Here is a 57671-nt window from a genome sequence, read left to right as displayed (position 1 = left end):
AAATGATTGATACATCTAAATATAGCATTATTCATGATGTGTTTTATTGAATACACTACATAACATGATTAAAGCAAGTCGAGTAAAACCAATGAATCTAAGAGTGATCAGTGCGATTACCTTGTTATGTCTTATTTGGGGTTCGTTGTGGGGAATGGTGAAACATAGCCTACACATTTTCCCTCCGTTTCTATTTATATCCACACGACTGATTTTGTCGGGGCTGACATTAATGCTGCTACAACGCATGTTAGGCAAATCTATCTGGCCTGAACGCAATGAATGGCAAAGGTTAATGATCTTGAGTTTTTTAATTTGTTTCGGCTTCTATGCCACACAAACCTTTGCTATGCAGTTTGTTGGCTCGGGATTATCTGCGGTGTTGGTTTTTACTATGCCCATTTTTATTGGCGTGTTAGCGCATTACATTTTAAATGAGCGCTTAACTCGTCAAAAAATGGTCGGCTTAGTATGTGGTGGCATTGGGCTCATTGCCATCCTTTGGCCACAATTGCATCAATTGGGAATCAATAAATCACTCATAGGACAAATGATGCTGATTGGATCAGGCTTATTCTGGGCACTTTCCACCATTTATATCAAAAAACATTTTGCGCAGTATGACAAAATTAAATTAACGCTTTGGCAATTTTTACTGGGTGGAATTGCCTTATTCATAACGGCTTTATGCTTTGAAAAAGTGGACGATCAGGTCTGGTTGAATTCTTCTAATTTACTCTGGCTGGCTTATATTGCCATTATTGGCACAGGGTTTACTTTTGCACTTTGGAATTGGATTGTGGCGCAAGTCGACACATTTATTGCGTCTATTTCAATTATGTGTGTTCCAATCCTGAGTTTAGTTTTTAGTGCTTTGCTATGGCATGAAACCTTAACCAAAAACATTTTAGTTGGTGCGTGCTTTATTATTTTAGGGATTCTTATGAGCTCACTTAAAATAAAGCCCAAACCAGCCGTCATTCACTGTGCATCGTTGAAATAAGTTTTTATCGCTGCATAGATAAATTTTTTGTAATCAATAAATGTAGCACAACATTCATTGATTTTTTAACAGCCATTCTTTTTAAACTTATCGATGTATCAATTATTTATTTTAACGTGCCTTCATTCTCATTTCATTTTACAATCATGCCAGATCATATTGTTCATTGATAAGGATAAAAATGGCCATTTTCACCGTCATTGGTTTAGGTAGTTTTGGACAAACCATTGCATTAGAGCTGACTAAACTTGGACACGACGTGATTGGAATAGACACCGAGCAACGTAATATTGAACAAGTGGCAGACCATATTACACATGCGGTGATTGCCGATGCCACCGATGAAAAAGTCTTAGAAGAATTAAATGTACAAAAATCGGAAGCTGCAATTGTCGCCATTGGAGAAGATATTGAAGCCAGCATTTTATGTGTTTTAAATCTAAAAAACTTAGATATTCAGCATGTTTGGGTGAAGGCAAAAACCAAATCACACCACACCATTTTATCGCATTTAGGGGTGGATAAAATCATTCATCCTGAAGAAGATATGGGCATTCGGATTGCACAGACGCTCAGCTATCCCATGGTTAGCCGATATATGGCGTTGGAACATGATCATTACATTGTAAAAGTCGTGATTAGCGAACACATGAAAGGCGTACATCTACATGGATTAATGGGAAAATATGCGCAGAGCGTTCACATCCTTTTATTAAAACGTAATCAAGAGATTTTCTATCACCTGCCTGAAGGCTTTACCCTAGAACCTGAAGATATTTTAATTGTTGAAGGTTTACAGCAGGACTTACAAAAACTATCTTCGAGCTTTAAATAAATGAAGACACCGAATTTCTCTAAAACAAAAAAAACAGTCAATCTGAGTCCACCACAATTACTTGCGCTGGGTTTCTTAAGTTTTATTGCAATTGGGACTTGCTTACTAAAATTACCTTTTGCCCATTTGGGTAATTTAAGTTGGATTGATGCTTTTTTTACAGCAACTTCGGCAGTCACTATTACCGGATTATCCATTGTTCCAATTGGACAAACCCTAACCGCTTTTGGGCAGATTGTTCTGTTATCTCTCATTCAAATTGGCGGCTTAGGTTTTACTACTTTCGCAGTTTTGGCTGCATTAAGTTTATCGCCCAATTTAGGCTTAAAAGAACAGCTAATGGTGCAAAATACGCTTGGGCAAACCAGTTTAAGTAAAGCCACCAGCATTGCTAAAAATGTATTTATTTATACCATTTTCTTTGAAGTGATCGGCACCATTATTTTAACCATCCTTTGGTCAGAACAGCTTAGTTTTGGCACAGCACTGCATTTTGCAATTTTTTATAGTATTTCTGCTTTTAACAATGCAGGCTTTGCACTCTCACCACATGGCTTAATCGATTTTCATCGCAATACAGCTATTTGTCTGACCATTAGCAGTTTGTATATAAGTGGCGGTTTAGGGTTTTTAATCCTCATGGATTTAAAAGAAAAACGCAGTTGGAAACGGCTGACCACCAACAGTAAATTGGTTTTACTCACCGTGATTCTGTTAAATGTGGGTGGATTTTTGCTCATTTGGCTGCTCGAATTCAATAATCCAAAAACCTTGGCGTTGATGTCTTGGCAAGATCAAGCACTCAATGCATGGATTCACGCCACCGTACCACGCTCATCAGGATTTAATACTTTAGATGTTTCCCAAATGACCAATGCCTCGACCCTACTCACGCTTTTTCTGATGTTTATTGGCGGTGGATCTTTAAGTACAGCCGGCGGGATTAAAATCGGTACGTTCATTGTATTAGTGTTTAGTGTGATTACATTTTTACGCCGTAACGATGAAATACGAATACTTAATCATGCAATTTCACCAGAAACGGCCTTTAAAGCGCTTGCAGTTACGCTTATTACCTCTGTACTTATTTTTTTCGGCTTGTTTGGCTTATTCATTTTAGAACCGAAACAATCGTTTATTGATGTATTGTTTGAAGTGGTTTCTGCTGCATGTACGGTCGGTTTATCGCATGGTATTACCGCCAACCTTCATCCATCGAGTTTAATCTTACTGAGCTTACTGATGTATGCCGGTCGTTTGGGGCCACTCACCTTGGCTTATTTAATCGCAACACCTAAGAAAAGCCGTGTCAAACACCCTGTTACCGATATTCAAGTTGGATAATCAATCGATAGGCATAAAAAAAGTCTGTAATTTGGGGAAATTACAGACTGTGAACTGAGAATTCATACTATTTCTCTATGGATTGAATTGTATACCCAATAAAGTTAATTAAATTAATTTTTAACGTAAAAGTGTGAATTAAACAACACAAAGTTACATAAACAAATCTTGTTAGAATAAAAAAAACAGTTTAAATTAAGTTAATCACATTTAATTGTTTTATATAATAAATTTTAAATATTTTTAAATGAATGAAAATATATATCTCGCTTTTATATTAAATATGTTTAATGGTTTTAATTATATGAATGATTTTTATAATTTTTTATTTATTAATCACGAAAATTAAACGTTAAAAAAGTGCATCATTAGATGCACTTGAATGGGTTAAAGCTTAATTTTGCCAATTTTTACGCTTCGAGGTATGACCAATCCCAACATTAAAACTATTGGTCGGATCTAAAGCCTGATAATGTTGTTTTAAGGCAGGTTTTGCAACGTACAAATGCCCGACGTTATGTTCGGCAGGATATTCCGCGCCACGGTGATCGAGCAGCCCCCACATTTGATGCTCCATTGCTAAAGGATCAATGCCTTTTTTAACAATATAGTCTTGATGAAAGACATGACACAAAAAATGTCCATAATAGAGTTTATGAATGATCGCATCATTCATATCCTCTGGCAGAGTTTCCATCCACTCGCGATCATCTCGGCGCAGTGCAATATCTAACGCGACAATATCTTCTACTTCATGCCGATGCGTATCGCGATAGCGAATGGCAGCACCCGCCACAGCAAACCGATGTAAAAAGGCTTTGCGCCCTTCATCGGTATCGCATAAAAAAAAGTTACCGGTTGTGTTACTCGCAAAATACGCTGTTAAAAATGCTTTAACCGCGGCAACGTCCTGATCTTCGATGCGCAGAATTAAATGATGTTCGTACAGATCTCGAAATTCATTCATGCGTTTGGGTAAATGATTTGGTAATACCGCCGTTATCGCCTGTAAAATATGGTCGGTGAATCCACGAATGTTAAAGCGCTCTAAAAAACCATCAATTTTATCTTTTAAAGCAAATGCTTTCGGCACATTCGCCGTACCAAATTTTTCAATAAATAAAAAACTGTCTTTGCCGTATTTTGCGCCAATGTCGTAAGCGACACGGTGGATATATTCACCAGCAATCGGTAATCGCGGTAAGTCCGTCAGTAAATAACGGCGAATTGCGGTTAAATCATCGATGGAATTCGACCCCACATAAAATACCTGACTTGGAATTTTTTCAAAGGTATCTAAACGCACAGCAAATACACATACTTTGCCGGCAGAACCGGAGGCTTCAAATAAGCGACTTGGATCGGCATTAAAACGTGCCGGACTGTGCTCATCCACCTGACGTACATCGTGTGCATAACGATGGTCTGATGCACAACAATTTGCATTATTTTGAATATCGAGGGCTTGATATTGCCCTGCTTGTAAGCGCTGCAAAATCTCTTCGGGATTTTCACCAAGCTCAATGCCCAAATGGTTAATCAACTCAAGCGTTCCTTCGGCATTTACACGTGCATAGAGTGCCAATTCGGTGTAAGCCGGCCCACGGCGCACCAACGCTCCCCCAGAATTATTACAAATTCCGCCTAGTACCGATGCCCCAATACAGGATGAACCAATCACCGAATGCGGCTCGCGATTCAGTGGACTCAGTTTGCGCTCTAGAACATCTAATGTTGCGCCGGGTAAACAAACCACTTGTTTGCCATCGTTAATGACCTGTACACCAGCCAATCGGCGGGTACTTAAAATAATGACTGGGCGATCATAATCGTCACCAAAAGGTGTAGATCCTCCGGTTAAACCAGTGTTGGCCGCTTGCATGATGACAATACAATCTGCGGCAACAGCAACCTGCAATACTTGCCACTGTTCTAATAAAGTTGCCGGCACAGCGACCGCCAAGACTTGCCCACTGCCATAACGACGACCTTGACGATAGAACCGTGTTTGTTGATCATCGGTCAACACATATTGCTCGCCCACAATGTGTTTGAGTTGTTCTAAGACCTGCGTGAATGGTTGATGTTGATCTGGCATTGTATTGTACTCATGAGGGTCAGTGTGATGACTTGTATCAAAACAGAAGACCAAGTCGCGGCAGATGCGTTACCGGACTTGGTCATTTGAGTTTATGCAGTGATGCGATTTAAATTCACCAAACAATCTTGATTAATGTCTTGAATCGATTTTGCGCCGGTGAGTGTCATGGCAACGCGCATTTCTTTGTCAATCAATTCAAGTAAATTAGAAACACCTGCACCGCCTTCAGCACCTAATGCATAGACAAACGCACGCCCAAGCATACATAAATCTGCCCCCATGGCTAACATACGCACCACATCTAGCCCATTACGAATCCCTGAATCGACTAAAATTTTCAGATCGCCTTTCACAGCATCGGCAATTGCCGGCAATGCACGCGTGGTCGATAACACACCGTCTAGCTGACGCCCACCGTGATTCGATACCACAATACCATCTGCACCAAAACGCACCGCATCTTTTGCATCTTCAGGGTCTAAAATGCCTTTAATGACCATTGGGCCATCCCAAAAATCACGAATCCATTCCAAATCTTTCCAAGAAATGGATGGATCGAAGTTTGAACCCAACCATCCGATATAGTCTTCAAGACCGGTCGGTTTACCCAAATATTTCGAGATATTGCCTAAATCGTGCGGACGCCCCATAAGCCCAACATTTAAAGCCCAATGCGGATGTGTCATGGCTTGTAAATAACGGCGCATGGCTGCGTTTGGCCCACTCATGCCTGAATGTGCATCGCGGTAACGCGCGCCGGGCACGGGCATATCTACAGTAAAAACTAAGGTGGTACATCCAGCCGCTTTGGCACGTTCTAAGGCATTTTTCATAAAGCCACGGTCGCGAAGAACATATAATTGAAACCACATTGGGCGTTCAATGGCTGGAGCAACTTCTTCAATTGGACAAACCGACACCGTTGAAAGCGTAAATGGAATGCCTTTTTTATCTGCTGCCACCGCGGCTTGCACTTCACCACGGCGTGCGTACATCCCCGTTAAACCCACAGGCGATAAAGCCACTGGCAGAGTTAATTTTTCATTAAAAATTTCTGTTTCTAAACTTAAAGACGACATATCGTTTAAAACACGTTGTCTGAGTGCAATTTGCGATAAATCTTCAACATTACGCTTTAGGGTGTGCTCGGCATAGGCACCACCATCGATATAATGGAATAAAAATGGCGGTAAACGGCGACGTGCCGCTTCACGGTAGTCATTTGCAGACGAAATGATCATTTTAAATCTATCCTCTTTAATCGAGAAACACGTTGCATGCGTGCTTCTGTTTCATCAATTCCACGAACTTGTTCAATAATATATTCAATATGGCTGCACACACTGGCGCGCGCCGTTTCTGGGTCTTGTCGGTCAATGGCATCCATGACTTGCGAATGTTGTAAATGCAATTGTTCAAATTTATGACTGTCGGTATAAATTTTACGGCGACCCAATACCACGTTGTATTGCAGTAGGTTAAATAGGCTGCGCATCATTTGGATGAGTACGCTATTGTGCGATGCTTCGGCAATGGCCAAATGAAAGTTTGCATCGGCTTCAGATGCTTTGTCGGCATCGCCAGATGACTGAAAATGTAAGACTTGATCGTAATAAAAATGAATTTTGGCACGATCTTCTTCGGTAGCGCGTTGTGCGGCATACCATGCCGTGCCTCCTTCTAAAACCAAACGTGCTTCTTGTACATCAAAACGATATAACGGATCTTCATGAATCAGTGAGCTAATCGGTTGAATGATAAATTGTTCCGACCAATGATCGGGCAACTTTTCTAAATAGGTGCCATTACCGACCTTACTCACCAAAATGCCCATATTGTTCATTTTTTGCAGCGCCTCCCGTAAGGATGCGCGCGATACGGTTAATTGCTCACAGAGCTTACGTTCTGAAGGAAGGCGATCTCCAACCTGCATGTCTTGTTGTTCAATCAACTTTGAAAGCTGTTGTATCACTTGATCTGCAATTTTCATATCACCTTCCTTTGACCCGTGATTATGGAATCATCCACGGGAATACGTATGCTTGAAGGGTAATGATAATACCAATCATGACGGTAAATGAAATACTGTGTTTAACAGTAAAACGGAATAAATCAGATTCTTTGCCGACTAAACCGGTTGCAGCACACGCAATTGCAATTGACTGTGGTGAAATCATTTTTCCGGTTACACCGCCTGAGGTATTAGCAGCCACCAAAAGTACGTCCGGAACACCAATTTGATGCGCTGTTGTGGCTTGTAATGCACTGAATAACGCATTGGCAGAGGTATCTGAACCCGTTAAGAAAACCCCCAACCAACCCAAGAACGGCGAAAAGAAGGTAAATGCTTTACCTGTATGCGCCAAAGCTAAAGCCAATGTTGCAGACATGCCTGAATAGTTGGCAATAAATGCAAATGCCAGCACCATCCCAATCGAATAAATTGGCGTTTTCAATTCTTTTATGGTTTCAAAAAAAGTCGAGACTGCAACGGCAGGACGCATTTTTAAGAAAATAATTGAAATGATCGCGGCGATAATAATTGCAGTACCTGTTGCAGATAACCAATCGAATTTATACACCGCATCGTAGTCAGTGACTTTGGCAACCACAGGTGGCATTTTTTGTACCAACTGATGCAAATATGGCACTTTAATGCTGATCACCCAGTCGTGTAATGCGCCATCTTTGGTAAACAAACTCTTAAATGGTTTAATACTCCACAGTGTGACCATTGCCGTTAAAATTGCAAAGGGTGACCATGCTTTAATAATTTTCGCCACAGGATATTTTTGTTTTTGCGCTGCCAAATCTTCTTGCGGAGCAAGTGCATCTTCATTTTTAAAACGGAAAATATGCTTTGGCTGCCAAAATTTAAGTAAAATCGTCAAGCTGATTAAAGATGCAATTGCAGCGGTAATGTCGGGTAATTCAGGGCCAACAAAGTTAGATGTTAAATATTGTGCCAAGGCAAACGCACCACCACCCACCAATACCGCAGGCCATGTTTCTTTCACACCACGCCAGCCATCCATAATTGCCATAATCCAAAATAGGACAATTGGCACCATAAACGGCAACTGACGACCCACCATTTGGCTAATAGCGTGTGTTTCTACACCCGAAACTTGCCCAGCAACAATAATTGGAATTCCCATTGCACCAAAAGCAACAGGTGCAGTATTCACAATTAAGCACAAACCCGCTGCATACAATGGTTTAAAGCCAAGACCTACCAGTAAAGCTGCAGTAATGGCAACGGGTGCACCAAAACCCGCAGCACCTTCTAAAAAGGTACCAAAGGCAAAACCGACCAATAACATTTGTAAGCGTTGGTCTTCAGTCAGCGATAAAATGGAAGATCGAATAATATCGAACTGCCCTGTTTTTACCGAAACTTTGTATAAGAACACCGCGCCAATAATAATCCACGAAATTGGCCATAAGCCATAAAAAAAACCATAGATGATAGATGCAAAAGCCATTGCAGTCGGCATTTGATATGCAAACAGTGCAACCAATAAAGCCAAAATAACGGTAATGGTTCCTGCAATGCTGCCTTTTAAGCGAAATACAGCCAAAGCAAGGAAAAAGAAAATAATAGGAATAAGTGCAATTAAACTAGAAAGCCAAATATTCCCCATTGGGTCGTAAACTTGTTGCCATTGTGCAAGCATTTTCATCTCCTTGAAATGCTTAAAACGATTGTTGTTTAGAACAACGATCAAAATTCTTATTGGTCAGACCAATTTAAGCAATAAAATGGTCGTATTTGCGCCATCATTGTAATTATCTCGGGGATATATCACAAGCAAGATTCAATTCACCCCATTAAAGGTCAGACCAATTAAAAAAGGCAACAAAGCGAGCTTTTTAAATTTTCTATATATTTATCAAATACTAAGATTAAATTAAGATCAAAACTCAAACAAAACCTTTCAAACTAGACTTTGGTCGAATGAACTGAAAAATAAGGTGTTTTTGGAGAATTTTTCAGCAAAATAACCTGCTAAATAAAGCCCGAATGGATTTTTATTTGCAATTGCTGGGTACGGAAATAAGCCCTTGCTTTGCTTTAAATAAAAGAATATTTATCGCATCTTTTTATAAGAATATGATTGATGGAGGATGCAGCAAAAGGAATACGTTGAATGGAGTCATGCCATAACAGACGAATCTAAGATCATGGCAGAAAAAAAATCCCCCATTTACGGAGGATTTTTAAAGCTTAGAACCAATCCATTAAGGACACACCGACACCGATATAACTGGCACGGTGGTTATAGTCGATTAGGCTCTCGCCATAGCCATTAAAATATTGTAATTCACCACGTAATTTGCCTTTAATTGGGAAAGTCCAATCAAACTGCATCGCACCATGAGAATTATCGCCAGATCTTAACGAATGGCGCAGCATTAATGAGAAGTTATGATCATTCCATTTATAAAATGCGGTGAGATCGGCACGTCCCATATAATTTTCAATATCGGGGTTATTGTCGTCTACTGCATCTTCTGGAATGCGATACCACGGGCGAATCATTAACGCAAAATTACCACGCTCTAATCCCCAATTTAACATGACACGGTTCCAACTGCGTGAAAACGGATCGGCTTTACCATTCGATTGATGATTAAACGATAGCCCAAGCAAGCGACCATCTAAGCCCAATAAATTATAATTGGTGCGGAAAATTAAACTGGCTTCGGGTTCATAATTGGTTTCCCGAAACGGGCGTGAATCTTCCGAGTTATACACTTGCCAACGTGAGGACTGGGTATAAGCCAACCATAAATCGCCATTATCACCAAAAATATTTTCCCAAGCTTTGGTCTTTAAAGATAACTGAAACTTAGATTCGGTAAAGTTTAAGTTTTGGCGTTCGGTCACCGTGTTTACAGGATTAGCACTATGCGGTAATTCATTGCGATTACTGGTCCAAAAAACTGGTAATGCGTAAACGGGTTTATAGGCACGAATATTCCATGTGCCGAGCTTACTTTGTGGCGAAAGCTCCCAACGGCTATCCAATAACGATTGATTGGCAGACATTGGGCTGGCATCGGCAGAATAAATAAAGTGCAAAGACCGCGCCAATTTCGCCTTTAAACTGTCATCATCTTCAGTTGCAACAGGTTTTTCTGCGGCAGCTTGCAGCGGTGCAGCATAAGTTTTGGGTTCTGCTGTTTCTGTTTTGCTGTCTACCAAACTGTCTTGCTGTGCTTTAAAGTAACTGTCATAACACACCAATCGGTCGGCATCGCTTAAAATCCCCGAACAGGCAGTTGCACTGACAGGATGAAATGTTGCAGCATCTTCGGCAAATACAGCCGATGAAAGCAAGCTGCCTAAAAGCGGAAGCATGGCTCGCATCATGGCTGTGTGTTCAAATGTTTTGAACGGCATTGGCACTTTCTCCAATTAATGAACCTGTTGAATATCAAATCCTAATTGCTCAAGTTGTTCGCGTTTTGCAAATGGTGCAACCACAGCTTTAACGGGTTTCACTGTTAACAAATACTGCTCTGCAACACGTTGTAAGTCGGCAAGCGTCACCGCCAATAATCTTGAACGCATTTCATTTCTAAATTCTGGCGTACGTTGATGCAATAATGCATAACATGCAGTAATAGCCTCGCCCGCAGGTGAACCCGGTTTATCCATACCTGCAATTAAACCTAAAATCGCTTCTTCAAGTTGATGTGGCTGATGTGTCGATGTCATTAGCCATTGTAAACTGGCTTCAAAATCGGCAAAGGTTTCGCTTAAACGTGGGTCGCGGTAACTAAAGAATCGGAAAGCACAAGCATTGCCATCATAGTTAGCGCCGCCACCATAAGCACCGCCTTTTTCACGGATGGCGCTATGCAAGAAACCATTACGTAAATAAGCGGCCAACACCATGAGCGGTGCCGCATCGGGATGATTCACCGTCACAGCAGGATATGCCGAAGCACAGAATTGAACATTGGTTTGGATCAACCACGCCTGATCGTCTGCTGTAACCTGCTTATCTGTTTTGCTCAAGCTTGGTACGTCTTTTGCAACATTAACCTGAGTCCAAACCTGTTGTACCTGTTCGATCAATTGCTCGCTGTGTAATTCTTCACACACCAATAAAAATTGTTTTGGCGCTTGCAATAACAGTTGATGAATATTTTGTAATTCTTGAATAAATGCAGCATATTCAGAATCATCATTTTCAATACGTTGAATCAGCTCGCCTAACCAATTTAATGCGCCCAACCCGGTACTGATATAATCACGCTGCGCCAGACCGCTCATGTTACGAGAGGCAATTTGCATTGCATAACTGTGCCCTGAGCCAGACAAACGCGACTGCCAACGGGTTTTACGTTGCTGCAATAATTCTAAAATACGTGATTTTTCATCAAAACGTAGCTGTTCAAAGGCCACTTTTAATAGCTCAATCGCATCAAAGCGATCGGCTAACGATTTGGTGGTTAAGGTCAACCATGCACTAATTTTTTCTGCATCATTCACTGCGCTGCGTAGCGATGCACCCATGCCCAAACCACCACTGACTGCGGTTTGTATTTGCTGCAAAGTTAAATAGTCATATTCACCAGCGCCCACTTCACCCATCAACACCGAAAGCAATCCAAAATACGGCGAATGTACAATCTCGTCTGGAATTTGAATCAAGACTTGTTGATAGTACAAACCATTGGTGCCAGCATGATACAAATGCAGCGGCATATCTGCGCCGTTACTGATAATTTCACGCAATTGCCCTTGCGCAATCTGCAATGCCACAGGAATATCCTCTAAACCAACTTTAGGTAATAGGTTTAAATCATCCACTGTTTCTTGACGTTGTTGCAGTGCAACTGTGTCGGCTTTAATTTTGGCACGATCATCTTCGGTTAAGGCTGCATCTATTTGCGCTAAACGTTCTTGTTCTAGCACTTGCTCTTGTGCAGATTGCTGAGCATTCGGCACCAAAGTCAGTTGCACGCGATGCGGATTGTCTAATAAATGCTGTTGAATTAAGTTCGACAACCACATTGGGTCTTTGAGTTCTTCTTTTACCATTGCAATTGCATGATCGACATCCCACACACGCACAGGGTCGCTATGGTGAATCACGCTGCCTAATCCATTTAAAATCAGACTTAAACCATACGGCGAACCATCTCCGCCAATTTCACGTTGATGCAATTCTATTTGATGCAAAATGGCATCAATCTCTGCTTGCTCAATCGGCTGCGCGGCAACATCTGCCAAAATTTTAAGCACGCCGTCTTTGAATGTTTCGGCATGTTCAGCTTCTGAACCTTGCACCGCACAATAAAAAGTCATTTCAAAGTTGCTGTCATCAACCCCCATAAATGGACCAGTCGAGTCGGCATAACCACAAGTTTCTAAATAATGACGCAATGGCGATGCTGAATTTTCTAGCAAAATGCCTTCAACCAAACGCATGCCTAAACGCAGTTTGATATCGCTCGATTCTGGCAACAACCAAGACAACACATGATAGGTTTTATTGCTTAAATCATCGCCATCAACGGCATAAGTTTCGGTGACTGCTAACGGTGCGCTTAAACGTTGTTCTGGTTTTGAATGCAGCGTGGTGCCTTTTTCAAATTTATGCAGCGCCAATGTTTCAATCTGTTCTTGTAAATCGTACGCAGATTGATTACCGAAGCTCATGAAAATGGCATTACTTGGATGATAATGTGACTGATAAAAAGCCACCAATTCATCGTAACTTAAATCGGGAATATCTTTAGGTTCGCCACCTGAATTGTAGTGATACGTGGTCGCTGGGAATAAATGATGCGCTAAACGATGGTATAACTGATCTGAAGGTGAACTCATAGCACCTTTCATTTCATTAAATACCACGCCTTTAAATACTGGTTTATTATTTTCATCCAACTCAACACGAATGCCTTCTTGTGCAAAATCTAGTGGATTTAAATTCGCGGCAAACACGGCGTCTAAATAAACCGACAATAAGTTTTGAAAATCCTTTTTGTTTTGTGTCGCAAATGGATACGCAGTCCAATCTGCCGCCGTAAAGGCATTCATAAAAGTATTGAGTGAACGGCGAATCATTAAAAAGAATGGGTCACGTACCGGATATTTTTCTGAACCACATAACACGGTATGTTCCAAAATATGCGCTTCGCCTTTTGAATCCATCGGCTGAGTACGAAATGCCACTAAAAATACATTTTCATCGTTTTCACTGGCCAGATGATAATGCACAGCGCCTGTGACCTTATGTTTATATTCATAAACTTCGATATCTAAAGCTTCAACATGGTGTTGACGTAGTAACTGAAACGCAGGATGAACAGTGTGAGTAAGGGTCTCAGTAACATCTACAGTCATGTAATTTCCTATAAAATTGGGATTGGTTTTCATCATTGCATTATAGCGATAGAGCACACCAATTTTCACGTAAAACTTGAGTGTTTTAGTTACTTATCTCATCTCGTTTAAGCAATATGTCGTAGCGCTTGAATGAATAAAATACGTTGATTCACCGCATTTATCAAATATCAACAAACCCAGATTTAAAGTCATGCTAATATAAATGATCTGTTCTTCCGTCCAATGCTCTACAACGATCGAATTATTGTGAACAAAAGATTAGCGCAATCATCGTCTTTCCCCTTAGGGGCACATTTAATTGTTAAACATTTTGGCTATACCCACCACGGTATTTATGCAGGACGCGGTCGTGTCATTCATTACTCTGGCCTTGCGCATTTTTTTAAGAAAAAACCGATAGAAATGACGTCTATCCGCCAATTCTCACACGGTAAAGTGATTGGGATACGCCATTACGAAAACCCAAAATACAAAGGACGCGCCATTGTAAAGCGGATGCGTTCTCGTATGCATGAAAATCAGTATCACCTGATTATTAATAATTGCGAACATTTATGTAGTTGGGCCATTACGGGTGTCGAAAGTAGTCCACAAGTGCTTAAAATGATGAATCGACTGACCACTATCGGCTATGTCAGTTCGGTCATGAGTTATATGAATAGCTTATTTTTAACACTGGCAACCACCAGTTTTGCATTGGTTTTATATATTAAAAAGAAACTTAAAGACCAAGCTAAAATTAAGCTGATTAAAACCATGCTAGAACAACAGAAAAAAAACCGCTCAGAATAACCGACTTTAAAAAAATGACGTTATACCTTAGGTGCAGGCGTATCAAACAAGTCATCTTCTAATAAATGATTCGATTCAATAATTTCCTTAGCAATGTAATAGGAATCTTGCTTACGAATTAAAATAATTTGCGCATGTAAAGGAATTTCGCCAAATTCGGAACGAACTTGCACATAATGTAACTGCCCATATTCATCGCGAACACGTGCTTGGGCGGTACTTTCAGGTCGAGCATTCCCGCTACTAATGGTGGCCAATCGGCCCAACAAATTCAGTTGTCGACTTTCAAATTTAGGTTTAATCACCTGATCTAAACAGTGAATCATAAACACCGTAAAAAATAAGGCAATCACCAATGCGGGCAACAGCAAATAACCAAAAGGGGTAAAATTTTGCTGATAAGAAAAGAAGAAAAATTGTAAAAAGTAACCCGCAAAACTAAAGTTAATTAAAAAGAAAATAAGAATCAGAATTTTCGAAAATTTAATTTGAAATAAAGATACTGCCCACACGCGCGGCATTAAACGGCGTAAAAAGGAAAATGGACGCACGCCTAAATAAAAACCAATGGTTTCAATTAGGCTCAGCACCACCAATGTCACAACACTTAAATGAAATGGTAACAGTTCAGTATGGGTCAAAAAGTTGTGCAAGGGCACAAAATTAGGAAAGATAGATGCCGCCATCGGAATGCACAGTAATTGCTATTTTTTGTAAAAATTCACCAGAACACGGACCTGCAATACACGCGCCTGTTTCCACTTCAAATAAAGCGCCATGTGTTGAACATTCAATATATTCTTGATCTTGATCGAGAAATTGATTCTCTAAAAATTCGAGTTCAACCTGTAGATGAGGACAGACGTTTTTATAGGCATAAAATACGCCATCGCGTTGGGTTACAAAAATATTGTCCCCGTTTGCAAGCTCAAACGCCCGAGCTTCTCGCTCGGGAACATCCTCAGTCATACAAATCTTATCCATTATGCAAGATCCAGTTCCATTGTTTTGAGCAGTCTAGCATATTTTTCTACTGCCAAACGAGGGCCAAACTGTGCGACCACTTCACTTGAAATCAAAATTGCTAATTCAGCAGCTTGTTCTAAATCAAAGCCTTGTTGTACTGCATAAAGGAAGGCACCTGCAAACGCATCACCTGCCCCATTGGTGTCAACCGCTTTCACTTTGCGACCATCCACATAGGTTTTTTCGGCAGATGTTGCAACCAATGCACCTTTTTCACCCAAGGTAATAACCACAGTGTTATTGTATGTCAGCAACTGTTCAAGCGCTGCATCAAGCGTGCCTTGTTGGGTAAATAATAAGGCTTCTTGCTCATTACAAAACAATAAATCGACACCTTCTGCCAACATTTCTTCTAAGCCTGCGCGCGCATATTGCACCATTGCTGGATCAGACAAAGACAAAGCCGTTTTAATCTGATGCTGCTTGGCAACTTGACGTGCTTTTAACACAGCTTCGCGCGCACTGTCACTTGTCGACAAATAACCTTCAATATATAGCCATTTTGCTTGTGCTAAGGTGGCATAATCAATCTGATCGACCGATAAATCTGCGGTTGTACCTAAGTAAGTATGCATGGTACGTTCGGTATCTGGGGTAATTAAAACCATACAGGTACCTGTCACACCTTCGCAGATTGACTGCTGTGCGGTACCAATACCCACTTCACTTAAACCATCTAAATAAAATTGCCCTGCTTCGCCTTGACCCACACGGCAACCATAAAATGCACGACCGCCTAATGCAGCAAACGCCACAGTGGTATTTGCAGCAGAACCACCACTTGCTTGACCTTTATAAACTTGGTGCGCCATCAAATTTTGATATAAATTCGCTTGCGTATCGCCATCGGTGAGTTGCATCGTGCCTTTTGTTAAGTTTTGCTCAATCAAAAATGTTTCGGATACCTGAAATTCTTGGTCAATAATGGCATTACCAATCGCAAAAAGGTCGAGTGCTGACATGGCTGAATCATCGCTGCATGGAAGAAAGGCAGCTATTCTACCTCAAGCTTAAGCCAGACTGTAGCTTATTCAAAAATTTTCGGAGCATACGGCAGTTTCTAACAAATTCTTTATGACTAAAATACCAATAAAAATGGGAGCGATTGCTCCCATTTTTTACATTAATGAAAACAACGCTTTATTTCTTTTCAGGTTTAAAGCTATCTTTTAAATCTAAGATACGGTTAAACACAGGTTTTTCTGCACGATGATCGTAACGGTCTGCCACAAAATAGCCTTCACGTTCAAATTGGAAACGATCTTCAGGATTTGCCAACGCCAACGCAGGTTCAACAAAGGCGTGTAAAACTTGCAATGAGTTTGGATTTAAATTATCTAGGAAATCATCACCGGTTTCTGGGTCAGCTTCGCTAAACAAGCGGTCGTAAATGCGAACTTCAGCAGGCACGCCTTTAGTCGCAGATACCCAATGAATCACGCCTTTCACTTTACGGCCTTCAGGATTTTTGCCTAAAGTTTCAGGGTCAATGGAACATTTAAGCTCAATAATTTCGCCGTTTTCATCTTTAACCACTTCGTCACATTTCACCACATAGGCATGGCGTAAACGAACTTCACCATCAAGCGTTAAGCGCTTAAAGCCTTTCGGTGGCACTTCTTCAAAGTCTTTCCGGTCGATATAAATTTCTTTGCTAAGCGGAATGACACGCTCGCCCATATCGACATTTGGATGACGAGAATGGGTTAAATCTAAATCTTCAGGCAAATTGGTTAAAGTGACTTTAAGTGGATTCAGCACCGCCATACCACGTGCTGCGGCATTTTCTAACGATTGACGGATACAGAACTCAAGCATTGCTACATCCACAATACCGTCAGTTTTAGACACGCCAACACGCTTACAAAAATCGCGCAAACCTTCAGGCGTATAACCACGTCGGCGCATACCGACCACTGTTGGCATACGTGGATCGTCCCATCCATTAACAAAACCACCTTCCACCAAACGGCGTAATTTACGTTTAGAGGTAATGGTGTAGTCAATATTTAAACGAGAAGATTCGTACTGACGTGGCACAGCCGGTGAATGCACTTTGGCAATCACCCAATCGTAAAACGCGCGGTGATCTTGGAATTCTAAAGTACATAATGAATGGGTGACGCCTTCAATCGCATCCGACAATGGATGCGCGTAATCATACATTGGATAAATTTTCCATTTATCGCCTGTTTGGTGATGCTCAGAGTGCAATACACGGTACAAAATTGGGTCGCGCATGTGCACATTTGGGCTGGCCATATCAATTTTGGCACGAAGGACCGCTTGGCCTTCTTTAAACGACCCATCACGCATTTGTTCAAAACGCGCAAGATTTTCTTCAATTGACGCATCGCGATGTGGTGAGTTTTTACCCACTGCTACAAAATTACCACGATTTAAGCGAATTTCTTCAGGACTTTGTAAATCGACATAAGCATCGCCTTGTTCAATTAACTGCACGGCCCATGTATATAATTGGTCGAAATAGCTAGACGCATAGCAAGGCTCACCTTTCCAGTTAAACCCGAGCCATTTTACATCGTTGGCAATACCATCGACATATTCTTGTTCTTCGGCATCTGGATTGGTGTCGTCAAAACGCAAGTTACAATAGCCGTTATATTCTTCAGCCACACCGAAGTTTAAACAAATGGCTTTCACATGGCCAATATGTAAATAACCATTCGGTTCAGGTGGAAAACGCGTCACCACTGTATTGGTTTTTCCATCTGCAAGGTCTTGAGTGATGACTTGACGGATAAAATCTAAGCCAGGCTGTTGTTCTTGCTGCGCGGCGTCGACAGGCGTGGAATGGTTCGATGTCGGTGGATTAGGCAGAGTTGAAACAACATCAGTCGGCTTCATAGGGTTAAATCACTTCTATTTAAAAACAAATTAGGATAATTAAAACGCTATCAGAGTTTTTTAACAAAGAAAATAACGTTTATACTTGCTATGTAGTTTACAGTTTGCTTATGCTTCTCTCAACAAAAACCCATGGCTTTTTGCCATGTCTAGGAGATTATGGAATGAGTTTTCCTCAAGTTGAATTAAATACCAACAAAGGTCGTATTGTTCTTGAGCTGAACAGTGACAAAGCACCTAAAACAGTCGCTAACTTTTTAGAATATGTTCGTGATGGTTTTTACGACGGCGTAATTTTCCACCGTGTGATTGATGGTTTCATGATTCAAGGCGGTGGCTTTGATGAAAACTTCAAAGAAAAAGCAACTCGTGATTCAATTGAAAACGAAGCAGACAATGGCTTAACCAACGATGCGGGTACCATTGCCATGGCACGTACTCAAGCACCGCATTCAGCGTCTGCGCAATTTTTCATTAACGTGAAAAACAACTCATTCTTAAACCACTCAGGCAAAACCACTCAAGGTTGGGGTTATGCTGTATTTGGTAAAGTGGTTGAAGGTTTAGACATTGTTGAACAAATTAAAGGCGTTCGCACTGGCAACCGTGGTTACCATGCAGATGTACCTTTAGAAAACGTTGTGATTGAAACTGCAAAAATTATCGCTGAATAATTGCAGGTGAAGTGATTGTGACGACCTATCTGTTTATTGCAGATCTACATTTGTCACCAGAACACCCTCGACTTGTTCGAGGGTTTTTTGCGTTACTTGAACAATATCAACACCGAAATACCCAGCTTTATATTTTAGGCGATTGGTTTAATGCATGGATTGGTGACGATTTAAAAAGCCCATTTCTCGATGAAATTGTGCGTGCGCTTCAGCATTTTAATGCATGTGGCAATCAAATCTATTTTCAAGTGGGTAATCGTGACTTTGCCTTAGGACAAGCATTTTTAGATCAATTTTCAGGGATTCTACTGCCCGACACTTACTTTTTAGACATTGCAGGACAGCATTACCGCCTAGAACATGGCGATGCACTATGTACTGACGACGTTGCCTATCAGCGATTTAAAAAAGTCATTCGCAATCCAGTGTTGCTTGGCTTATTAAAGAAAACGCCGTTAGCGTTTCGACAAAAACTTGCCAACGGATTTCGTAAAAAAAGTCACGCTGAAAAACAAAATAAAAATTATGCCATTATGGATGTGAATGCTGATGCCGTTGCACAGGCCATGCCCGATCACATTCAAACGCTGATTCATGGACATACCCATCGACCGAAAATTCACAAAATTTCTGCAACTCAACAACGCATTGTATTAGGCGATTGGCGAGAAAATCCTGCTGAAGCCATGATTTTAGAAATTTCCGCACAAGGTGATCTACGTTTTTTTGCTTGGCAGTTTTAAGTTTATTGGTATCAATTTTGCTTAAATGTTTTCATCATGCTGTCATGTTCTGACAGTAAGTTTACTACAAACTTTCATTGATGGATCAACCACTTATGCAACTTCAAAATTCAAAAAAAATTCTTACATCTGCTGTTGTGGCAGGGATACTCGCCATTACAGGCTGTCACAGTATTCAGACCACCGTACCTGTTGTCACCACCGCACCTAGCCCGCAACAGGTTGTGCTTGAAGCCGGACATTGGGATGCCTTTAACCGCCAGCAACTTGAGCAACTCATTCAGCAATATGGCAAAAATAGCCCAACTTATAATCCAGCGAAGCCGCCTTATATTGTGACAGATTTTGACAATACTTCAGTGTTTTTAGACATTGAAGAAGCCACGCTAATTTACCAATTAGAACATTTAGACTTTAAAGTCAGCCCAGAACAGCTGAACCAAATTATCCGAAAAGATATTGGAAATGACAATTTTGTTGCTGAATATAATAATCAACAAGGCCATGCAGTCAATATTAATCAGATTGCGCCCGATATTATCGAAAGCTACCGTTGGTTGTATGCACATTACAGTGGCTTAAAAGGCAAACAAAGCCTTGAACAAATTCAGCAAAGCCCACATTACCAAAATTTCATTACCAAAATGCGTTATTTGTATGCTGCCATTGGCGACACTTTTGCACATGAGGTGTCTTATCCTTGGGTGACTTATCTGTTTACTGGCTTTAATGCCAGTGAAGTACGCGAAATGGTGAAAAATACGGTTGCATGGCAAAAAGATCAAAAAATTGGCCCTGTAACATGGACTTCGCCAACCGCATTAGCGGGTCAAGCGGGTGTGGTTTCAATTACATGGGAAAATGGATTACGCCCGTACAAAGAAATGCAAAACTTATTTAAAACATTCCAAAGCAATGGTTTTGATGTTTATGTCTGCTCGGCTTCTTTTATCGATGTAGTCAAAGAAATTGTGTCTAATCCAAATGTGGGCTATGACATTAACGAAAATAACGTCTATGCCATGGAATTATCGCGTAGCCCAGAAGGAAAAATTTTGCCGGTCTTCCGTCCAGATTATTACCAAACGCAAGGCGTTGGCAAAACCAAAACCATTCAGAAGTTTTTAGTCAGCAAATATGGTTATGGTCCAATCTTTGTTGCAGGTGACAGCGAAGGCGATCAAAATATGATGCAAGACTTTAGCGAAACCCAAAAAGTTCTTATGGTGAACCGTTTACGCAAACCAAGCACAGATATTGGGCAATTTTCAAAACTTGCGGTCGAACAATACGGTCAAGCCAATCCAAAATATTTACTGCAAGGCAGAGATGCCAACACAGGTGAATTCGTTCCATCCAACAAAAGTATTGCTTACGGTGCAATTGAAGGCAAAGCTTTACGTTAATGCAAAAAAACATGCGCTGATTTCAGCGCATGTTTTTATCTATACAACCCACTTATTTTGCTAAAGAATTTTCCATAGCAGCATTGTTTTTAAGCTTGGCACGTTTGGTTACTACCACACCTGAAATAACCACCAATAAAGATAAAATCCCTGTCGATGTAATTTCATGCACGTGTTTAGGGTCAAATGCCATAATAGTTAACGCACTAATAATAAAAATGATGACCGCCCATGTTAAATACGGGAATAACCACATTTTCATTTTTAATGGCTTACCTTCTTGAATCAGTTGTTTACGCATTTTTAATTGTGAAAAAGCAATGACTAAATAAACCAGTAATGCAATTGCACCAGAACTATCAAGCAAGAAACTAAATACTTCTGCAGGCGCTGCGTAGTTTGCAAATGTACAAAGGAACGCAATTAAAGTTGAAAGCAATACCGCAACCACTGGCGTACGATTGGCACTTAATTTTTGTGCCATTTTAGGTGCATCGCCACGAATAGATAACGAGAACAACATACGAGAAGCAGTATATAACGCCGAATTCAAGCAGCTAGTAACCGCTGTTAATACCACAATATCAACAATCAATTTTGCATATGGAATATTTAAAACTTGTAAAACGGTTTGATATGAACCCATGCTAGCTAAGCGTGGATCATTCCAAGGTACAAGCCCCACCACAATAAAGATAGAAAGGATGTAGAATAATGCAATACGCCAAATCACCGAATTGGTGGCTTTGGTAATTTGTTTTTCAGGATCTTTTGATTCGCTTGCGGCAATGGTGACAATTTCAGAACCCATAAATGAGAACATGGTGGTTAAAATGGCGGCAATAACCGTTCCCCATCCAGTTGGTAGAAATCCACCTTGAGCATATAAATTATGCACGCCGTTCACTTGCGGATTAGGTGAAATTCCAAAAATTGCTGCACAACCAACAACAATAAATACAATAATGGAAGCCACTTTTACTGTTGCAAGCCAGAATTCAAATTCACCGTAATTCTTCACGCTAAATAAGTTGGTTACAGTCAGTGCGGCAGTAATTAAAAATGCAAGTAACCAAATTGGCGTGGCTGGCATCCATGAATGAATGATTGCAGCTGCAGCATTGGCTTCAAATGGAATCACCAAGACCCAAAACCACCAATACAACCAACCGATGGTAAATCCTGCCCATTTTCCAATTGCACGATCGGCATAGGTTGAAAACGAGCCACTGTCTGGCTGTGCTACTGCCATCTCAGACAGCATTCGCATCACTAAAACAACCAACGTACCTGCAATTAAATATGAAATCAGTACTGCTGGCCCAGCAGATGCGATTGCATGACCAGAACCAACGAAAAGACCTGCGCCAATTGCGCCTGCAATCGATAGCATGGTCACATGTCTATTTTTTAAACCTTGAGATAAGGCAGCATTTCCCATAAAACGAATCCCTCAAAACCATAAAAACTTTTACATTTTTAGCAGAACCATTAATCTAAAAAAATTGAAATCTAAAGATTTGTTTTTTTAAATTTTTGAAATGGTTCACCCCTATTGCATTGGCAAATACTTAACGCTAGCTACTGCTTATTGTTCACTCATTTCCTTAAGTGAATACATAAGACAAATGATCATTACAAAGAATTCAGTGAATAACTCACTATAATCTAGCTATTTTTTAGTTAATAATTCACTTTTAATCGCTTTTATAGCACACAATTGCGCCGTGTCATTAAAAACTTTTATAAGAATATGATATAAAACAAAAAAACAGCGATGATCGCTGTTTTTAAATAAATATTCAACCAATTAAGGCAATATACGTCTTAAGGTTGCAAAACATTTACTGGTTTTTTCTGCGGTACAAAACTCGATGGTGTTGAGGTTATGCCATTTCACAAAATACTGTGTGACTTCACCACTTTGATCATCCATCTTACCTGAACAATCTTTTCGACCGTTATCATATTTAACTTGTAACGCTAAAGCACCGACTTTGCTGCCATCTGGTGAAGGTTGATAGTCATACATACCAGTCGACCATTCATCTGCACTTTTAATAATGACCTGATTGCCTGACTTAAAATTATAATATTCAACACATTTGTCATTATTTGGAATTTGCATCCCCCACAAGCCCGCAATTTCAGGGCGCACAACAATCGCTAAATTATCCATAGTATTATTTTGTGTTTTTTCAGCCACAGCATTCGGAGCATTCGCTAAAGTTAAAGTACTGCACATTAAAAACAAACCGAAGAGCATTAATTTTTTCATGAGTTCTTCTACACCTTATATCAATCGACTTAACTTAGCATAATTATAAAAAAAGGTGTGTTGAAATAACCTTTTAAACACACTTATCTCATGATTTCGCTTAATTCTAATGCAATGCTTCATTCACGTTATTGGCAGGTAGCCAGTACAAAAAAGGTAAAGCACACAGCACACAAATACCAGCAACAACAAAAATCGTTTGCCCTGACAACAACTGCCAATAATGCCCCGCCAATAAACTGCCACTTGCCACACCAATCCCCCAAATGGTGCTGTAAACGGCTTGCCCACGGCCCTGTTGCTGTGCAGAAAAAGACTGTGAAATCAGACGCATTGCCATAAAATGAAATAAGCCAAAACTAAAGGCGTGGATGGCTTGTGCCATAAATTGCAAAACCAATAATTGTGGGAATGTACCCACTAAAAACCAACGTAATGCAGTGAGTATTAAACAGCAACTGACCAATTGTCGCCATGTAAAGCGCTGCATTACTTTAGATGCATAGGCAAACATAATAATTTCAGCAATCACTCCAAATGCCCAAAACATACCAATCAGGCTGGTTGAATAATGCTGCTGGTGCATGTAGTTGCTATAAAAGCTATAAAATGGGGCAAATGAGAACAATAAAATCAGTTCGATGCTAAAAAATGCTGCGACATGTTTTTGTTTAAGTATAGGCAAAAGTGATTCTAAGTGTTGCTGTGCTTTCGGTGCTGCAATCGGTTCTTGGATAAGAAACGACCATGCAAACGTAAAAAAAGAAATTAGTAACAATAGAATGGGAAGATATTGAATTGAGAATAAATCGAGTAGTTTGCCAATGCCAAAGACTGCAAAAATAAATCCAATCGAGCCCCATTTCCGAATTCGACCATACAATTGTGCTTTTTTATCGCCCAACCAAAATAAGGTCACCCCTTCAAATTGCGCCAAAATGGCATTTTGAAAAAAACTGAATACAAACATCAAAAAAGCAATCAGTTGAAAGTTATTGGGAATAATAAAAATGGCAAACCAAATGCATGTTTCTACACAAGTTGCTATTTTAATCAGCAACATTCTTTTACCGGTTTTATCGGCGATCCAACCCCATGTAAGCGGTGCAAAAAAGCGCGTTAAAATTGCAATTGAAGATAAAATACCAATTTGTTGGAAATTAAGCCCCTGATGTTGCAAATATAAATTCCAAAACGGCATGAACACACCAATGATGGAATAATAAAAAAAGTAAAATCCAGACAATTTTACTTGAATTGGAAGGGCTTGCATTGAGTTGTATATCTTTGTATTTTCAATGGTTTGTAAAATACAACAGTTGTACCAAGTTGTACATGTTTAGGTGCGGTTGTGTTTCAATAGTCTACAAATCAGTCTACAAATGAATTTTGTAACTGAAAAAATATTTTTTGTAGACAGAATGCTTTTTACTCAAAAATCAATCAATTATTTTGGTTGTACGGAACAAATATGGAATTCATGAAAAACGAATACGAGATATTCTGCCTCACAGTAAGAAAGTACCCGAAGATTATCTATCTGCCATTTATATTTTTTATATTCTGCTTATTTATGCTTAATTTTTTAGATCGTAATCTTGCAAACTACTTAAATAGTACGCCTGTTGAAAACAGCATAGATATTTCACAGATGTTTAAACCGATCGTTATAGAAGTGCACGAGAGAATTAGAAATAAAATTATTCATAAATATATGTACTTTGGTGTTTTTTCCTTATTTATGTATGCCTACATTAAAAATAGAAAAAAGGTTTTCAGAGTTTTCTGAATATGATGGTGTTGCTTGGGGTACGCTTTCTCTTGACGCCATTCACTTTAATTTACAAGGCCTTGTGTTCTGAAGCTAAGTGGAGACCCTGTGTTCAAGTGGGGGGAAAGCGATTAGCAATTGGCTTGATAGTACAAAATATTTTGATGCTGATACTGCATATTTGGTGCAAAAATAATGTACCTATGATTGGGGAGAGGCTGGTTATGCTGATTAAGACCGTTAAGTGAGAAAATGTGAACAGCTAAGCCTAATATTTTTTGGAATTAGATTTTGTAAGATTCTTCAAGTTCAATATATAGATCATTAAAGAGACCATCAATATCTAAAAAAAATTGGTTAGTATTTGATATTTGGGGCCTTGAAACACTTTCAAATGCCCCACCGATAACACTTTTTTAAATTCTAGAAATGTGAATCCTAACGATTTAGCATGAGGATTGTCTAAGTTACTTGATATCAACCGTACAATAGAGCTTAGTCGTTACTGCTACTACCACTATCCGATCCACCAGATGAATCACTCCATGAGTCTGATGCTCCCCCTCCACCGAATGAGCCGTTTCCATCATAACTATGCGAGTTGTGGTGATGCGTATGAACAGAATGATGATCATCAAAAATGTTAGTATGCTGAACATGACTGTCATAATTAGCACGAGAAGCATGAATCCGATTCGCTCTTTTAATCATTAATATGATGAATAAAATGATGGCTGCAGCAACCATGAACCCGATCAGAATATAAAAAAATACACTTGTCATTCTATTACTTTCTTAAATAAACCAAGCATATCGTAACTGTTGCAGTAAAATGTTTTGGATTTTGTAATTATCCACTTAAGGATAAACTGAAGTTAAGTGGTAATACCACGTACAGATGCATCATTTTTTATTCAACCATCTTTTCATTCATATAGCGCCAGTAGCGTTTTGGCACATATTGAATATGCAGTTTCATATTTTGTCTTTCACGAATATTCACACTGTTAAAATAATCTTTCCAAAGTTGATCATATAAATATTCTTCTTGATCTAATTCAACGCTAAAATGCTGGCTAGATCCGATTTTAATCGTCTCATCAATCTCTAAGACATTCATATGCACTTGATGGGTTTTGCATAAATCATAATAAATGCCGAAATTACGAATCTCATCGTAAATCAACCAACGCTGATCTTGATAACGGGATTTAAAATGGCGTTCTATCAAAGGTAATACATTAAAATCAGGACGGACCAAACTTAAAAATAAGCCATCCTTGCATTTTTTAAAGCGAACAAATGCTTCCATCCGATGCTTTTCACGTCCAACTTTTTTTGCCCATTGTGCGATTGCCAAAACAGGTGCATGACCATAATCTTTATCGACTTTATGTTTAGATTGAAAAACATAAAGACTAAAATTAAATAAATCTTGCCAAGCCTGAGGTTGCTCAGACAAAAATGTAAAATAAAAATTACGCAACGCCGTGGATGATATTTTTGCACTTAAACCGTGCCAAACTCGATTTGCCTGTGCATCATTGGACGAAACAAAAATACATTCGCCCAGCAAAAGACCTTGAACATTTTGTTCAGCACTTAAAATGACATCAAACTCTTTAAATTGAAAAGCACGAAAAATACAACAGAGTATGCCGGTCATCGTCCCATCAAAAATATAGGTTTTCATTTAAAATCCAAGGTCTAATTGTGGTGATAGCTGTTTGGTATATTTAGACTGTCCTGTTTGTAAAATCTGTTGCCGGATTTGAAAGGGTTGTAACTCTTTGTTAAATTTACTGGAATCTTCACAACGCATGAAATGCTGTGCACGATTATATGCAACACCCATTTTTTTAACTTGATCAATATAGAGCCGACCGAAACGACGTGCCTGTACAATTTTCTTTGCCGAACGCACTCCAATACCCGGGACTCTTAAGATCATCCAGTAATCGGCATGATTCAGGTCGACAGGAAATTGCTCAGGATGCCGTAATGCCCAACTCAGCTTCGGATCGACATCTAAATCTAAGTTTGGATGTTGTGTATTAACAATTTCGTTGGCAGAAAAACCATAAAATCGCATTAACCAATCCGATTGATAGAGGCGATTTTCACGTAATAAGGGAGGTGCTGAACCAACGGCAGGCAGGGCTTTCTCATCCTCATTAATTGGAATATAGCCTGAGAAATAAACACGCTTGAGTTTAAATTCTTTATAATGTTGATCCGCCATCATAATAATATCTTGGTCTGTTTCATGATGCGCACCCACGACCATTTGCGTGGTTTGTCCTGCAGGAACAAATTTGGGTACGGTTTTAATTAATTTAGCTTCGTCTTTAAACTGAATCAGGCGATCTCGTACAATACCTAAATCTTTTTGCACTTCCGCATGCGACTTTTCAGGTGCAAATCGCTGTAAGCCTTCGGTGGTTGGCATTTCTAAGTTGATACTCATCCGATCGACATACAAACCTGCCTCATGAATGATTTCTTCAGAAGCGCCGGGGATGGTTTTTAGATGAATATAGCCATTAAAATTTTCTTCAAGGCGCAATTTTTTCACCACTTGCAACATTCGTTCCATGGTGTAATCGGCTGATTTGAATATTCCTGAACTTAAAAATAAACCTTCAATGTAATTTCTACGATAAAAATTAATCGTTAGATCAACGACTTCTTGAACAGTAAAGGCGGCTCGTTTGACATCATTGGAACGCCTAGAAACACAGTAAGAGCAGTCAAAAATACACACATTTGAAAATAATATTTTAAGTAGAGATACACAGCGCCCATCTTCAGTGTAGCTATGACAAATGCCTGAACCCGTGTTGCCGAGTCCGCCATTTTTATTTTTACGTTGACTGCCACTCGATGAGCAAGACACATCATACTTTGCAGCATCTGCCAAAATTTGCAATTTTTCTCGGATACGATCCGACATAACTTAATCTCATTTCTACTGAACCAATATGCTGATTATACTATTTTGGCTAAAAAACAGACCCAAATGCATGATCAATGCGACATTTGCTGTCGTGAAGAAAATATAGGAAGTGTAATACTCAAGTACATCAGATATTTTCTGAACATTTTTAGAGTTGTTCTTATCTAAATTTTTTGGATGCTAGGTACGTCATTTTCAGGAATATAACCCTTGCGCCGTAGACTGCTGAAGGTAAAATCGCCGTAATTGCTGCCAATTCTTTTTTAGGCGGTATATTTGGTTTTTATCGGAATAGTCTCTCAAAAAAAGTGCGCTCCGACAAAATAGGTCCTGTTCAAAAAGCATTGCTTCGAAATATATTCAAAATGCAAGTGCTTAGCTTTATTTGGCGATTACACGCATAGCACACAAGGTTCTTATTGAATTTTCTGTAAATAGGTTGTTGTTTCAGATCTAGGCATAGCTTGACCATCTTTTATAAAAATATTTACTTTTATTTTTTCCCCACTCTTCAATTCTAAATTATTTGGGAAATGACTGAAGGTCTTATCTATATGTTTCCCGATGTATTGCTGGCAACCACTATCAGCACGACCTGAGGCATAGGCATCTTTGACAACGCCACTAATAACAAGTTGCATTTCTTCAACCTCACCCACTCCATCTTTATTAATATAAACTCTACGAATAGATGAATCATTAACAAGCGATATAATGAGTTCACACGAATTTACATAAGATGCCGATACGTTACTGCTGACTATTATTAAAATAAAAAAAAGTAGCGACTTCATCATTTTCTCCGTTGTATATATTTACTCAAAAAAGTTCGGTTGTGCTGGTCTTTACCAATTACCTGTTTTTTAAGCATTAGGGGCTGTTGACATTTTTAGTATAAAAAATAGCGAAGTAGTAAAATCAAATCGCCAAACCAAATTTTACTATTCGTTAGTCCCTGTACTATGCTGACAGATTTATTTAAACTATTCTCTTTTAGTACTGATATGGAATGCGGGGTTATCGATGTGAGTAGCATTGCTACGCAAGATGTGCGTGTCCATCAACATTCTGCGGGTATCGCTCTTCAAGCTATTTCAAAATAGTATCATTGGAAAATAAACAAAAATACATTTAGTCGTCGAGGCGCTTGATAATCCGAATAATTTTTATCATTATAAATGGAACCAAGCATAATGATCATATGGATTGGTATTTATATAAAAACAGACACTAAGTTGAAAACATGTTTTGTAGATTGAAGTAATCTAGAGAAATAGCCACTCGATATAACAAGTTGAAACGAAACTATGAAGGCTCCGTTGCAGTCGCTTGTATATTTTTATGGCCACCTCTATAGAGCAGACTTTCAGCAGTAAGTGTCAATAGACACCAATCAGTCGCTATTCAATATATCCATCAACATCAACTACAACTCGACGGTTAGGTGCTAAACAATTAATAAGTTGAGTTCTCGATAAATTGTTTTCACATTCAGTAACGGGTTGTGCAGATCCCTGCCCTTGTGAGTTCACTATAATGGGATTTATACCTCGATTAACTAAATACTGTTTGATGCTGTCCGCACGATCTTGAGAAAGCTTCTGGTTGTAGGATACTGATCCTAATCGATCAGTGTAGCCAAGAATGTTAATAGCGTTTAGCACTTTAAATTTTCCCAATTCTGCAATCAAATTATCTAAATCCACTCGTCCTTTTGGGTTCAAATTTTGGATATCACTTTTATCAAATTTAAATAATGCATCTGCCCCTAGGGTATAACGCTGTGTTGATACTTTTTCCGCAATCGGTTTTTTGGCTGGAGGTATCAAAACTGGAGGACATACACCATCCTGGGGATTGATTGGGTTCCAGTAAAAACTACGTGCATACATATTTTGATCAAATAGAACCTTGAACTGGCATGTCGTAACATTATTGCTACCTTGTCCAGGTGTAGTAAAATGGAATAAATAATTCCATTCTCTTGGTCTCCAACCATCATCATATTGAGGGCGTCCAATCAATTCATAAAGTTGATCTTTGGTCATCCCTTCTCTAAGTTGGTTTAGACTTTGTAAATTTGGAAAAGTTCCTGAATCTTTGTTAAAGATAACTTTTTCTGCTTGATGCCATTTTGGTAATTCCGTCGTACCTTCTTTGGTAATGATTGTTCCTGTGCTACAGCCACTCATTAGACCAACAATTAAGCTCAATATAATTAATTTTCTCATTTCTAACCTCACATCAATTCATTTTTTTAGGCAATTGTGATTGAATCTTTTGTAATTCCAGATATTTTTAATACTTTAAAAATATCTGGTCTTTTATTAAAAACTACCATTGAATTCCAGCACCTACTGTGCCACCAAAGTCACCACGTGTGCTACCACTACCACTGGCTTTAAATACCCATTTACCATTATCTGAAATTGAGGATAAGCCTATTGCGTAGCCAGATTCTCCACGGAACGTACCACCACTTATTGCCATCATACTTTTCCCTGGAATATAAGCTTGAGGCAATCCAGCAGTAGCAAGTGCTTGAGCTGTACCAGCATTAGCATGCTTCTCTACATCATCAATTCGTTTGTTCGTGTTGTAAAAGGCTTGATCTAAATTATTTTGAACATTCGTGATTTTCGTATCAACAGCTCCTAAAGCATCACCAACATTATTATATGTTCCTCCTGCCACACTATATGTCGGCGCTGTAACATTACCACTTGAATCTACTGTTGAGCCCCCACCTAAATAATTCGAAATATTATTATTGGTTGTGTATAGTTGTGAACCATTAACAGCATCTGTTGAAGTTGAGCTAATGCTGCCATTTGCAACATTAGTCACTTTATTTCCTCCAGCATTAATACCTGCTTGGTCAATCACAACATTGCCAACAGTTACTTTATCACTAGTAACTGAACCAGATTTAACTGTATCAAAAGTCACATCTTTTTGAGTTGCAACTTGATAGTTTGTACTACCATCTGTATTTGTACTCGGAGTAACTGTGATATTGTCGCCAGCCGTGACTGTAGATTTTGCAGCTGTAGCTGCTTGAGCCGCATTTTGCACAACTTGTTTTAATTGATCTTCTGTAGCAGCCTGACCAGAAACAATATTATCTGCATCCCATGTGGTATTTGATAAACCATTTACTGTACCAGCTTGACCATTGACAGTCACTTGACCCGCCGTAATGTTTCCATTTGCTCCATCAATAGCAACATCACCCGCTTGGATTGTTCCAGCATTGCCATCAATCGAAACCGCATTACTTCCTGTTCCAACCTGAATTTGGTCACTTAATCCAACGGTAATATTATTACCTGTATTGGTGACAGTAACCCCGCTAACGGTATCGCCATTTATACTGACTGTATCATTTGGTAGAACCGTACTTGTAGCACTAGAACCAGAATCTGTTGCTAGCTTCCAACCTTGATTTGCATTTGCAGTCTGCTGAGTAACATATTTAATGGCTTCATCAATCGTATTTTGTCCTGTACCACCAATATTGGTATAAATGATATTGCCATCTTGATTTAAAACAGCATTTCCACCTAAAATACTGGTAATACTATTACCAACATTACCCAATACAGCATTGGTTGCATAAAGCTGGCTACCATTAATTGCATCTGTACTGCTTTGTGCAATAGCACCTGAACCTACATTTTTAATTTGACGCTCAGCACCTACTGCACCTACCGATACCTGCATGCCAGCATCAGTGACTTGACCAGCAAAATCACCATAAGTTAAACCATTTAGGGTTGCATTTGCTACAGTTGTTGCATCTGTATTTGTACTAGAGTTACTACCTAAAGCTACAGCATTGTCTTTATTTGCAGCGGCGTAACTACCAATGGCAACAGTCGAATTCGCCGAGACTGCTAGACCACTAAAATAGCCCATAGATACGTTATAATGGCCAGTTGTAGACAAACCCGCATATGTACCAGTAGCAGTGTTGTAGTTCCCGTTTACATTACTGCCCGTTCCAACACCACTAAAAGTATTGTAATTTCCTTTTACATTACTGCCAGCACCTCCTCCTAGCAAACTATTGTAATCACCTTCTAAACGAACACCGGTGGCAGTACCAATAGCGGTATTATTATTACCAGTAGAATTTTGAGTATTACTGATACCAACAAGCGCATTACTACCTAACGCAACATTATAATTTCCCGTTCTCCAACGTGCTGCATTTTGCCCCACATAACTATTGTGCTGACCGATACTATTTCGACCAGCTTCATCACCCACATAAGTCGCATATAAATATTGCGAGTTCCGACCAGCCTGATCACCAATTAGTACACTATCTGAACCATAGCCATTTTTTACACCATCATCATAGCGTTGAGCGCCAGCGCCTGCATATGCGCCAATAACAGTTTCACTACCACCAATTGAACGTGCGTTTAAACCAATAGCAATCGATCCAGGCAGTCCATTTACATCATTAACATGACTTCCCAATACCACTTGGGCATTATTACCGATAGCGATGCTGCCAGCTCGATAACTAACTGTTGCTGCATTGCCTATGGCAACGCCATTGATTTGATTGACATTTGCTGAATTGCCTATCGCAATCGCATTTTGTGCCGAAGCAATGGTCGAAAGTGAACCAATAGCAATTGAATTTACACCAGCAGAATTTGTATCTAGGTTATAACTTCCAGCATTTGATTCATTTGCAGTAATGCCATTAATTAAGGCAATACCGCCCGTTGCAGTTTGACCCATACAGACCCACTGACTGTTTTCCGAATATGAATCATTAGCTTGTGTTAAACAAATATTTGATGGCTCAACTGCACCAGAACTAGTACTAGATTCTGTAACAGCTGATTTTGCTGCATATGTATGAGTACTTAAAACAGCACTTATAACGAGAGCACCACGAATTATGGATTTCGCCTTACTTTTTGTCTTGCCTTTTGTGATCTCCGATACGGCTATCCATTGGCCCAATGCTTTATGCCAAATCACCTTATATACTTTATTCATACACTGACCTCACTTTTATTAATTTATATTTACAAAAAATAAAACTTAAAACAAAACACTTATTGTTTGACCAATTTCACATTTTCAACAATTAAAGTCAAATAATTTAATTTATTATCATTTAGTGATATTTTTTTTGCATTTCAAGAAAATATGAATATACAGGTAGGTTTTTGCAACAATTACAAACAATTTTTTAGAAAATAAATATCTCTTTACCAGGGTCTTTCTTGAAATAGTCATGCTCGTTTATTGATGCGTGCCGATTTAGCAAGAGATTTTAGGCAGCCAACAGATAAAAGTACGCTGCCATTTGATTGGGTGTTAAAATCCAATCTTTTTGAATTCCTTGCTAAGGATAAAAATAACTCTATGTATTTTTTGGTCGTGTTTCAAAAAGTATGCTGAAATAAAAAAACAGGTAAGAATTTGATCCGATAGAGAAATGCTAATCACTCTACAGATCAAATGCTCTACCTGCCTGAGCGACAGTATAAAGAAAAATGGCACAAAAGCGGATGGTAAACAAAATTACCAATGCAAAATATGTAAACGTCAGTTTATCGGTGATCATGCACTCAGCTACCAAGGTCTCCATTCAGGAATCAAGACCAAAATATTACACCTGATGGCGCGAGGCAGTGGCGTTAGAGATATCGCAGAAGTCGAAAGAGTCAGCATCGGCAAGGTTTTAAGTACACTTAGTCAATCAAAATATCAGATCCAAGCACAGAAAAATTATTATGAAACCCTCGAAGCAGATGAATTCTGGACTTTTGTTGGCAGTAAACGGAATAAACAATGGTTGATTTATGCCTATCATCGAGAAACAGATGAAATCATTGTTTATGTTTGGGGTAAGCGAGATTTAAAGACTGCAAAACGGCTTAAGGCAAGATTAAAGCAGTTGGGTATCAGCTATGCTCGAATATCGAGTGACAACTGGGATAGTTTTGGAGAAGCTGTAACTTATCCTAAAAGCTTGAGAATCATTTCAAAGCCTTTGATTTAGTGTTCTTTTATATCAACAATGGATTCGTCTAATGCCAGCATACTTTTTGAAACACTACTTTATTTTAAATAAAATAAGGGTTTAGTAAGTTAAGTAGATTTAAGATGCGCAATTTAATACATTAAAAAATGCTGGCAATTTTTTCACGAACAAATTGAATAAGTTAAGGCTCCAAATAAATTAGAGTTTATTGCTATTATTCTCAGCTTCCAAATATAAACGCCCGATACCATCTTCAGTGGTGAGTTCTTGCTGTTGTTGAATGCGATGAATCATTTTTTCTAAAATTTTAACCAGTTGCTCATACTCATAATGCTGCACTTCTTCAAAATTTAATAATAAATGAAACCCTTTGTATTCATAATCAAACCATTGTTGTAAACCTGAATAAGCGCCGGTGTACTTATCCATAATTTTCCATGAATTAACGCTTTCACTAATCCCTTTAAGTTGCAAAGGGAGATGTGGAACACAAATAAACTCATTTTTTACAAGTTTATAGGTGGCTTCCGAAATTAAAATTTCATCGGTATTGGCGGCTTCTTGCAAACGTGAAGCTAGATTCACATCATAACCAATTAAGGTATAAGACATGCGATCATCCGAGCCGTAATTACCAACGTGGCAATAGCCTGTACTGATTCCCATGCGAATATGTAATTCTGGAAATCCCATCTTTAGCCATTTTTCGCGCAAAATATGCATTTGCTGACGCATCGCCAAAGCCATTTCAACGCATTTTTGCGCATCTTGCTCTACACCGTTAGACTGCGGATCGCCAAAAAAAATGAGCATTCCATCGCCAATGAATTTATCTAAAGTTCCCTCATGGCGTTTGGCAATTTCAGCCATATGCCCCAAATAATCGTTCAAGACAAAAGCCAAATCATCAGGAATTAGTTTTTCTGCCAATTGGGTAAAACCAATCACATCAGAAAAAAATACGGTTACTTTTTTTCTTTTATAGTCAATTTTAGCTTGCGTTTCGCCTCGCATAATCGATTGCCACAATTGCAACGGCGCATAACGGCTAAGTTGATTAGAAAATTTGACATATCGGTTCATCTGTTCTTTATAATAATTTTTGGTTGTCGACAATTCATGAATTCTTCGTCGATTAAAATAAAAAAACAGTCCAAAACCCCAACCAAAACAAACCAAACTATAAATAGTTAAAATACTATTGCCTTGGTTAAAATAGTCATCGAATCCGTAAAATAAATAACCATTTAGATAAAAGACAAAAACAGAAATCAGCAATCCGGTACTAAAAATTAAATATTTTACCCGATGCAATGCGCCTAAATAGACAATACAAATTATAGATAAACCACTAAAAACCAAAGAAAAATGTGTTGCAGATAAAGCAGCAACAATTGCCACTAAATCTGGAATAAAAATGCTTTGTTTTAAATAACTTAAAGTACTATTTTGCACATATTGCTGTAAGCCTTTTCCAAGTAAAAACAAGAAGGCAAACAAGATAAGAACAACATAATGCTGCATATTTAGAGGTGATGGAAAGTAATATAACAACACAGCAAAAGACAGCATAATATATGCGATCAAGCGAAGAATACTTTCCCGAAGCAATCTATTTTTTATAATGCGTTCAAATGGCACGTTTGCCTAACCTCTTACGCAACATTATGTTTTGTGTTTTGAAAATTTAATCCATACGCCAATCAAACGGCATATCACCTTGGCCACGCAATGCCAACATTAAGGTTTGACGCATATGCGCAAGCACTTCATTGCTATATGGCACAGCCGGCGCGCCCCATACTGGTTTTGGCCAAGCGCTGTCATTTTGATAACGCACAATATGATGAAAATGTAACTGTGGCACCATATTACCTAATGCCGCAACATTCATTTTATCTGCACGGAAAACACGCGCCAATTGGCTAGACAACCAACTAGATTCACGTAAAAACTGCTCTTGGTCGGCTGGGCTTAATTCATATAGCTCAGTCACGCCCGGTACTCGTGGGACTAAAATAAGCCATGGAAACTGCATGTCATTCATTAAACGACATGTTGATAATGGGAAATCACCAACAAGAAAAGTATCTTGGGCTAATTGAGGATGTAAGCTGAACATATCTTTATATATCGTATAAATAACGAAAAGTGATTCAATACTATCATATCCAATTTAACATGAATATGAACTGTGTAAGCTTTTATGCGCTTAATTCGTTGAACCAAGACAATCACCGAATTGGAATTGTACTTGGCTCTAAAATTTGCATCAAAACTGTCATGTATTTGTTCTGCATCGACTTAATGACAGTCTTTTTGTAATTGCGCAAAGAGTTGCTGGATAAAACCAATCCGTTTTTCATATTCTTCGAGTGCAACGGTAATTTTCAGTCGTTGCCCACCTTCCATCCTAAAATAAGTCGGCTGTTTTTGCATCATCTGGATAATGCTCATGGCCTGTACGGGTGTATCGGGTGAAAATTCGATATATCCCCCATTTTGATGGATATCGACCTTGGTCACACCTAAAGTTTCGGCTTGCAAACGAATTTCATGCACACTAAAAAGTTGTTTCACCGCAACAGGCAGCACACCAAAACGGTCAATTAATTCCATACGAATGTTGCTGAGTTTCTCGGCGGTATTTGCGTTACTAATCCGTTTATAAAACAATAATCGTTGATGCACATCACCTAAATATTCATCGGGAATTAATGCCGGCATATGCAAGTTAATTTCTGCGGTCAGGCTGAGTGGCGCATCAAAATTAGGGGTTTTGCCCTTTTGAATGGCTTTGGTCGCTTTTTCTAGCATTTCCATATACAAGCTATAACCAATTGCCTGCATTGAACCACTTTGTTTTTCCCCAAGTAATTCACCTGCACCACGAATTTCTAAATCTTCGGTTGCAAGCATAAAGCCTGCGCCCAAAGTTGAAGCGCGTTGAATGGCATCTAGGCGTTTTTCGGCATCGCCTTTTAATCCCTTAATCGAAGGAACCAACAAATACGCATAAGCTTGATGATGCGAGCGACCGACGCGACCACGTAATTGATGTAATTGCGCCAATCCGAGTTTATCTGCGCGTTCTATAATAATGGTATTGGCATTCGGAACATCAATTCCGGTTTCCACAATGGTTGAACACACCAATACATTATATTCTTTATGATAAAACTGTTGCATGACCTGTTCGAGTTCACGCTCTCGCATTTGTCCGTGTGCAACCGCAACCCGCGCTTCTGGAATTAAAACACGAATATTTTCTGCGGTTCGCTCAATGGTGTCGACTTCGTTATGCAAGAAATAAACCTGACCACCACGCAATAATTCACGTAACACGGCTTCTTTAATGGTTGCGTCACTTTCTTCTTGTACAAACGTTTTAACGGCCAAACGGCGAGCGGGTGGCGTGGCGATAATCGATAAATCTCGCATACCACTAAATGACATATTTAAGGTTCGTGGAATAGGGGTCGCTGTCAGGGTTAACATATCCACATCGGCACGTAAGGCTTTAATACGCTCTTTATCACGCACACCAAATCTATGCTCTTCATCCACCACCATTAAACCCAATTGTTTAAACTGGATATTTTCTTGCAAAATTTTGTGTGTACCAATCACAATATCCACTTTGCCCGAAGCCAAATCTTCAATAGTTGAATTGTGCGTTTTGGTCGAACCAAAGCGCGACAATACTTCAATGCGAATCGGCCAATCGGCAAAACGGTCTTTAAACGATTCATAATGTTGCTGTGCAAGCAAGGTGGTTGGCACCAAAACTGCGACTTGCTTATTGTTTTGTACCGCCACAAATGCCGCCCGCATAGCAACTTCGGTTTTACCAAAACCAACATCACCACAAACCAAGCGATCCATTGGCTTCGCCAGTTGCATATCGTGTAAGGTGGCATCAATAGCATTGGCCTGATCTAATGTTTCTTCATAGGCAAAACCGCTGGCAAATTGCATATATAAACGTTGATCAATTTCAAAACCATACCCCGGTTTAGACTGTCGCCGTGCTTGTATATGCAACAACTCTGCTGCGACATCATGAATTTGTTCTAAGGCCTTGCGTTTCGCCTTCGACCATTGATCATTTCCAAGCTTGTGTAATGGCGCCAAATCTGGATCACCGCCACTATAACGGCTAATCAAATTTAAATTTGAAACTGGCACATAAATTTTGGCTTCATCGGCATAATTTAACTGCAAAAATTCGTATTCTTGCTCATCAATCGTTAACGTCACCAACCCCGCGTAACGGCCCACACCATGATCAAGATGTACCACCGGTGCGCCAATACTCAGTTCGGTTAAACTGCGAACCAAAAATTCTTCAGAAATTTCCTGCTGACGTTTCTTACGCCGCTGCACCACGCGATGCTCATACAGCTGATTTTCAGAGATAATCGCCAGTTGTTCAGGAATGAGCAATCCGCGATCCAAAGGCGCGCTGGTAATGGCAACCGCATGTTTAGACTGCAAAAACTGCTCAAAAGAGTCAACCTGAGCAATATCACCAAAACTTGAACGTAAAGTATCTTTTAGTGTTTCACGCCGACCGGCACTTTCGGCAACAAAAAGGACTGGATAATTGACTGCATCGACATAATCTTTGACTTTATGAAAAGGATATTCAGACTTGGCATCTACAGCCAATTGCGGTGGCGTTAAGGTATCTATATTGACTACACCAGCTTTTGGCGCAAATGCTTCAGATGAAATCACTAAGCGTTTAAACTGATTCAGTGCTTGCGCGACTTTTTGCGGCGCTAAGAATAAATCTTCTGGTGCTAAAATAGGCTGATCTATATTATGACGGCGATCTTCATAACGCCGATAAACCTCTGCCCAAAACTGTACTAACAGCGCATCTAAATCGTCCGTTGCCACCACAATGGTATTTGCGGGGAAATAGTCACTTAAACTACTTTGGCTTTCCATGTCTGCTGCGTTAAAAAACAATGGAAAGTAAAACTCTAATCCTGACGATGAAATCCCTTCTAACACATCTTGATAAATAGGGTTTTTCTTAGGATTGGCGGTAGGAAATTTTTCGGCATAACGTTCGCGAAAAGTTGCTCGTGCATCTTTAAGCGGAAATTCTTTTGCCGGTAAAATACGAAATTCTTGTAAGTTTTGCGTGGTTCTTTGGGTTTCAGGATCAAAAAATTTAAGCGAATCGATTTCATCATCAAACAAGTCAATGCGAATGGGCGCTTGCTGACCCGAAGCATAGATATCCATAATACTGCCACGAACGGCAAACTCACCATGATCGTAAACGGTATCGACCAACTGATAACCCGCTTGAATCAAACGTTTCTTTTGTTGGGCTAAATCAAATTTCTGCCCCACTTGAATGTCAAAATGCTCGCCCAACACCCAATTCACAGGGGAAACGCGCTGCGCAAAAGTGGTTGCAGAAACCAAAACAATGCCGCTTTTGGGCATATTAGATAAAATTGCCAAGCGTTCTGACACAATATCTTGATGTGGCGATAAACGGTCGTACGGTAGAATTTCCCAATCTGGGAAAATGGTGGGCTTTAATCCATAAAATTCAAATTCACTTTCTAACTGCGCCAAGTGCTGATTATTTCGTGCAATCAACACGTATAATTGTGAAGACTGCTGCACCACTTCTTTTAATAACAGCGCTGTTGCCGAACCAAGCAAGCCACCCGCCCAGCGCTTTTCATGTTGCTTTAATTGATCTAAGTTTAGTCGTTGAATATACGTTGAAAAAATAGACATGGATCTAAGAAATAGCCTGTTTTTAGATATTTAAACATAGTACCACGTCTGTTTTTATCTGTTCAGCGCAATTCATGACTTTTCTCTATAAAGGTTCTCAAGGAATGTTCTAAGACATAAGTAAATTACGTGCCGCAATTAAAATACCGTTATTGTCGGCATAGACATATTGTCCCGATTTGATTTGAATACCGCCCAAATGAATATCGACACCCACATCGCCCACACCTTGTCGAAGGCTCTTTTTCGGCGTTGCGGCTAAGGCAAAAATACCTAAATTCAAGGTTGCTAAAATATCGACATCTCGCACACAACCATAAATAATGACGCCATTCCAGCCATGCTGTACCGCAGATTCTGCAATCATATCGCCCATTAAGGCACAATTCATGGATGCGCCACCATCGACCAATAAAACTTTACCTGTTCCATCAGTTGCTAAAATCTCTTTAACGCGAGAATTATCCTCAAAGCATTTCACAGTAACAATTTCACCAAAAAAAGTTTTTACTTTTCCATAACTTTTAAAAAATTTCCCGTCTAAGTCTGAAGGAATAACTGCAATCGCCTCATTTGGATTATCATCCAATAAATCACAGGTGATAAAAGCAACCATAATATTCTGCTCGATGTATTGTAATTTTTTAAATTAGCATATTTTTTAATCTTTCCAACCAATGTAGCCCACCTTAAGACCAAGGTATAAGCGACAAGAAGGCGAGTAAATTTTACATACTATTTAACGCCCTAATGTTTTACAAAATGCATCCAACGCAGCAGCATGATGAGATCAATACGAGGTGTTTATCGGTTTTTCGTATTATTTAGAATTTTAAAGCCCTCTTTTTGCACAATTTTTATACTTATTTAAAATCTAAGTTAGATCAAACCTTGATAATACTTGACTTAAGAGCAATGTTTTATCAAAATAACGCTCTTGTTTACGGGCTTGTTCAGGCAAATTGAGTAGTTTCAATCTGTTTTAGCCCGCCCAGACCAATCTAATTCAAGGAGTGCAAGAGTGGCAAACTCTGCTCAGGCTAAAAAACGTGCGCGTCAAAACATTAAAGCGCGCAAACACAACGCAAGTTTGCGTTCTATGGTTCGTACTTATATCAAACGTACTTTAAGTGCGATTGCTACTGGTGACCACGCTGTTGCAACAGAAGCTTTCACAAAAGCTGTTCCTGTTATCGACCGTTTGGCTGACAAAGGCATCATCCATAAAAACAAAGCAGCTCGTCACAAGAGCCGCTTAAATGCACAAGTTAAAGCTTTAGCTAACTAATGCATTAAAAAAAGCCCTAAGGGGCTTTTTTGTTATCTTGGCTTTTGTTGCTGAAATTCCTGAATGGACAATTGATGCAACTCGCCTCGCCAAATCCACTTTAAAACGCTTTGGGCAAAACAATCGCCTTCAAACCACACAAAAACACCTTCCATCATTTCTGGCCAATCGCTTTTATCTAAGTAATTTTGATTGCGCATTACAGTCAGCATTGCCGCAATAATTGTATCGTGACTAACAGCCAAGCTTAACCCACCGGCTTGTTGTGGATGCGTGTTATAAATTAATTCAAGTACATCGACCACACCAGCAATTGGATGCTTCATTCCCGGCAATGCATTATTCACAAAGCTATTAATAAAACCTAACGCGCCCTGCTCTTTAAAATATGGCGCTGCTTGCTGAATATCTAATACAAAACTTCCGGGTTCAACCAACAATCCATGTTGGATAATTTCGATATGATGTGTATTCGAACAGCGCGCAATTTGGTCAGCGCCTTGAATCATTAATGCTGCGGTATCAATACAACGCTGAATTGGGCTAGAAATACAATGCTGAATCACCCGATGTGTATGCTCTATTAAATACTTACCCCAAGCTTGTGCGAGTATTTTACCGTCTTCTGTTAATTGTAAGTCATAGCCGGCAAGACCCTGCCCAACCACAATTTCTCGCACCGAATGCCGAGTAAAAAGTGTGACAGGAATATGTGCTTCCGGCAATAAATCAATCGCTTGCAGCATGCTTTTGGGTAATAATTCTAATGACATTGCAATGTATTCATTACTGTTTTATGACTTAATATACCACACTTAACCCATGCCTGATTTTTTCATCAGATTTAACGCGTTCAAAGCAATCGCTTTCGTATCTACAGAAATAAAAGCCAAAAAGCCTGAATTTAATACTGTATCGCGCACGTTATAACGAAACGGTTTGGCATCCAAAGTAATTAATCCACCACCGACACTTTCAAGCAACCCTTGCCCTGCACTGGTATCCCACTCACAGGTAGGATGAAAGCGCGGATATAAATCAATTTCACCTTCTAGCATCATACAAAATTTATAGGCACTGCCTGAAAAAACCGGCTCAACCATCTGTGTTTGTTGCAATATCTGCATCAATTGCTGATATTCAGCTTGCCGACTATTGTGACTCAAACCCAGCTTTAATTTTTGCTGCTTTGCCATAGATGCTTCATAAGATTGCCACTGCTGATTTTTCTGATCATATTTATACGGTTTTTGGTGGGTATAACCCAAATAGATAATTTGCTGCGCAGGTACAGCAATCACAGAAAATAAGGTTTGACCATGCTCAATTAAACTCAAATTAATGGTAAATTCTGGTCGTTTTTTTAAAAATTCTTTGGTTCCGTCTAGTGGGTCAAGCAGCCAACATTTCGACCATTGCTGGCGCAAAGCAATATCACCTTCTTCGGACAACACAGGAATATCTGGTGTTTTTTCACCAAGTGCATGAACAATAAATGCATTGGCTTTGAGGTCGGCTTGAGTCACTGGCGAATGATCGGTTTTGATTTGAACATCAAACTGCTCGGACGCCAAACAATATGTTTGATATTCTTGCTGTAAAATTAAATTTGCAGCAGATATTATTGTCACAACATCATCAATAAATGCATCTTGAGGCGCAGCACAAGCTTTAAACATAATCTTCCTTTATCATTCCACACATCTATTTTTTAGCAAACTTTAATGCTTAAGGCTTGTAAATTAGACAGTTGACCTTATTCTATAATAGTACATTAAATATAGTTAGTTGCTTCACTATAGATAAAGCTCAATTTCTTGCAACTTAAAGAAATGACGCTGTTTTACAAGATAGGATGTGCATGAACAAACACGAAGAAACGAATCAAGGCATGCGTGTCGACAAATGGCTTTGGGCGGCACGTTTTTTTAAAACGCGTTCTATTGCCAAAGCGGCTATTGAAGGCGGCAAGGTTCATCACCAAAATGAACGGGTCAAAGTTTCTAAAGAAATCCGCATTGGCATGGAACTAACCATCCAACAAGGCATAGATAAAAAAACTGTGGTGATTAAAGCGCTGTCTGACGTTCGTGGGCCCGCGCCTGTTGCTCAGCAGCTTTACAATGAAACCGAAACCAGTATTGCGCGCCGTGAACTTTTTGCTTCACAACGGAAATTACAAAACTTGGCCCGACCCGATCATCGACCAAGTAAAAAAGACCGCCGCCAGATTCAAAAATTTAAGCACGATCATGATCAACACTATGAATCTTCATGGAGTTATCACGACGAATGAGTGCGACATGTTATGTCGCATACTGAAAAATCAACATAGCCAATTTCATTTAAATCTGTCAGTATAATGCCGTGGTGTCGAGATTATCTTTCCTATACATCCACTTTAGTGTGTACAGACATTATTATCGTTTTGAGGTCGTAAGATGGATGAAAACAAAAGCAAAGCACTGAATGCCGCTTTGAGTCAAATTGAAAAACAGTTTGGTAAAAATACCGTTATGCGCTTGGGTGATAATACCGTTCAAGCCGTAGAAGCCGTATCTACAGGTTCTTTAACCCTCGATATCGCGCTTGGTATTGGTGGCTTGCCTAAAGGGCGTATTGTCGAAATTTATGGTCCTGAATCTTCAGGTAAAACCACCATGACATTACAAGCCATTGCACAATGCCAAAAAGCAGGTGGAACATGCGCATTTATTGATGCCGAGCATGCATTAGATCCACAATATGCCCGCAAACTGGGTGTAGATATTGACAACCTTTTGGTTTCACAGCCAGACAATGGCGAACAAGCTTTAGAAATTGCTGATATGTTGGTTCGTTCTGGGGCAATCGACCTTATTGTTGTCGATTCGGTTGCTGCATTAACCCCTAAAGCCGAAATTGAAGGCGAAATGGGCGACTCACATATGGGTTTACAAGCACGTTTAATGAGTCAAGCTTTACGTAAAATTACTGGTAACGCCAAACGCCTGAATTGTATGGTGATTTTCATTAACCAAATTCGTATGAAAATTGGTGTGATGTTTGGTAGCCCAGAAACAACAACTGGTGGTAATGCACTTAAGTTCTACGCATCTGTGCGTTTAGATATTCGCCGTATCGGACAAGTGAAAGAAGGCGATGAAATTATTGGTTCTGAAACGAAAGTTAAAGTCGTGAAGAACAAAATGGCACCACCATTTAAAGAAGCATTGTTCCAAATTTTGTATGGTAAAGGCGTGAATCAACTGGGTGAAGTGGTTGATTTAGCTGTACAACAAGAAATTGTGCAAAAAGCTGGTGCTTGGTATTCATACCAAGGCAACAAAATTGGCCAAGGTAAAAATAATGTCATTCGTTATTTAGAAGAGAATCCAAAACTTGCACAAGAAATTGAAACGCAAATTCGCGAGCAATTATTAACTAAAAATAATGCGCCTGTCGAGCAAGCGGAAGAAGAAACTCCAGACTTCCTTGAAGGCTAACCAATACATTTTACAAAGAACGCCCTTCGGGGCGTTTTTATTTCATCTTAGGTTTATTTATGTACAAAAAATCCTCGCCCGACGCATTAAAAACCATGACTGGTGCTCGCCTGCGTTCCTACGCATTCGCTTTACTGGCAAAACGCGAATATTCCAAGCAAGAATTAAAAAACAAACTTGCTTGTTATGCACAAGATTTAGACGAAGTGCATCAGTTAATTGAAGAACTAGAGCAACAACATTACCAAAGCGATGAACGTGTGGCAAAAATGTTGTTATCTAGCCAAATTAGACAAGGTAAAGGCCCGCGCAGAATTGCTCAAGCTTTGCAAAAAAAGGCGCTAGATCCAGAATATATTGAAACAGATTTAGATGATGTCGATTGGCTTGAACAAGCTTATCAATTAAAAATTAAGAAATTCGGTACAACCGTCAGCAAAGATCAAAAAGAAATTGCAAAGCAAGTCAGATATTTACAATACAGAGGATATGATATGGATGTGATTTTTAAAGCGATTCTTAAACAAGAGAATGATTTATTAGAATAATGGTGGCAGCCCTACTAGCAAAACCTCGGCACATCATATTTCTGTTACCGTTGCTACCTTCCGGTCCTGGCGGGGTTCACAGAGTACAATTGCGAAGCTACCAGCAGGGCTACCATTACAACGACGATTATAGAGATTTTAGAACGTCGTGCAAGTCAAAATCCTGAAAAAAAAACCATAAGCGCATCTGTTTGTTTGTAAAAAATACAATTCAGTTTAAATTTACTGTTTAACGCTGAAGTTTTATCCACCATAGAAAAATATGCTGTGAGATTGTAAATAGTTATTGCCTATTTTTATATAAACTTGATAATTAAACACATTCGCATTGTCGATCTTTTTCGGCTTTTTCTTTTTGGGTTGGATTATGAAATTTAAAAAAACAGCATTGGGATGTATTGCCTACATGGCGATGAATTCGATTTGGGCAGCACCCATCGAAAATGTCAATTTAAGTCAAAGTAATATCAGCCCAAATAATGTGAGCACACCAACTGCGACGAGTACAGCAAACATTCCCACCAATTTAAACTGGGAATTGGTACAAAAAACTGAACGTCTTGAAAATGAAGTACGCGCGTTACGTGGTTCATTAGAAGAGCAGCAAAACAGCATAGATCAGTTAAAAAAGGATGCTGAGAATCGTTATAACGATCTCGATCAAAGAATACAAATGCTGCAACAAAAAGTCGATCCAGATACCGACGCCTCAACTGACGACAGCCAAAGCGACTCAGCAACACCTGCAACTAATGATGCATCGCCAAGCAATAAACCAGCAAATGCAGCACCTGCCACAAAAACCACGACAGCACCAAACACTCCAGCGAATCCCCCCGCTACAGGAACAACAGCACCAAATAATAAGCCTGCAAATGAAAAGCAAGCCTACACAGCGGCGTTAGATGCATATAAACAAGGTGGCGCAAAATCTGCAATTAGCCCAATGCAAAGTTTTATTAAAACCTACCCAAACAGTGTTTATATTGGCAATGCACATTTTTGGTTGGCGGAATTCTATTTAGCAATTGAACCACCAAACTATACCGAAGCCAAAAAGAACTACGAGATTGTTGCCAAACAATATCCGCAGTCGGCAAAGGCCTCTCGCGCTGTGTATCAACTGTATAGTATTGCCAAAAATATTGATAAAAATAGTGTTTCTGCCAATTTATACCGCCAGCAATTGTTAGCCAAATATCCAAAATCTCAAGAAGCAGGTTTTGTTAAAAAAACTTAAAATCCCCTACTGCCCGCATAAAATTTACTTTATGCTAGGCAGCATCAGATGTTTACAGTTTTCTGAAGTTTAAGGAGTTTTTTATGCAACATCCTGCGGAATTAAAATATGCCTCAAGCCATGAATGGGCAAAAATTGAAGGCGATTTGGTCGTTACAGGGATTTCTGATCATGCTCAAGATGCGTTAGGCGATTTGGTCTATATCGAATTGCCTGAAATTGGTCGTGAAGTGACTGCCGGTGAACAAACAGGTGTTGTAGAGTCCGTCAAAACAGCGTCCGACATTTACGCACCAGTTGCAGGCACTATTGTCGAAATCAATACCACACTCGAAGATGACCCAGATTTTGTAAATGATGACCCATACGGCAAAGGTTGGTTATATAAAATCAAACCGCATAATTTAGATGATCTAGACAACTTGCTTTCAAATACAGATTATGAAGCCGGTTTATAAGCTAACATTAAACTGATTGATTTTAAGAATTTCGGCATTTAATTAATGAATTAAATGCCGATTTTTATTTCTATGCCGTTAAAGCCAGTTGCTTATGCTGTTGCAATAACTGTGCAGCTTGACGCAATAATCGCTCGGTTTTTTCCCAACCCAAACAGCCATCTGTAACCGATTGTCCATAGGTCATGTTGCTCGTGATTTTTTGCTGACCATCGACCAGATGACTTTCAATCATTACACCTTTGACTTGTGTTTGCGCCAACTCTGCAACAATTTGCCCCAACACCGCTTGTTGTTGTAATGGATTTTTCTGACTATTGCCATGGCTGCAATCTACAATTAAGGCTGGGCAATGAAGATGTTTTTGTTTAATCATTTCAATTGAACTCGCGTCATAATTCACACCAGTATTTGAACCACGCAAAATTAAATGCGGATGTGGATTGCCTTGTGAGCAAAGTGCCGCTGGCAGACCAGATGGACTCATTCCAAAAAATTGATGTACATTTTTAGCCGATTGAATAGCATCTAAAGCAATTTGTACCGAACCATCTGTACCATTTTTAAAGCCCACAGGGAAAGCGAGCCCACTACTAATTTCACGATGAATTTGCGATTCCGATGTTCTTGCACCAATAGCACCCCAAGCCAATAAATCATCAAAATACCCCGTAACCATTGGATTTAAAATCTCACTTGCAAGTGGCAACCCCAACTGAATTAACTGTAAATATAACTGACGCGATTGCGCCAAACCTTTTTGTAAATTGGCTTGATCATTTAAATCGGGGTCGTACAAGAATCCTTTCCAGCCCACAGTGGTTCTTGGTTTTTCAATATAGGCGCGCATAACCAAAAACAGCTCGTCTGCAACATGTGCCTGTAATTGATGAAGTCTTTGTGCATACTCCAGCACGGCAGCGGGATCATGAATTGAACATGGCCCCACAATCACCAATAGCCGCTTATCTTTGCCAGATAAAATATTTTCAACGGTTTGGCGTTGTGAGGCAATCTGCTGTGCCAATAACGCATCTAGCGGATATTGTTGTTTTAATTGTTCTGGAGTGGTCAAATGTTGATTTTTAGAATGATGAGTATTCATATAAACGTCCTGAGGGTTTCCCTCTAAATTCATGTTAAGCGTGGTATTTTGTGTTGACTATGCGGCGTACGAAAAAACATAAAAAAATACGCGCTAAAATATGAATAGTTGAATATGAGCATTTTGCATTCCTTAAAACATAAAAAACCTGACTGGGGTTGCCAGTCAGGTTTGAAATTTAACGTGGGCAACCTATTTTTTGCCCAAACGTATTCAGGCGACTATTTAAAGTGCCAAAAATATACGTAAGTGATTAAAGTAGGTTGCTTAGATAACATGTGCTTAAAATAAAAAAATCTTGCTATTGAAAATACGCTGCTTTTTGCAGGAATGCAACATTTTAGATAAAAGAAAATAAAAAAAGCGCCGCAGCGCTTTTTTTTATGAACCTAGAAATTATTTCATTTTGGCTTTAGATTTTAAATATTCAATATAATCGGCCAACTCTTGTTCATTACGCGTTTGCTGGTAGCTATTTTTTAGCTGTTGCAGTTGCTCGGCATTCAAGGTTTTTGAACCTGTACGCGTCACATTAGCGACACCAATCACCACCATTTCATTTGGCAAGGTTGTTGTAGTTACCGACCACATACCTGCTTTTGGCGCTGGTAATGTAAAGGCAGCATTCGCAATATCTGCTTTTAAGTTTTGGCGCGTTAAAATACCCGCTTTTTCAAACTTAATTGGGCTGTTTGCCAATACTTGTGCAGATGGCTGAGTTTTAAAGGCATTTAAAGTGCTGGCAATTTTTGCTTGCGCCAAAGCTTCAGCTTTTTGATCAATCAGCTTCACTTTAATTGCGGCTGTCGCCTGTGCTAAAGATTGCACCCCTGCTGGATGATAATTTTTAATTTTCACCCAAAGCACATTGCCACTGGCTAACTGAATATTACCTGAAATATTGCGGTCACCATTTTTCACATCATCATTAAATAATTTTGTTTTGACGTTTAAATCACCCAAAACAGGATCTTTAGTTAAAGCAGTAATGCCCTGAGCACTATTCACTTTTGCTGTTTTAAATGCTTGGGTAATTGGCGCTAAATCATCGGCACCAACAACGGTTTCATTCAAATTATTCACGGCATCGGTGAACGCGTTGGTTTTCTTGGTTTTCTCAATATCCGCAACCAGTTGCGCTTTTACCGCATCTAGGCTTGGCACATGCGTATTTGGCGCAGTCGCTTCAATAATATGGTAACCAAAACTGGTTTTGACTGGCTGAGAAATTTGACCATTCGGCAAGGCTGCAACCGCATCATCAAACTCTTTTGAGCCTAACGTACCGGCTTGATAACCCTCAAGTAAACCGCCTTTGGCTTTCGAGCTTGAATCTTCAGAGTATTGTTTTGCTGCTGCATCAAAACTCATGCCCGCTTTAATTTTTGCTTCCACGTCATTTGCAAGTTTTAATGCATCTGCATCGGTACGGCCATCATGTGAAATTAAAATATGGCGCACCACTTTGTTTGCACTTTTATTCACCTGATCGACATACTTTTTATACGCTTGCTGAATTTCAGCATCGGTTGCAGCAGGTACAGCGGTTGTGAACATATCTGGTGAGAGCATTACATAATCAACATCTACGCTGGCATTTTGCTTAAAGCTGTTTTTGTGTTGATTGTAGTAATTGGCAATATCTTGATTACTTAACTGAATATTCTTTTTATATTCATCAAGCTTAACGCTGGCTAAGTAAATATCGCGTTGCTCGGTTTCAATATTGGCCAATTGCTCAATATCTGCATTGCTCACCAATGCAAAATTTGAAATCGTTCCTGATAGCATTTTTAAAGAATTGTCTTGGCGCAAGCTTGCAATCAGCTGATCCTTGGTTTTGCCATTGTTACGCAAGTAATTACCAAAAGCTTCGTCACTGAATTTCCCATTAACTTGGAATTCAGGTACTTGAGACAACATTTGCACAAATTGCGCATCACTTAAACCAATGCCTAGTTTTTGTGCTTGTTGTAAAAGTAACGATTTTGCGACAAGCGTATCTAACGCAGAAGTACGAATCACATCCATATTTAGAAGTGATGCATCTCCTTGTACATATTGTAGATATTGCTGCTGATATGCTTTAACCAAATCATCTAAATCTTTGTTGGTAATGTCTTGGCCATTTACTGTTTTAGCTACATCGGTTTTGTTCGATCCACTAAAATATCCTTCAATACCTACTAACGCTAAAGGTGTTAGGAATAACACGAGCAATGCTATACCCAACCAACCTTTAATCAGTTTACGAAACGATTCCATAAGTATTCCAATATTTTATTTGGCTGCGATTTTAACTGAAATCACAAAATGAATGAATGTGTTCACACAGATTATTTTTTAAATTCCAATAAAAAAACGCGCCTTAAGGCGCGTTTAACAGATTCCTGATTAAGCAACAGAATCTTTTAAGCCTTTTCCAGCTTTAAAGCTTGGAACTTTGCTTGCTTTAATTTGTAGTTCTTCACCAGTTTTAGGATTACGACCAGTACGTGCACTGCGCTCTTTTACATTAAAAGTACCAAAACCAACTAAAGTAACTGTATCGCCACCTTTTAATGCTTCTGTAATTGAAGCAATTGTCGCATCCAATGCTTTACCAGCATCAGTTTTAGACAAACCCCCTTTGGTAGCAATCGCATCAATTAATTCTGATTTATTCATGAAGATGAGTCCTCTATAGTATTGAGTTTGTTTGAGTCCAAGGCTTTTAAATATCCTGTATAGTGCCTTTATAGCAATGCTTAGGGGCAAAAGGCAATACTCTACAAATGCTTTTATTCAATTTTCAGAGAAAATACGATAAAAAAGAAGCAATCTAAACCGTTTGCCTAAAAGATCCACATTTCAATGTGCGGTAAGCTCAAAGTAAGCACCAGACTAAAATTAGCCATTTGAAACAAAAAACAATCAAATAAAGACGCAGAAATTTTCATCTTACGTTTAATGAAAACGCAGATTGAACACTCCAGCATCAATGAATATTTGTTTAAAGCTGTACTGTTGTGTTTACATATATAACTTGCACATTTGCTCAAAGTCATCTAAAAACCAACCTTAGATTATTTTCATATGCACAGAAAAGTGAAGATGAGCTTTTAGGAATTCTTAAACGTATGAATAAGTCACAGCAGACACAAGAACAGCCGCATTTTTTACTCAATGTCAGCATGATTGCTTTAGAAACTTTCTACAGTTTTATTTTAAAACACGATGATATTGTACAACTGCATGCACAACAATTTATCGACCAACAACTCACAGTCAAAGTGAACTGCTACATTCCTTATTTAGATTTTTATGTTCGATTCACGAAAGAAGGCATTTTATTTGACTTACAACCGCCTGCAAATGAACCCGATTTAGAAATTAGTGCAACCATTTTTAACTACATTCAAAGCTTAGTTTTAGGCAATACTCGCAGCACGCGTAGCATTCGCATGTATTGCGATCATGCCGAAACTAAAGACAAGTTCAAAGATTTACTGATTCAACTGGCGCTGCCGAAACTGGCATGTGACTGGAAAAAATGGTTGTTTCGCAGCCAACAAAGCACCGAAACCATCGCCTCAAAAGGCCGAATTAACCCACTGCTTGAAAAAATTGAGTTTCAACGCTCTAAAATTGCGTCACTGCAAATTGAAGTCAAACAGCAGAAAAACAGAATCCGTCATTTGCAAAGCAAGCAATTTAGATTAAACCTGTTCTTCGCCTGTATTATTATCGTACTTTCGGTGATTTTGGGGTATACTCAATTCATGCATTAATCATAATAATATTTTGAAAACTTTATCTTTAACTTATGAATTAAAAAACTTGACTAATTTAGTCAGGATTCTTAAAATTCTAGTCTCTAGTCTAAACATGTGTATCGAATCATGCGCTTAACCACTCGCGGTCGCTACGCAGTCACTGCTCTTCTTGACCTTGCATTGCAGCCTGCTGATCAAACGATTACGCTTGCAGAAATTGCAACTCGTCAAACGATATCTGTTGCTTATCTTGAGCAGTTATTTGCAAAGCTGAAACGTCATGGCTTAGTTTCTAGTGTTCGTGGTGCAAATGGTGGCTACCATTTGGCTAAGAGCGCAGAGGAAATTACCGTTTTAGAAATCATTGAAGCTGTAAACGAAACAGTAGATGCCACGCGTTGTGATCATCAAGGCAATTGCCAAAATGGCGCAATGTGCCTGACACACGACTTATGGCATAACCTATCTAACCATATTGCCGATTACCTAGCCAAAATATCGTTAGCTGACCTGCTTGTACGTGACAACGTTCAAATGGTTGCGCTTCGACAAAATTCAACTCATTTTGACTCAGAAATTTTATCGGTTACAGGTATTTAACATGAAACGCCCTATTTATCTAGACTATGCCGCAACAACACCAGTACATCCACAAGTTGCTGAGCGCATGATGGAATGTCTTACAGTTGACGGTACATTTGGTAACCCTGCTTCACGTTCGCACGCTTACGGCTGGCAAGCAGAAGAAAAAGCCGAATATGCGCGTGAGCAAGTCGCGAATCTTGTTAAAGCAGATCCACGTGAAATTGTTTGGACTTCAGGTGCAACTGAATCAGACAACTTAGCACTTAAAGGCATCGCACAATTTTATGCATCTAAAGGTAAACACATTATTACCAGTAAAATTGAGCATAAAGCTGTTTTAGATACCTGCCGTGAACTTGAAGAAGAAGGTTTTGAAATCACCTACTTAGAGCCACAACCGCAAACGGGTTTAATTACCCCTGAAATGGTTGCAGCAGCTTTACGCCCAGACACAATTTTAGTTTCACTCATGATGGTAAACAACGAAATTGGTACCATCACAGACGTTGCAGCGATTGGCGAATTGACGCGCGCGAATAAAACCTTCTTGCATGTCGATGCAGCACAAGCCGCAGGAAAAGTTGAAATTGACTTAACTAAAATGAAAGTCGATTTAATGAGTTTCTCTGGTCACAAAGCTTACGGTCCAAAAGGTATTGGCGCGTTATATGTCCGCCGTAATCCACGTGTTCGCTTAAAAGCACAAATGCACGGTGGTGGACACGAACGTGGTATGCGTTCTGGTACATTGGCAACACACCAAATTGTAGGTATGGGTGAAGCATTTGAAATTGCGGGTAAAACATTAGATGCGGAACAAACCCGTTTACGTGTATTACGCGACAAACTTTGGAATGGCTTACAAGATTTAGAACAAGTGTTCTTAAACGGCCACCCTGAATATAACGTTGCAAACTATTTAAATGTCAGCTTCAACTTTGTTGAAGGTGAATCACTCATGATGGCATTAAAAGATATTGCTGTTTCAAGTGGTTCAGCATGTACATCTGCAACATTAGAACCTTCTTATGTATTACGTGCATTGGGTCTTTCTGACGAATTAGCACACAGCTCGATTCGTTTCAGTTTTGGTAAATACACGACTGAAGAAGAAATTGATCACGTCATTGCAGTAACCAAATCTGCTGTAGAAAAACTTCGTGAACTTTCTCCACTTTGGGATATGTATAAAGAAGGGATTGATCTTTCAACCGTTGAATGGGCAGAACATTAATCTATTGAGATTAATGTTTTCACCCTCATATAAATATTGATACTCAGGTTAGTACCCTAGGTTCGGAGAAGTAACATGGCATACAGCGAAAAAGTTATCGATCATTATGAAAACCCTCGTAACGTAGGTGTTTTAGACAAAAATTCAGCCAATGTTGGTACAGGCATGGTCGGTGCACCTGCATGTGGTGACGTAATGCGCTTGCAAATTCAGGTCGATGATCAAGGTGTTATCGAAGAAGCTCGCTTTAAAACTTATGGTTGTGGTTCTGCAATCGCATCAAGCTCGCTAGTTACAGAATGGTTAAAAGGTAAAACTCTTGACCAAGCACAAGCGATTAAGAACATCGATATTGCCAATGAACTTGCACTACCACCAGTAAAAGTACACTGCTCTGTTCTGGCTGAAGATGCAATTAAAGCCGCAATTGAAGATTATCGCCACAAGCAAGAAGCAGATGTTTAATCTGAATTAATGGAGTTTTCATGATTAATTTAACTGAAAATGCAGCGACTCATATTCGCAATTACCTACTTAATCGTGGTAAAGGTGAAGGAATCCGCATTGGGGTGAAAACTTCAGGGTGTTCTGGTTTAGCATACGTACTTGAATTTGTAGATGAAGCCGATTCACACGATGAAATGTTTGAACATTTTGGCGTGAAAGTTTTTGTTGACCCGAAAAGCTTGGTTTATCTTGATGGTTTAGAGATGGATTATGTGAAAAATGGGCTGAATGAAGGCTTTGAATTCAACAATCCAAATCAAAAAGGTGAATGTGGCTGTGGCGAGTCTTTTACCGTCTAATCCACTCACCCTCCTTCCGTTTAATAAAACAGTGTATAATCCACTGTTTTATTAACATTTATCGCTTGCGGAAAACTCCCCATGAATCATTTTGAGTTGTTTAATTTAACAACTGCGCTTGATATTGATTTAACTGCGTTAAAATCAGAGTTTTTAAAACTGCAGCAACAATATCATCCAGATAAAGCACAAGATAAAGCTCAGGCACTCATTCAATCTAGTGAAATTAATCAAGCCTATAAAACGCTATCACTGGTCGACAGTCGTGCTGCCTATCTGTTGTCGCTAAAAAAACAAGATCAAGGTTTAGAACAATCTATTCATGATTTTGAATTTTTACAGTCTGCCTTAGAAATTCGCGAACAACTTGATGAAGCAAGTACTGAAGATCAATTAAAAGGTCTCAAAACTGAAGTTGAACAATGGATTTCAGGATTAGTCCGCGAATTCAAAATTGATTATGATGCCGAAGATTGGTCTGAAGCACGCGATACGGTGCGAAAATTAAAATTTTTCCAACGTGTCATGAATGACATCGAAAAAGCAGAAGATCGATTATTGGATGATGATCATTTTGATTTAGACGATGAATTTTAAGTTTTACTTTTTCAAGGATTTTATTAATGGCGCTCTTGCAAATCGCTGAACCAGGTCAATCTAGTGCTCCGCATGAACATCGCATTGCGATTGGGATTGACTTAGGAACAACGCACTCTTTAGTTGCAACGATGCGTTCAGGCCAAGCCAAAGTTTTACCAGATGAACAAGGTCGCGTATTGCTGCCGTCTATTGTTTATTATGGCGCACCGCTCAGCTATGGCGAAGAAGCCAAACCGTTTATTACCCAAGACCCTAAAAATACGATTGTTTCTGTAAAGCGCTTCATGGGTCGCTCACAAGCAGATATAAAATTTCAGCATCCATATGAATTGGTTGGTGAAGCGAATGAAATGCCAGCATTTCAAACCCATGCTGGTGCAAAAACACCTGTTGAAATTTCTGCAGATATTTTAAAACAATTAAAAATCCGTGCTGAAAAAAGTATTGAACAACCGATTAATGGCGCAGTCATTACCGTCCCTGCATATTTCGATGAAGCACAGCGCCAAGCAACGCGTGATGCGGCACAACTGGCAGGTTTAAATGTTTTACGCTTACTAAATGAACCTACCGCTGCGGCCGTGGCTTACGGTTTAGATCAAGAAAGCACCCTCACTACCGATCGTAACTATGTCATTTATGATTTAGGTGGTGGCACATTCGATGTTTCAATTTTACGTTTTTCCAAAGGCGTATTTGAAGTTCTCGCAACAGGCGGACATACCGCACTAGGTGGTGATGACTTAGATCGCTTAATTGTAAAATGGGCAAAACAACAGCTGAATATAGATACACTCAGCGATATTGAATATGCACACTTTATGGTTGCTGCACGCCGTGCAAAAGAACAGTTGTCCGATGCAGCATCGGTAGAACTAGAACTACCGAACCATCAATTAGCACTCGATCGCCCAACCTTCGAGCGCATTATTCAAGTGGCATTAGACCACAGCATTAGCGTATGCAAACGTGTGATTCGTGATGCTAAGCTTGAACTGACAGATATTCATAATGTTGTACTTGTGGGTGGTTCTACACGCTCGTATGCAGTACAACAAGCAGTTGCGCGCTTCTTTGAACAAACACCGCTGTGTTCAATTAACCCAGATGAAGTGGTTGCCATTGGTGCTGCAATTACCGCAGATCAATTGATTGGCAATATCAAAGATGGCTCTTTATTGCTTGATGTGACCCCACTCTCGCTAGGTTTAGAAACCATGGGCGGATTGGTCGAGCGCTTAATTTCGCGAAATACTGCTATTCCTGTGGCTCGCCGCCAAGAATTTACCACTTATCAAGATGGCCAAACCGCCATGCTCATTCATGTGGTTCAAGGCGAACGAGATTTAGTCGAACATTGCCGATCTTTAGGCCGCTTTGTATTGCACGGCATCCCACCCATGACTGCTGGTCAAGCTCGCATTGAAGTGACCTTCCAAGTCGATGCAGACGGTCTTTTGGCAGTTTCAGCCAAAGAAACCACATCGGGCGTTGAGGCGCGTATTGATATTAAGCCATCTTATGGTTTAGCCGATCAAGATATGCAACGTTTGCTCCTTGAAGGTTTCGAATATGCCGCTCAAGACAAAGAATTGCGTCATTTGCAAGAAACCAAAGTTGAAGCTCAACGCGAACTTGAAGCACTCGAGCAAGCATTAAAAGCTGATCAACACTTATTAGAGGCATCTCAACTGGATGCACTCGAAAATGCACGAACAGCCCTGCAAGCACAGCTTGAAACACAAGATATTAAAGCCATCGAACAGGCTGTAGAACAGCTTAAAATCTATAGCGATGCCTTTGCAGCAATACGCATGAATCGTCACATTGATCATGCGCTCAAAGGCACCAAATTAGACGATTGGTCAAACTCAACTTCTGAATAGGTAAAGATGAATGCCACGTATTAAAGTTCTTCCTCATGCACAAATTTGCCCAGAAGGTGCAGAGTTTAATGTAGATGCAGATGCGAATTTATGCGAAAGCCTATTGAAAAATGGGATTAAAATTGAACACGCCTGCGATATGTCTGCTGCGTGTACAACATGCCATGTTGTGGTACGTAAAGGCTTTGACAGCTTAACGGAAATGAATGATGTTGAAGCAGATTTACTCGATCGTGCTTGGGGCTTAGAACCTGACTCACGTCTATCTTGCCAAGTCGTCATTACCGATGAAGATTTAGAAGTGGAAATCCCTAAATACACCATTAACCACGCATCAGAAAATCATTAATTTTCAAAAAATAAAAAAAGGACTCAACTTGAGTCCTTTTTTATTTGATAGATTCGCCATCTGATGAAAATTAAATTCAAGCTATAAAAAATAATTTTTACATAACAACAGTGAAAGGCTACCGAATGTACTACGTATTCAACTTTGCTAATTTATACAACTCGTTAAAACCATTTAATTATTCGGTGGTGTTTCAAAAAGTATGCTGGCATTAGACGGATCCATTGTTGATATAAAAGAACACTAAATCAAACGCTTTGAAATGATTCTCAAGCTTTTTGGAGAAGTTACAGCTTCTCCTAAATCCTCGCCTGATGCGATGCCTCAATCGACAATTATTTCCTTCAATACCCACAGTGAAAAACTTACCAATCAATTGTTT

Annotated in this window: 49 protein-coding genes, 1 other RNA gene and 3 pseudogenes; 23 read left to right on the top strand and 30 right to left on the bottom strand. The window is 39.4% G+C overall.

Annotated elements, in window-relative coordinates; genetic code table 11:
• Nucleotides 1–91: 91 nt before the first annotated feature.
• The 3 genes from I2F62_RS07670 to I2F62_RS07660 all read left to right on the top strand — a co-directional run bounded on the left by I2F62_RS07670 (nucleotide 92) and on the right by I2F62_RS07660 (nucleotide 3182).
• Entirely contained in the window at nucleotides 92–1003 is a 912-nt protein-coding gene (locus I2F62_RS07670) for a DMT family transporter (RefSeq protein WP_324626431.1), read from the top strand.
• Between the two features lie 181 nt (nucleotides 1004–1184).
• Nucleotides 1185–1838: a TrkA family potassium uptake protein gene (locus I2F62_RS07665; protein ID WP_324626430.1), complete on the top strand. Its 654-nt coding sequence runs from the start codon at nucleotides 1185–1187 to the stop codon at nucleotides 1836–1838.
• Nucleotides 1839–3182, top strand: a complete 1344-nt coding sequence (locus I2F62_RS07660) for a TrkH family potassium uptake protein (RefSeq protein WP_324626429.1) — start codon at nucleotides 1839–1841, stop codon at nucleotides 3180–3182.
• Nucleotides 3183–3576: 394 nt separating this feature from the next.
• Here I2F62_RS07660 and dld read toward each other — a convergent pair whose 3' ends face one another.
• The 6 genes from dld to I2F62_RS07630 all read right to left on the bottom strand — a co-directional run bounded on the left by dld (nucleotide 3577) and on the right by I2F62_RS07630 (nucleotide 13648).
• Nucleotides 3577–5280 (bottom strand): D-lactate dehydrogenase, encoded by a 1704-nt coding sequence (dld, locus tag I2F62_RS07655; RefSeq protein WP_324626428.1) that lies wholly within the window; start codon nucleotides 5278–5280, stop codon nucleotides 3577–3579.
• A gap of 92 nt (nucleotides 5281–5372) precedes the next feature.
• Nucleotides 5373–6524 carry an FMN-dependent L-lactate dehydrogenase LldD gene (lldD, locus tag I2F62_RS07650; RefSeq protein ID WP_324626427.1) on the bottom strand — a complete coding sequence of 384 codons (1152 nt, stop codon included), beginning with the start codon at nucleotides 6522–6524 and terminating at the stop codon, nucleotides 5373–5375.
• Entirely contained in the window at nucleotides 6521–7273 is a 753-nt protein-coding gene (gene lldR / locus I2F62_RS07645) for a transcriptional regulator LldR (protein ID WP_324626426.1), read from the bottom strand. The genes lldD and lldR overlap by 4 nt, the downstream gene beginning before the upstream one ends.
• Nucleotides 7274–7295: 22 nt before the next feature.
• Nucleotides 7296–8966 carry an L-lactate permease gene (gene lldP, locus I2F62_RS07640; RefSeq protein ID WP_324626425.1) on the bottom strand — a complete coding sequence of 557 codons (1671 nt, stop codon included), beginning with the start codon at nucleotides 8964–8966 and terminating at the stop codon, nucleotides 7296–7298.
• A gap of 545 nt (nucleotides 8967–9511) precedes the next feature.
• Nucleotides 9512–10690, bottom strand: coding sequence for a phospholipase A (locus I2F62_RS07635; RefSeq protein ID WP_324626424.1), 1179 nt, complete (start codon nucleotides 10688–10690; stop codon nucleotides 9512–9514).
• A 15-nt stretch (nucleotides 10691–10705) separates the two neighbouring features.
• Nucleotides 10706–13648, bottom strand: coding sequence for an insulinase family protein (locus tag I2F62_RS07630; RefSeq protein WP_324626423.1), 2943 nt, complete (start codon nucleotides 13646–13648; stop codon nucleotides 10706–10708).
• A 225-nt stretch (nucleotides 13649–13873) separates the two neighbouring features.
• On the opposite strand from I2F62_RS07630, the gene I2F62_RS07625 reads away from it, so the two are divergent.
• A complete protein-coding gene (locus I2F62_RS07625; RefSeq protein ID WP_420713743.1) occupies nucleotides 13874–14443 on the top strand; it encodes a lecithin retinol acyltransferase family protein in 570 nt (189 codons plus the stop codon).
• A 20-nt stretch (nucleotides 14444–14463) separates the two neighbouring features.
• Here I2F62_RS07625 and I2F62_RS07620 read toward each other — a convergent pair whose 3' ends face one another.
• From I2F62_RS07620 to I2F62_RS07605, 4 genes are all read right to left on the bottom strand, one after another.
• Nucleotides 14464–15096: an OB-fold-containig protein gene (locus tag I2F62_RS07620; protein ID WP_420713745.1), complete on the bottom strand. Its 633-nt coding sequence runs from the start codon at nucleotides 15094–15096 to the stop codon at nucleotides 14464–14466.
• Nucleotides 15097–15106: 10 nt separating this feature from the next.
• Entirely contained in the window at nucleotides 15107–15412 is a 306-nt protein-coding gene (locus I2F62_RS07615; RefSeq protein WP_324626420.1) for a Rieske (2Fe-2S) protein, read from the bottom strand.
• A gap of 14 nt (nucleotides 15413–15426) precedes the next feature.
• Nucleotides 15427–16431: an adenosine kinase gene (locus I2F62_RS07610; protein WP_324626419.1), complete on the bottom strand. Its 1005-nt coding sequence runs from the start codon at nucleotides 16429–16431 to the stop codon at nucleotides 15427–15429.
• Between the two features lie 178 nt (nucleotides 16432–16609).
• The gene (locus tag I2F62_RS07605) at nucleotides 16610–18337 is read right to left on the bottom strand and encodes a glutamine--tRNA ligase/YqeY domain fusion protein (RefSeq protein ID WP_324626418.1); all 1728 of its coding nucleotides are present in this window, start codon (nucleotides 18335–18337) and stop codon (nucleotides 16610–16612) included.
• A 164-nt stretch (nucleotides 18338–18501) separates the two neighbouring features.
• Between I2F62_RS07605 and I2F62_RS07600 the strand changes: the two genes are divergently transcribed.
• The 3 genes from I2F62_RS07600 (at nucleotide 18502) to I2F62_RS07590 (ending at nucleotide 21160) form a co-directional block, all read left to right on the top strand.
• Nucleotides 18502–19011: a peptidylprolyl isomerase gene (locus I2F62_RS07600; RefSeq protein WP_324626417.1), complete on the top strand. Its 510-nt coding sequence runs from the start codon at nucleotides 18502–18504 to the stop codon at nucleotides 19009–19011.
• A 17-nt stretch (nucleotides 19012–19028) separates the two neighbouring features.
• Nucleotides 19029–19754, top strand: a complete 726-nt coding sequence (locus I2F62_RS07595; RefSeq protein WP_324626416.1) for a UDP-2,3-diacylglucosamine diphosphatase — start codon at nucleotides 19029–19031, stop codon at nucleotides 19752–19754.
• A 95-nt stretch (nucleotides 19755–19849) separates the two neighbouring features.
• Nucleotides 19850–21160: a haloacid dehalogenase-like hydrolase gene (locus I2F62_RS07590; protein ID WP_324626415.1), complete on the top strand. Its 1311-nt coding sequence runs from the start codon at nucleotides 19850–19852 to the stop codon at nucleotides 21158–21160.
• Nucleotides 21161–21212: 52 nt separating this feature from the next.
• Here I2F62_RS07590 and gabP read toward each other — a convergent pair whose 3' ends face one another.
• From gabP to I2F62_RS07560, 6 genes are all read right to left on the bottom strand, one after another.
• Nucleotides 21213–22601 (bottom strand): GABA permease, encoded by a 1389-nt coding sequence (gene gabP / locus I2F62_RS07585; protein WP_324626414.1) that lies wholly within the window; start codon nucleotides 22599–22601, stop codon nucleotides 21213–21215.
• Between the two features lie 369 nt (nucleotides 22602–22970).
• A complete protein-coding gene (locus tag I2F62_RS07580; RefSeq protein WP_324626413.1) occupies nucleotides 22971–23438 on the bottom strand; it encodes a hypothetical protein in 468 nt (155 codons plus the stop codon).
• 106 nt (nucleotides 23439–23544) lie between these two features.
• Nucleotides 23545–24711: an MFS transporter gene (locus I2F62_RS07575; protein ID WP_324626412.1), complete on the bottom strand. Its 1167-nt coding sequence runs from the start codon at nucleotides 24709–24711 to the stop codon at nucleotides 23545–23547.
• A 1408-nt stretch (nucleotides 24712–26119) separates the two neighbouring features.
• Nucleotides 26120–26902, bottom strand: a complete 783-nt coding sequence (locus I2F62_RS07570) for a TIGR03915 family putative DNA repair protein (RefSeq protein ID WP_324626411.1) — start codon at nucleotides 26900–26902, stop codon at nucleotides 26120–26122.
• The gene (locus I2F62_RS07565) at nucleotides 26903–28162 is read right to left on the bottom strand and encodes a putative DNA modification/repair radical SAM protein (protein ID WP_324626410.1); all 1260 of its coding nucleotides are present in this window, start codon (nucleotides 28160–28162) and stop codon (nucleotides 26903–26905) included. It abuts the gene before it with no gap.
• A gap of 419 nt (nucleotides 28163–28581) precedes the next feature.
• On the bottom strand, nucleotides 28582–28959 hold the full coding sequence (locus I2F62_RS07560) for a hypothetical protein (protein WP_324626409.1): 378 nt from the start codon (nucleotides 28957–28959) through the stop codon (nucleotides 28582–28584).
• Nucleotides 28960–29130: 171 nt separating this feature from the next.
• On the opposite strand from I2F62_RS07560, the pseudogene I2F62_RS13200 reads away from it, so the two are divergent.
• Nucleotides 29131–29522 (top strand): annotated as a pseudogene (locus I2F62_RS13200) (IS5/IS1182 family transposase); the annotation flags it as partial.
• Nucleotides 29523–29565: 43 nt separating this feature from the next.
• On the opposite strand, the gene I2F62_RS07550 reads toward I2F62_RS13200, so the two are convergent.
• The 3 genes and pseudogenes from I2F62_RS07550 to I2F62_RS13195 all read right to left on the bottom strand — a co-directional run.
• The gene (locus I2F62_RS07550) at nucleotides 29566–30396 is read right to left on the bottom strand and encodes an OmpA family protein (RefSeq protein WP_324626408.1); all 831 of its coding nucleotides are present in this window, start codon (nucleotides 30394–30396) and stop codon (nucleotides 29566–29568) included.
• A gap of 103 nt (nucleotides 30397–30499) precedes the next feature.
• Entirely contained in the window at nucleotides 30500–32923 is a 2424-nt protein-coding gene (locus I2F62_RS07545; protein ID WP_420713744.1) for a YadA family autotransporter adhesin, read from the bottom strand.
• 135 nt (nucleotides 32924–33058) lie between these two features.
• Nucleotides 33059–33187: pseudogene (locus I2F62_RS13195) on the bottom strand (ESPR domain-containing protein); the annotation flags it as partial.
• A 445-nt stretch (nucleotides 33188–33632) separates the two neighbouring features.
• Between I2F62_RS13195 and I2F62_RS07540 the strand changes: the two are divergent.
• Nucleotides 33633–34231: pseudogene (locus I2F62_RS07540) on the top strand (IS1 family transposase).
• A 148-nt stretch (nucleotides 34232–34379) separates the two neighbouring features.
• Here the strand turns inward: I2F62_RS07540 and I2F62_RS07535 are convergent.
• From I2F62_RS07535 to rraA, 4 genes are all read right to left on the bottom strand, one after another.
• Nucleotides 34380–35768: an adenylate/guanylate cyclase domain-containing protein gene (locus I2F62_RS07535; protein WP_420713742.1), complete on the bottom strand. Its 1389-nt coding sequence runs from the start codon at nucleotides 35766–35768 to the stop codon at nucleotides 34380–34382.
• Nucleotides 35769–35868: 100 nt separating this feature from the next.
• On the bottom strand, nucleotides 35869–36303 hold the full coding sequence (locus I2F62_RS07530; RefSeq protein ID WP_324626405.1) for an HIT domain-containing protein: 435 nt from the start codon (nucleotides 36301–36303) through the stop codon (nucleotides 35869–35871).
• Nucleotides 36304–36485: 182 nt separating this feature from the next.
• A complete protein-coding gene (mfd, locus tag I2F62_RS07525; protein ID WP_420713741.1) occupies nucleotides 36486–39950 on the bottom strand; it encodes a transcription-repair coupling factor in 3465 nt (1154 codons plus the stop codon).
• 109 nt (nucleotides 39951–40059) lie between these two features.
• On the bottom strand, nucleotides 40060–40566 hold the full coding sequence (rraA, locus tag I2F62_RS07520; protein WP_324626404.1) for a ribonuclease E activity regulator RraA: 507 nt from the start codon (nucleotides 40564–40566) through the stop codon (nucleotides 40060–40062).
• 405 nt (nucleotides 40567–40971) lie between these two features.
• Here rraA and rpsT point away from each other — a divergent pair, with 405 nt between their 5' ends.
• Entirely contained in the window at nucleotides 40972–41238 is a 267-nt protein-coding gene (rpsT, locus tag I2F62_RS07515) for a 30S ribosomal protein S20 (protein WP_324626403.1), read from the top strand.
• Nucleotides 41239–41270: 32 nt separating this feature from the next.
• Here rpsT and I2F62_RS07510 read toward each other — a convergent pair whose 3' ends face one another.
• Both I2F62_RS07510 and I2F62_RS07505 read right to left on the bottom strand, forming a co-directional pair.
• Nucleotides 41271–42011, bottom strand: coding sequence for a histidine phosphatase family protein (locus tag I2F62_RS07510; protein ID WP_324626402.1), 741 nt, complete (start codon nucleotides 42009–42011; stop codon nucleotides 41271–41273).
• Between the two features lie 42 nt (nucleotides 42012–42053).
• Nucleotides 42054–42917, bottom strand: a complete 864-nt coding sequence (locus tag I2F62_RS07505) for a 3'(2'),5'-bisphosphate nucleotidase CysQ (protein WP_324626401.1) — start codon at nucleotides 42915–42917, stop codon at nucleotides 42054–42056.
• Nucleotides 42918–43093: 176 nt separating this feature from the next.
• On the opposite strand from I2F62_RS07505, the gene I2F62_RS07500 reads away from it, so the two are divergent.
• From I2F62_RS07500 to I2F62_RS07490, 3 genes are all read left to right on the top strand, one after another.
• Nucleotides 43094–43534: an RNA-binding S4 domain-containing protein gene (locus tag I2F62_RS07500; protein WP_420713740.1), complete on the top strand. Its 441-nt coding sequence runs from the start codon at nucleotides 43094–43096 to the stop codon at nucleotides 43532–43534.
• Nucleotides 43535–43679: 145 nt separating this feature from the next.
• On the top strand, nucleotides 43680–44723 hold the full coding sequence (gene recA / locus I2F62_RS07495) for a recombinase RecA (RefSeq protein WP_324626399.1): 1044 nt from the start codon (nucleotides 43680–43682) through the stop codon (nucleotides 44721–44723).
• A gap of 59 nt (nucleotides 44724–44782) precedes the next feature.
• Nucleotides 44783–45271: a regulatory protein RecX gene (locus I2F62_RS07490; protein WP_324626398.1), complete on the top strand. Its 489-nt coding sequence runs from the start codon at nucleotides 44783–44785 to the stop codon at nucleotides 45269–45271.
• A 9-nt stretch (nucleotides 45272–45280) separates the two neighbouring features.
• Here the strand turns inward: I2F62_RS07490 and ffs are convergent.
• Nucleotides 45281–45377: signal recognition particle sRNA small type (gene ffs / locus I2F62_RS07485), an RNA gene on the bottom strand.
• Nucleotides 45378–45638: 261 nt separating this feature from the next.
• Between ffs and I2F62_RS07480 the strand changes: the two genes are divergently transcribed.
• Nucleotides 45639–46511 (top strand): YbgF trimerization domain-containing protein, encoded by an 873-nt coding sequence (locus I2F62_RS07480; protein ID WP_324626397.1) that lies wholly within the window; start codon nucleotides 45639–45641, stop codon nucleotides 46509–46511.
• 83 nt (nucleotides 46512–46594) lie between these two features.
• Nucleotides 46595–46969: a glycine cleavage system protein GcvH gene (gcvH, locus tag I2F62_RS07475; RefSeq protein WP_324626396.1), complete on the top strand. Its 375-nt coding sequence runs from the start codon at nucleotides 46595–46597 to the stop codon at nucleotides 46967–46969.
• A gap of 70 nt (nucleotides 46970–47039) precedes the next feature.
• On the opposite strand, the gene I2F62_RS07470 is transcribed toward gcvH, so the two are convergent.
• From I2F62_RS07470 to I2F62_RS07460, 3 genes are all read right to left on the bottom strand, one after another.
• Complete coding sequence (locus I2F62_RS07470; protein ID WP_324626395.1) at nucleotides 47040–48074, bottom strand: 3-deoxy-7-phosphoheptulonate synthase; 1035 nt, start codon at nucleotides 48072–48074, stop codon at nucleotides 47040–47042.
• Between the two features lie 396 nt (nucleotides 48075–48470).
• Entirely contained in the window at nucleotides 48471–50339 is a 1869-nt protein-coding gene (locus I2F62_RS07465; RefSeq protein WP_324626394.1) for a SurA N-terminal domain-containing protein, read from the bottom strand.
• Between the two features lie 129 nt (nucleotides 50340–50468).
• Complete coding sequence (locus I2F62_RS07460) at nucleotides 50469–50741, bottom strand: HU family DNA-binding protein (RefSeq protein WP_324626393.1); 273 nt, start codon at nucleotides 50739–50741, stop codon at nucleotides 50469–50471.
• Between the two features lie 452 nt (nucleotides 50742–51193).
• On the opposite strand from I2F62_RS07460, the gene I2F62_RS07455 reads away from it, so the two are divergent.
• The 8 genes from I2F62_RS07455 to fdx all read left to right on the top strand — a co-directional run bounded on the left by I2F62_RS07455 (nucleotide 51194) and on the right by fdx (nucleotide 57289).
• Nucleotides 51194–51844 (top strand): hypothetical protein, encoded by a 651-nt coding sequence (locus I2F62_RS07455; RefSeq protein ID WP_324626392.1) that lies wholly within the window; start codon nucleotides 51194–51196, stop codon nucleotides 51842–51844.
• 111 nt (nucleotides 51845–51955) lie between these two features.
• Nucleotides 51956–52429, top strand: a complete 474-nt coding sequence (locus I2F62_RS07450) for an Rrf2 family transcriptional regulator (RefSeq protein WP_324626391.1) — start codon at nucleotides 51956–51958, stop codon at nucleotides 52427–52429.
• Between the two features lies 1 nt (nucleotide 52430).
• On the top strand, nucleotides 52431–53648 hold the full coding sequence (locus I2F62_RS07445) for an IscS subfamily cysteine desulfurase (RefSeq protein ID WP_324626390.1): 1218 nt from the start codon (nucleotides 52431–52433) through the stop codon (nucleotides 53646–53648).
• A 75-nt stretch (nucleotides 53649–53723) separates the two neighbouring features.
• Nucleotides 53724–54113: a Fe-S cluster assembly scaffold IscU gene (gene iscU, locus I2F62_RS07440; RefSeq protein WP_324626389.1), complete on the top strand. Its 390-nt coding sequence runs from the start codon at nucleotides 53724–53726 to the stop codon at nucleotides 54111–54113.
• A gap of 20 nt (nucleotides 54114–54133) precedes the next feature.
• On the top strand, nucleotides 54134–54454 hold the full coding sequence (gene iscA, locus I2F62_RS07435; protein ID WP_324626388.1) for an iron-sulfur cluster assembly protein IscA: 321 nt from the start codon (nucleotides 54134–54136) through the stop codon (nucleotides 54452–54454).
• 81 nt (nucleotides 54455–54535) lie between these two features.
• Nucleotides 54536–55051, top strand: coding sequence for a Fe-S protein assembly co-chaperone HscB (hscB, locus tag I2F62_RS07430; RefSeq protein WP_324626387.1), 516 nt, complete (start codon nucleotides 54536–54538; stop codon nucleotides 55049–55051).
• A gap of 26 nt (nucleotides 55052–55077) precedes the next feature.
• Nucleotides 55078–56940: a Fe-S protein assembly chaperone HscA gene (hscA, locus tag I2F62_RS07425; RefSeq protein ID WP_324626386.1), complete on the top strand. Its 1863-nt coding sequence runs from the start codon at nucleotides 55078–55080 to the stop codon at nucleotides 56938–56940.
• A 10-nt stretch (nucleotides 56941–56950) separates the two neighbouring features.
• Nucleotides 56951–57289: an ISC system 2Fe-2S type ferredoxin gene (gene fdx / locus I2F62_RS07420; protein ID WP_324626385.1), complete on the top strand. Its 339-nt coding sequence runs from the start codon at nucleotides 56951–56953 to the stop codon at nucleotides 57287–57289.
• Between the two features lie 211 nt (nucleotides 57290–57500).
• Here the strand turns inward: fdx and I2F62_RS07415 are convergent.
• The coding region (locus tag I2F62_RS07415) for an IS1 family transposase (protein ID WP_324625973.1) at nucleotides 57501–57671 on the bottom strand (171 nt) is incomplete at its 5' end.

Source organism: Acinetobacter sp. MD2(2019) (assembly GCF_035615615.1).
GTDB lineage: Bacteria > Pseudomonadota > Gammaproteobacteria > Pseudomonadales > Moraxellaceae > Acinetobacter.
This window is presented reverse-complemented; position numbering and strand designations above follow the sequence as displayed.

Coding starts and splice junctions, on each gene's coding strand:
- I2F62_RS07670 (WP_324626431.1), top strand. CDS start 92: ATGAATCTAAGAGTGATCAGTGCGATTACCTTGTTATGTCTTATTTGG.
- I2F62_RS07665 (WP_324626430.1), top strand. CDS start 1,185: ATGGCCATTTTCACCGTCATTGGTTTAGGTAGTTTTGGACAAACCATT.
- I2F62_RS07660 (WP_324626429.1), top strand. CDS start 1,839: ATGAAGACACCGAATTTCTCTAAAACAAAAAAAACAGTCAATCTGAGT.
- dld (WP_324626428.1), bottom strand. CDS start 5,280: ATGCCAGATCAACATCAACCATTCACGCAGGTCTTAGAACAACTCAAA.
- lldD (WP_324626427.1), bottom strand. CDS start 6,524: ATGATCATTTCGTCTGCAAATGACTACCGTGAAGCGGCACGTCGCCGT.
- lldR (WP_324626426.1), bottom strand. CDS start 7,273: ATGAAAATTGCAGATCAAGTGATACAACAGCTTTCAAAGTTGATTGAA.
- lldP (WP_324626425.1), bottom strand. CDS start 8,966: ATGAAAATGCTTGCACAATGGCAACAAGTTTACGACCCAATGGGGAAT.
- I2F62_RS07635 (WP_324626424.1), bottom strand. CDS start 10,690: ATGCCGTTCAAAACATTTGAACACACAGCCATGATGCGAGCCATGCTT.
- I2F62_RS07630 (WP_324626423.1), bottom strand. CDS start 13,648: ATGACTGTAGATGTTACTGAGACCCTTACTCACACTGTTCATCCTGCG.
- I2F62_RS07625 (WP_420713743.1), top strand. CDS start 13,874: ATGCTCTACAACGATCGAATTATTGTGAACAAAAGATTAGCGCAATCA.
- I2F62_RS07615 (WP_324626420.1), bottom strand. CDS start 15,412: ATGACTGAGGATGTTCCCGAGCGAGAAGCTCGGGCGTTTGAGCTTGCA.
- I2F62_RS07610 (WP_324626419.1), bottom strand. CDS start 16,431: ATGTCAGCACTCGACCTTTTTGCGATTGGTAATGCCATTATTGACCAA.
- I2F62_RS07605 (WP_324626418.1), bottom strand. CDS start 18,337: ATGAAGCCGACTGATGTTGTTTCAACTCTGCCTAATCCACCGACATCG.
- I2F62_RS07600 (WP_324626417.1), top strand. CDS start 18,502: ATGAGTTTTCCTCAAGTTGAATTAAATACCAACAAAGGTCGTATTGTT.
- I2F62_RS07590 (WP_324626415.1), top strand. CDS start 19,850: ATGCAACTTCAAAATTCAAAAAAAATTCTTACATCTGCTGTTGTGGCA.
- gabP (WP_324626414.1), bottom strand. CDS start 22,601: ATGGGAAATGCTGCCTTATCTCAAGGTTTAAAAAATAGACATGTGACC.
- I2F62_RS07580 (WP_324626413.1), bottom strand. CDS start 23,438: ATGAAAAAATTAATGCTCTTCGGTTTGTTTTTAATGTGCAGTACTTTA.
- I2F62_RS07575 (WP_324626412.1), bottom strand. CDS start 24,711: ATGCAAGCCCTTCCAATTCAAGTAAAATTGTCTGGATTTTACTTTTTT.
- I2F62_RS07570 (WP_324626411.1), bottom strand. CDS start 26,902: ATGAAAACCTATATTTTTGATGGGACGATGACCGGCATACTCTGTTGT.
- I2F62_RS07565 (WP_324626410.1), bottom strand. CDS start 28,162: ATGTCGGATCGTATCCGAGAAAAATTGCAAATTTTGGCAGATGCTGCA.
- I2F62_RS07560 (WP_324626409.1), bottom strand. CDS start 28,959: ATGAAGTCGCTACTTTTTTTTATTTTAATAATAGTCAGCAGTAACGTA.
- I2F62_RS07550 (WP_324626408.1), bottom strand. CDS start 30,396: ATGAGAAAATTAATTATATTGAGCTTAATTGTTGGTCTAATGAGTGGC.
- I2F62_RS07545 (WP_420713744.1), bottom strand. CDS start 32,923: ATGGGTCAAACTGCAACGGGCGGTATTGCCTTAATTAATGGCATTACT.
- I2F62_RS07530 (WP_324626405.1), bottom strand. CDS start 36,303: ATGTTCAGCTTACATCCTCAATTAGCCCAAGATACTTTTCTTGTTGGT.
- mfd (WP_420713741.1), bottom strand. CDS start 39,950: ATGTCTATTTTTTCAACGTATATTCAACGACTAAACTTAGATCAATTA.
- rraA (WP_324626404.1), bottom strand. CDS start 40,566: ATGGTTGCTTTTATCACCTGTGATTTATTGGATGATAATCCAAATGAG.
- I2F62_RS07510 (WP_324626402.1), bottom strand. CDS start 42,011: ATGTCATTAGAATTATTACCCAAAAGCATGCTGCAAGCGATTGATTTA.
- I2F62_RS07505 (WP_324626401.1), bottom strand. CDS start 42,917: ATGTTTAAAGCTTGTGCTGCGCCTCAAGATGCATTTATTGATGATGTT.
- I2F62_RS07500 (WP_420713740.1), top strand. CDS start 43,094: ATGTGCATGAACAAACACGAAGAAACGAATCAAGGCATGCGTGTCGAC.
- recA (WP_324626399.1), top strand. CDS start 43,680: ATGGATGAAAACAAAAGCAAAGCACTGAATGCCGCTTTGAGTCAAATT.
- I2F62_RS07490 (WP_324626398.1), top strand. CDS start 44,783: ATGTACAAAAAATCCTCGCCCGACGCATTAAAAACCATGACTGGTGCT.
- I2F62_RS07480 (WP_324626397.1), top strand. CDS start 45,639: ATGAAATTTAAAAAAACAGCATTGGGATGTATTGCCTACATGGCGATG.
- gcvH (WP_324626396.1), top strand. CDS start 46,595: ATGCAACATCCTGCGGAATTAAAATATGCCTCAAGCCATGAATGGGCA.
- I2F62_RS07470 (WP_324626395.1), bottom strand. CDS start 48,074: ATGAATACTCATCATTCTAAAAATCAACATTTGACCACTCCAGAACAA.
- I2F62_RS07465 (WP_324626394.1), bottom strand. CDS start 50,339: ATGGAATCGTTTCGTAAACTGATTAAAGGTTGGTTGGGTATAGCATTG.
- I2F62_RS07460 (WP_324626393.1), bottom strand. CDS start 50,741: ATGAATAAATCAGAATTAATTGATGCGATTGCTACCAAAGGGGGTTTG.
- I2F62_RS07455 (WP_324626392.1), top strand. CDS start 51,194: ATGAATAAGTCACAGCAGACACAAGAACAGCCGCATTTTTTACTCAAT.
- I2F62_RS07450 (WP_324626391.1), top strand. CDS start 51,956: ATGCGCTTAACCACTCGCGGTCGCTACGCAGTCACTGCTCTTCTTGAC.
- I2F62_RS07445 (WP_324626390.1), top strand. CDS start 52,431: ATGAAACGCCCTATTTATCTAGACTATGCCGCAACAACACCAGTACAT.
- iscU (WP_324626389.1), top strand. CDS start 53,724: ATGGCATACAGCGAAAAAGTTATCGATCATTATGAAAACCCTCGTAAC.
- iscA (WP_324626388.1), top strand. CDS start 54,134: ATGATTAATTTAACTGAAAATGCAGCGACTCATATTCGCAATTACCTA.
- hscB (WP_324626387.1), top strand. CDS start 54,536: ATGAATCATTTTGAGTTGTTTAATTTAACAACTGCGCTTGATATTGAT.
- hscA (WP_324626386.1), top strand. CDS start 55,078: ATGGCGCTCTTGCAAATCGCTGAACCAGGTCAATCTAGTGCTCCGCAT.
- fdx (WP_324626385.1), top strand. CDS start 56,951: ATGCCACGTATTAAAGTTCTTCCTCATGCACAAATTTGCCCAGAAGGT.